The sequence below is a fragment of the Pseudomonas sp. NPDC098740 genome, from assembly GCF_044760065.1.
Taxonomy (GTDB): Bacteria; Pseudomonadota; Gammaproteobacteria; order Pseudomonadales; family Pseudomonadaceae; genus Aquipseudomonas; species Aquipseudomonas rossensis.
Map to the genome: position 1 here is coordinate 1 of NZ_JBIWAM010000007.1, position 55,872 is coordinate 55,872.

A 55,872-nucleotide genomic window follows, 5' to 3' on the forward strand; every position below is an offset into this window, starting at 1 on the left:
GGGCAGCCAGGTCTGCTCGGTCTACCTGCTTGACCCTGAGACCAACCGCTTCGTGCTGATGGCCACCGAGGGCTTGAACAAGCGCTCGATCGGCAAAGTCAGCATGGCACCCAACGAAGGTCTGGTTGGCCTGGTCGGCACGCGTGAAGAACCCCTGAACCTCGAAAACGCTGCGGATCACCCGCGCTACCGCTACTTCGCCGAGACCGGTGAAGAACGCTACGCCTCATTCCTCGGGGCGCCGATCATTCATCACCGCCGCGTCGTCGGCGTGTTGGTCATTCAGCAAAAGGAACGTCGCCAGTTCGATGAAGGTGAAGAAGCCTTCCTCGTGACCATGAGCGCGCAGCTTGCCGGCGTTATCGCCCACGCCGAAGCCACCGGTTCGATCCGGGGGCTGGGTCGTCAGGGTAAGGGCATTCAGGAAGCCAAGTTCATCGGCGTACCGGGTTCGCCGGGTGCGGCGGTCGGTACCGCGGTGGTCATGCTGCCGCCGGCTGATCTGGACGTGGTGCCGGACAAGACCATTACCGACATCGCCGCCGAACTCGGGCTGTTCAAGACCGCCATCGAAGGCGTACGCGCCGACATGCGTGCCTTGTCCGCCAAACTGGCGAACCAGTTGCGCCCGGAAGAGCGCGCGCTGTTCGATGTCTACCTGATGATGCTCGACGATGCCTCGCTCGGCAGCGAAATCACCACCGTGATCAAGACCGGTCAGTGGGCCCAGGGCGCGTTGCGTCAGGTGGTCACCGAACACGTCAACCGTTTCGAATTGATGGACGACGCCTACCTGCGTGAGCGCGCTTCCGACGTCAAAGACCTTGGTCGCCGCTTGCTCGCCTACTTGCAGGAAGAGCGTCAACAGACCCTGGTCTACCCCGACAACACCATTCTGATCAGCGAAGAACTGACGCCGGCGATGCTCGGCGAGGTGCCGGAAGGCAAGCTGGTCGGTCTGGTATCGGTACTCGGTTCCGGCAACTCCCACGTGGCGATCCTGGCACGCGCCATGGGTATCCCGACGGTGATGGGCCTGGTCGATCTGCCGTATTCCAAGGTCGACGGCATCCAGATGATCGTCGACGGCTACCACGGCGAGGTCTACACCAACCCCAGCGAAGTGCTGCGCAAGCAGTTCGCCGAAGTGGTCGAGGAAGAGAAGCAACTGGCCCTCGGGCTGGATGCACTGCGGGATTTGCCGTGCGTGACCCTCGATGGCCACCGCATGCCGCTGTGGGTCAACACCGGCCTGCTGGCGGATGTGGCGCGAGCGCAGAAGCGTGGCGCTGAAGGCGTTGGCCTGTACCGCACCGAAGTGCCGTTCATGATCAACCAGCGCTTCCCGAGCGAAAAAGAGCAACTGGCGATTTATCGCGAGCAGCTCGCCGCGTTCCACCCGCAACCAGTGACCATGCGCAGCCTGGACATCGGCGGCGACAAATCGCTGTCGTACTTCCCGATCAAGGAAGACAACCCGTTCCTCGGCTGGCGCGGCATTCGCGTCACGCTCGACCACCCGGAAATCTTTCTGGTCCAGACTCGCGCCATGCTCAAGGCCAGCGAAGGCTTGAACAACCTGCGGATCCTGCTGCCGATGATCTCCGGCACCCACGAGCTGGAAGAAGCCCTGCACCTGATTCACCGGGCCTGGGGCGAAGTCCGCGACGAAGGCTGCGACGTGCCTATGCCGCCGATCGGCGTGATGATCGAGATTCCGGCGGCGGTTTATCAGACCAAGGAACTGGCGCGGCAAGTGGACTTCCTGTCGGTCGGCTCCAACGACCTGACCCAGTACCTGTTGGCGGTGGATCGAAACAACCCGCGGGTAGCCGACCTCTACGACTACCTGCACCCGGCGGTGCTGCAAGCCCTTCAGAGCGTGGTGCGTGACGCTCATGCCGAAGGCAAGCCAGTGAGTATCTGCGGTGAGATGGCCGGTGATCCGGCGGCGGCGGTGCTGTTGATGGCGATGGGCTTCGACAGCCTGTCGATGAACGCCACCAACTTGCCGAAAGTGAAGTGGATGCTGCGTCAGATCAATCTGAGCAAGGCCAAGGAATTGCTCGCCCAGCTGATGACCATCGACAACCCGCAAGTTATCCACAGCTCGCTGCAATTGGCGCTGAAGAACCTTGGGTTGGCGCGGATGATTAATCCGGCTTCGGCCAAAACCCTCTAAAAGGCTGATGGCCTCATCGCGAGCAAGCTCGCTCCCACATTTGATTTGTGATCGACGCAAGTCCCCTGTGGGAGCGAGCCTGCTCGCGAAGGCGCCCGCCCAAACGACACCGATCTAAACCCTGAGCTCCACTTCCCCCAAATGCCCGCCATACGGCCCAAAACTCCGCTCAACCATCCACCGCGTCCCATCCGCCTGAACAATCAACGCCGTACTCGCTCGCGTCCCATAAGTCGGACTGGCAATAAACACACTCGACAGCAACGTCTCGGTGGCCAACCCGACCCCCGTATCCGGCAGTTCGGCAAATGGCGCCGTCTGCGGATCATTCAGCAACGCCAATAACGCCTGGGGTTGCGGATCGTCCAGCACTTCCTCCAGCGCTGCTCGCGCCTTGAGCAGTTTCGGCCATGGCGTATCCAGTCCGGCGTTCGACAACCCATAAACCCCCGGCGGCAGCATCACCGCCTCAGTTTCTCGAGCATTGAAGTGCCACAACTCGTTGGCATTGCCGACCAGCAGGTTAAATCCGGCATACTCCAGCGAACGTCCGACAACGTCGCTTAAGTAATCATCAATCGACATGTTGCCTAAAAGAAAACCCGCCACCAGCTCACCTCGTGATTTGCGCGATGGAGGTTGATGCGGATCGCGAATATTGGTCAACGCAGCGAAGCGTCCATGGGCGCCAACACCAAGCCAGGTGCCCCCTGCCTCCAGATCGCGACCGGCATGCACGTGCGGTGCTTCGGGCCATTGCGCCAGCGGCAGGCTGGGCCGGGCATAGAATTCGTCGCGGTTGGCCGCCACGATCAGCGGCTGGGCGTGACCCGGTCGCCAAGCGAAAACAATCAGGCACATAAGGCAGTCCTTGTGTGTTTTCTGCCCACTCTACTCAGTCATCGTGTGGGTATCCATCGCCATCCAGTGGAGCTTGAGGCCATGCATCCGTTACCATGCCGCTCTCATTTGGGGATGCGCATGGAATTTCTGCTCTATCTGGCGCTCGGCGCCTGTGCAGGTGTGCTGGCCGGGCTGTTCGGGGTCGGCGGCGGGATCATTATCGTTCCGGTGCTGGTCTACAGTTTCAAGCTGCAAGGGTTCGATCCGTCGATTCTCACGCACCTGGCGGTCGGCACGTCCCTGGCGACAATCATATTTACCTCGGTCAATGCGATCCGCGAACATCATCGCCGCGGTGCCGTGCGTTGGCCGATTTTTGCCTGGATGACCCTCGGTATTCTCATCGGCGCCGGTTTTGGGGCGCTGACGGCGGAGGCGATTTCCGGGCCCAACCTGCAGAAAATCATTGGTGTCTTCGCCTTGGTCATCGCCGCGCAACTGGCACTGGATTTCAAACCCAAGGCTTCTCGAACGGTGCCGGGTAAAGTCGGTCTGACCGTGGCCGGCAGTGTGATTGGCTGGGCCTCGGCGATTTTCGGGATTGGCGGCGGTTCGCTGACGGTGCCGTTCCTGACCTGGCGCAGCGTACCGATGCAGCAAGCGGTGGCGACTTCTTCCGCCTGCGGCCTGCCGATTGCCTTGTCCAGTGCATTATTTTTCATGATTCTGGGCTGGCACGATCCATTGCTGCCGGCCCATAGTCTCGGTTTTGTTTATTTGCCGGCGTTGCTGGGGATCGCCCTGACCAGCATGTTCTTCGCCCGCCTCGGCGCACGACTGGCCCACAGCCTGTCGCCGAAGTTGCTGAAAAGACTGTTCGCCGCTTTGCTGTTCTGCGTGGGCCTGAATTTCCTGCTCTGACGCAGCGCAATCCTGACTTAATCCTGGCGTGACAGCGTCGCCCGGGAATTTTAAAGGTTTCAACTCTAACGAGGAGTCGCAATGCTGCCTTACCCGCAGATCGACCCGGTGGCATTGGCCATCGGTCCGCTGAAAATCCACTGGTACGGCTTGATGTACCTGATCGGCATCGGCGGCGCCTGGCTGCTGGCGTCGCGCCGGTTGAACCGCTTCGACCCGACCTGGAGTAAAGAGAAACTCTCCGACATGGTGTTCTGGATGTCGATGGGGGTCATTGTCGGCGGCCGCTTGGGCTATGTGCTGTTTTACGATCTGAGTGCTTACATCGCCAACCCGTTGTTGATCTTTGAAGTGTGGAAGGGCGGCATGTCGTTCCACGGCGGGTTCATCGGCGTGATGTTGGCCGCGTTGTGGTTTGGTAAAAAGAACGGCAAGTCGTTCTTCCAGCTGATGGACTTCGTCGCACCGATGGTGCCGATCGGTCTGGGCGCCGGACGTATTGGCAACTTCATCAACGCCGAGTTGTGGGGCAAGGCAACCGATGTGCCGTGGGCGATGATCTTCCCGACCGATCCGGCGCAACTGGCGCGTCACCCGTCGCAGCTGTACCAGTTCGCGCTCGAAGGCGTGGCGCTGTTCGCCATTCTCTGGTTGTTCTCGCGCAAGCCGCGGCCGACCATGGCGGTGTCCGGGATGTTCGCGCTGTTCTATGGCATCTTCCGTTTCATCGTCGAATTCGTCCGGGCGCCGGATGCGCAACTGGGCTATCTGGCCTGGAACTGGCTGACCATGGGTCAGGTACTGTGCGTACCGATGATCGTCGGCGGTCTGTTCCTGATCTGGCTGGCGTATCACCGTGCACCGGCGGCTCCAGCGGCGGCTGTATAAATTCGAACCCCGGGGCGACGGTCCCGGGTTCAAGGACACAGGTAACTCATGAAGCAATATCTCGAACTGGTCGCCCACGTCATCAAGAACGGCACCAAACAGGCCAACCGCACCGGCGTGAACACCATCAGCTTCCCTGGCGCGATGCTGCGTTATGACCTGAAGGAAGGTTTCCCGGCGATCACCACGCGCAAGATGGCCTTCAAATCGGCCATCGGCGAGATGTGTGGTTTTCTGCGCGGGGTGAACAACGCCGCTGAGTTCCGTGCCTTAGGCTGCAAGGTCTGGGATCAGAACGCCAACGAAAACGCCCAGTGGCTGGCCAACCCGTTCCGTCAGGGCGAAGACGATCTCGGCGAAATCTACGGCGTGCAATGGCGCAAATGGCCGGCGTACAAGCAGATCCCGGTCAGCAATCAGGCCGCCATCGAACAGACGTTGAGCCAAGGCTATCGCCAGATTGCTGAAGGCGAAGAAGACGGCCAGGCCTACGTGGTGCTGTACAAGGCGATCGACCAGATCCGCCAGTGTGTCGACACCATCATCAAAGACCCGGGCAGCCGCCGCATTCTGTTCCACGGCTGGAATGTGGCCCAACTTGATGAAATGGCCCTGCCGCCGTGCCACTTGCTGTACCAGTTCCACCCGAATGTCGAGACGAAGGAAATCTCCCTGACCCTCTACATCCGTTCGAACGACCTGGGCCTGGGCACGCCGTTCAACCTCACCGAAGGCGCCGCGCTGCTGAGCCTGATCGGTCGCCTGACCGGCTATACGCCGCGCTGGTTCACCTATTTCATCGGTGATGCCCACGTCTACGAAAACCATTTGGACATGCTGAATGAACAGCTCAAGCGTGAGCCGTTCCCGATGCCGAAACTGGTGATTAGCGACCGTGTGCCGGAGTTTGCCAAGACCGGTGTTTATCAGCCGGAGTGGCTGGAGTTGATCGAGCCGAGCGATTTTTCGCTTGAGGGTTACGAACACCACGCCCCAATGACCGCACCGATGGCGGTCTAAGCCTTACGGCGATCCCCTGTAGGAGCTGCCGAAGGCTGCGATCTTTTGATCTTCGGCGGCCCAGCATCGCTAAAGATCAAAAGATCGCAGCCTTCGGCAGCTCCTACAGGGTTTTGTGGTGTTTTCAGTGGCCGTGACTGCGGCCGACATGGGAATGCTCAACCTCCGTCGCCACAACCCCGCCGCTCACTTCAAGCCGCTGCAAAATCCCGCACTGATCAATATCCGGCCCTTCGCTGCAACGTTGGCGCAGGTCGAGCAGTTGTGTCTGCAACGCCATCAACCCATCGATCCGCGCTTTGACGTGATGAATGTGCTCGTCGATCAACGCATTCACGCTTTCGCACTGATCCTGCGGACTGTCGCGCAGGGCCAGCAGGCTGCGGATTTCTTCCAGTGTCATGTCGAGGGTGCGGCAGTTGCGGATGAAAGTCAGACGCTCGGCATGGGCCTGGGTGTAGACGCGGTAGTTGCCGTCGCTGCGGGCCGGCTCCGGCAGCAGGTTTTCGCGCTCGTAGTAGCGGATGGTTTCCACGGCGCAGTCGGTGAGTTTGGCCAGTTCTCCGATCTTCATGACGGCAATCTCCAAAAGGGTGCTTGACCCTATAGTGGCTACAGGGTCTTTACTTGGCAACAGGCACCTTTCCGGACGCGACCCAATGAGCGATTCCCTTCACACGCACAAACCCGAGGCTGATCACGATCACAGCCACAAGCTGCAGCCTGTACAGAAGCATGACCATGGCGGGCACGGGGATTCCTGCTGTTCCGCCAAAGTGGCGGCGCCGTCGCTGATCAAGTTGAGCGAAACCCCAACGGCTGGCGCGCGACTGAGCAGCTTCCGCATCGACGCCATGGATTGCCCGACCGAGCAGACGCTGATCGAGAACAAACTCGGCAAACTCGTGGGCGTGCAGCAACTGGAATTCAACCTGATCAACCGCGTGTTGGGCGTCACCCATGACCTGCCGAGCACTGCGCCGATCATCGACGCCATCAAGTCCCTCGGCATGCAGGCTGAGCCGATAGAGCAGGGCGCTGAACCGCCAGCGCCGGCACCCGAGAAAAAGCCCTGGTGGCCCTTGGCGCTGTCGGGTGTTGGCGCACTGGTCGCCGAAGTGATCCACTTCACCAACGCTGCACCGAACTGGGTTGTAGCGGTCATCGCGCTGATCTCGATCCTCAGCGGCGGCCTCGGCACCTATAAGAAGGGCTGGATCGCGCTTAAAAACCTCAACCTGAACATCAACGCGCTGATGAGCATCGCGGTGACTGGCGCGATCCTGATCGGTCAGTGGCCGGAAGCGGCGATGGTAATGTTCCTGTTCACCGTCGCCGAGTTGATCGAAGCCAAGTCACTGGACCGGGCGCGCAACGCCATCGGCGGCCTGATGCAGATGACCCCGGAACAGGCCACGGTGCAGCAGGCCGACGGCAGTTGGATCGAGAGGGATGTCAAAACCATCGAGTTGGGGGCGCGAGTGCGGGTGCGTCCCGGCGAGCGAATCGGTCTGGACGGTGAAGTGGTGTCGGGCAGTTCAACCATCGATCAGGCACCGATCACCGGTGAAAGCCTGCCGGTTGAGAAGACTGTCGGTGACAAGGTTTTCGCCGGCACCATCAATCAGGCCGGTTCCCTGGAGTACTCGGTAACCGCTGCGGCCAACAACTCGACCCTGGCGCGAATCATCCACGCCGTCGAACAGGCCCAGGGCGCGCGGGCGCCGACCCAGCGTTTCGTCGACAGCTTCTCGAAAATCTACACCCCGGCGGTGTTCATCCTGGCGCTCGCGGTGGCGGTGATTCCGCCACTGTTGATGGGCGCGCTGTGGTTCGACTGGATCTACCGTGCGTTGGTGTTGCTGGTGGTTGCGTGCCCCTGTGCATTGGTGATTTCTACGCCAGTGACCATCGTCAGCGGCCTCGCGGCGGCGGCGCGCAAAGGCATTCTGGTGAAGGGCGGCGTCTATCTGGAGGGCGGTTACAAGCTCGATTACCTGGCGTTGGACAAGACCGGCACGATCACGCACGGCAAACCGGTGCAGACCGATTACCTGTCCCTTGATCCGACCGCGGACGAATCAGCCCCGGCGATTGCGGCGGCGTTGGCCAGTCGCTCCGATCACCCAGTGTCCTTGGCCATTGCTAACGCGGCTGTAGATAAACAACTCGCACCGCTGACTGTGGATAACTTTGAGGCGCTGGCCGGTCGCGGTGTACGCGGCGAAATTAACGGTCACGTTTACCACTTGGGTAATCACCGTTTAGTGGAAGAACTGAACTTGTGCTCGCCTGCACTGGAGGAAAAGCTGTTCGCGCTGGAGAAACAGGGCAAGTCCGTGGTGCTGCTGCTCGACAAATCCGGCCCCTTGGCGCTGTTCGCCGTGGCCGACACCGTGAAAGAGTCCAGCCGCGAGGCGATCCAGCAACTGCACGACCTGGGCATCAAAACCCTGATGCTGACCGGCGATAACGTCCACACCGCTCAGGCGATTGCCGCGCAAGTCGGCATCGACGAGGCCAAGGGCGATCTGCTGCCGACCGACAAGCTGCAAGCCATCGAAGCCCTTTATGCGAAGGGCCATAACGTCGGCATGGTCGGCGACGGCATCAACGACGCTCCGGCGCTGGCGCGAGCCGAGATCGGTTTTGCCATGGCGGCGGCGGGCACCGATACCGCCATCGAGACCGCCGATGTCGCCCTGATGGACGATGATCTGCGCAAGATCCCGACCTTCATCCGGCTGTCACGGCAAACCTCAAGCATCCTCAAACAGAACATCGCCCTGGCATTGCTCATCAAAGCGATCTTTCTTGGGGTAACCTTCGCCGGGATCGCCACCATGTGGATGGCGGTGTTCGCCGACATGGGCGTGAGCCTGTTGGTGGTGTTCAACGGTTTGCGCCTGTTGCGCAAATAGACGATGAGGGAAGGGTGTGCTGAGTGCCGAGCTGAAGGCGTTTTACATGGTTGCCCGCCTGGGCAGCATTACCCTGGCGGCGAAAAAACTCGGCCTGAGCCAACCCACCGTGACCACGCAGATTCGCAATCTGGAAAGTCAGTACTCGGTTGAACTGTTCTACCGTGGCGGCCGCCGCCTCAGCGTCAGCGATGAAGGTGCGCGGTTGATACCGATGGTCAAGGCGCTGTTGCAGCAGGAAGCCGACATCGAGTTTTTCCTGCGTAACAGCGGTCAGGTCCAAGGCACGTTGCGCATCGCCGCGACCGCGCCGTATTACATCCTCGATCTGGTGAAGACCTTTCGCGAGCGCTTGCCGCAGGTGGAAGTGTCAGTGGAGATCGGCAACTCCCAGCAGGTACTTGAAGCGTTGGAGGATTACCGGGTCGATATCGCTGCGTCTTCGCAGTTACTGGAGGATGCGCGGCTGATTCGCCGGGTGCTCGGCAGCGATCCGCTGGTGCTGGCGGTGCATCGCAATCATCCGCTGGCGGTCCACGACCATGTGCCGCTCAGTGCGTTGGCCGGGCATACGTTACTGATGCGCGAATCGGGCTCGACCACTCGACGTCTGACCGAGGAATTGCTGGCCAGCGCCGGGGTGAGTTTCGGGCCGCTGCTGGAGATTGGCAGCCGTGAGTCGATCCGTGAGGCGGTGTTGCGCAATATCGGCATCAGCATCATTGCCCGGCAGGAAGTGCCGCATGATCCGCAACTGCGCGTGCTGACCATCGAGAATGCGCCGCAGATTCCCGAGTATTTGTACTGCCTCAAAGAGCGAAAAGGTGCGCGGCTGCCGGCGGCGTTTCTGGGGTTGGCGCAGGAAATGGCTCCGGCTTAAGATCTTCGTCGCCTGTTAGGGCCGCCCGGAGCAAGCTCGCTCCCACATTGAAATGCATTCCCCTGTGGGAGCGAGCTTGCTCCGGGCGGCGATCCGACGATGGCGTCAGTCCAAGCAACCCAAATCCTTGAATACCACTATCAGCCATTTTTGCCTCACTGCCACATGACGGACGCATTACAAATCTAGGATGGCCTCCATCTGCTTGATGAGGCCTGTCCATGAACCACTCGATCGCAACTGCCCTGACCAACCCCGGCGCCCCGATGAAAGTCCGCGGCGTGCAGAAGCGCTTCGGTGCCTTCACCGCGCTGGATAACGTTTCCCTCGACGTGGCGGCCGGTGAGTTGGTGTGTCTGCTCGGTCCGTCGGGCTGCGGAAAAACCACCTTGCTGCGCTGCATCGCCGGTCTTGAAAAACAGGACAGTGGCGAGTTGTACCTCGGTGATCGCGACGTTTCCCACCTGGCGCCCCAGGCGCGGGACTACGGCATTCTGTTTCAGTCCTACGCGCTGTTCCCCAATCTCACCGTCGAAGCGAACATTGCCTACGGCCTCGCCGGCAGTGGTCGCGATGAAGTGCGCAAACGTGTCGGTCAGATGCTGGAGCTGGTCGGCCTGATCGGCAGTGAGAAAAAGTACCCCGGCCAATTGTCCGGCGGCCAACAGCAACGTGTCGCACTGGCTCGGGCCCTGGCGCCGGCACCTTCGTTGCTGCTGCTGGACGAACCGATGTCGGCCCTCGACGCCCGAGTCCGCGAGCATCTGTGCACCGAACTGCGCCAACTGCAGCGCAACCTCGGCATCACTACCCTGATGGTCACCCACAATCAGGACGAAGCCATGCTGATGGCCGACCGCATCGCCGTGATGAACAACGGTAAGGTCGAGCAATACGCCACACCGCAGGAAATCTACGACCGCCCGGCGACGCCGTTTGTGGCGGAGTTCGTCGGCCAGGGCAACTGGCTGCCATTCCAGCGCAGCAGCGACAGCCATGCCCAGGTTGGAGGGATGAACATGCGCCTGGCCGAAGGCAGCGCGAAAACCGCATCTGGCCGTTTGTTCTGTCGCCCGGAAGCGATCAACGTCAACCCGCCCGTGCATGAAGAAAACCTGTTCCCGGCCAAGGTTCGCGAGATCACCTTCCTCGGCAACCGCTGCCGCATGAGCTTCGAACTCGATCAACTGCCGGGTCATGCGCTGCTGGCGGAACTGGCGTCAGAAGCCATGCCGCGCCTCGGCGCGCAGCAGATCATGGTCGCTTTGCCGCCACGCAGCCTGCAGGTGTTTGCCTGATGAGCGCGAACATCGCGCTGCCGATACCGCACAAGCAGGTTCGGCAGACCTCCCGTGCCGAGATCGGCGACCGGGTGTTCGTGGTCGGCGGCAAAGTTCTTTTGCTGGTGTTGCTCGGCGTCGCGGTGTTGATGCCGTTGCTGGCGATCTTCTGGCGCGGTTTCAGTTCGGAAGCCGGGCAGGGCGGCGGTCTGGTGGCCGCCCGTGAATTGGTGACCAGTGCCAATTTCCACTGGTTGCTCGGCAATAGCCTGAAAGTTTCCCTCAGCGTTGCGGCGATTGTCGTACCGCTGGCCTACCTGTTTGCCTACGCCCTGCAACGCACATTGATACCGGGCAAAGGCATTTGGCGCGGCATGTCGCTGTTGCCGCTGATGGCGCCGTCGATGTTGCCGGGCATTGCGCTGGTTTATCTGTTCGGCAACCAGGGCATGTTGCGCGGTTTGCTCTCGGACAATATCTACGGCTTCTGGGGCATTGTTCTGGGTGAGGTCATCTACACCTTCCCACACGCGCTGATGATTCTGCTGTCGGCGCTGTCCCTGGCGGATGCGCGACTGTTCGATGCCGCCTCCAGCATGGGCGCCAGTCCGGCGAAAGCTTTCCGTAGCATCACATGGCCGGCAACCCGTCAGGCAGTGTTCGCGGCGTTCTGTCTGGTGTTCACCCTGACCATCACCGACTTCGGCGTGCCCGTAGTGGTCGGTGGCGATTATCAGGTGCTGGCGCTGGAAGCCTACAAAGCCGTGGTCGGCCAACAACAATTTGGTCGCGGCGCGTTGATCGGCATGGTCCTGCTGCTGCCAGCGCTGTTCAGCTTCGGTGTCGACGCCTGGCTGCGTCGCCGTCACGGCGATTCCATGAGCGGTCGGGCACAGGTCTTTCAACCGGCGCCGTCGAAACTGCGGGACGGTTGCTACCTGGCCATCGTGCTGCTGATCTGCGCGGTGTTGCTGCTGGTGTTCGGCATGGCGGTGTATTCGTCACTGGTGAAATTCTGGCCGTACAACCTGTCGCTGTCGCTCAACCACTACCAGTTCAACGACACGGCGGGCGGCGGCTGGCTGGCCTATGGCAACAGCGTGAAGATGGCCTTGTGCACGGCGTTGATCGGCAGCGTGCTGATCTTTACCGGCGCGTACTTGATGGAAAAAACCAAGGGCCAGCGCGGGCTGAATCTGACACTGCGCATGCTCAGTTTCGTACCGATGGCGGTGCCGGGTCTGGTGCTGGGCCTGGGTTACGTCTTCTTCTTCAACCTCACCGGCAACCCGCTGCATGTGCTCTACGGGACCATGACCCTGCTGGTGGTCTGCACCATTGCTCACTATTTGACCACCGCGCAAATGACCGCTACCACGGCGTTGCGCCAACTCGATGCCGAGTTCGAAGCCGCCGCGCTGTCGCTCAAGGCGCCGTTGTATCGGCACTACCTGCGCGTCACCGTGCCGATCTGCCTGCCGGCGCTGCTGGACATCGTGCGCTACCTGTTCGTCTCGGCCATGACCACCGTGTCGGCAGCGATCTTCCTCTACAGCCCCGACACCATCCTCGCGGCGGTGGCGGTGCTGAACATGGACGACGCCGGCAACGTCGGCGGCGCGGCGGCGATGTCGACTTTGATTCTGTTCACCTCGGCGGGCGTGTCCCTGCTGCTGGCCTGGGCTTCGCGCGGTTTGCTGCGTCGCTCCCAAGCCTGGCGGCAGACCGCGCCTGGTCATTGATTCAACCCCTCAACTCAAACAGGAAAAGATCATGTTCAAGCCTATGGCCCTGGCCGCTGCTGTCCTCACTGCTTTCAGCCTGAACGCCTTCGCGGCGAAAACCGAGTTGACGGTGTACACCGCCCTCGAAGCCGAACAACTGAAGACCTACAAAGAAGCCTTCGAAAAGGCCAACCCGGATGTCGAGATCAAGTGGGTGCGCGACTCCACCGGCATCATCACCGCCAAACTGCTGGCCGAAAAAGCCCGCCCGCAGGCTGATGCGGTCTGGGGCCTGGCGGCTTCAAGCCTGGCGATCCTCGACCAGCAAGGCATGCTGCAAAGCTACGCGCCGAAGGACCTGGGCAAGATCGGCGGCAACTACCGCGACGCCGCCAACCCGCCGGCCTGGGTCGGCATGGACGTCTGGGCCGCGACCATTTGCTTCAACACCGTCGAAGCAGAGAAACAGGGTTTGACCAAACCGGTGAGCTGGCAGGACCTGACCAAGCCTGAGTACAAAGGCAAGATCGTCATGCCCAACCCGGCTTCGTCGGGCACCGGTTTCCTCGACGTCAGCGCCTGGCTACAAACCTTCGGCGAGAAGCAGGGCTGGCAGTACATGGACGACCTGCACCAGAACATCGGCCAGTACGTTCACTCCGGTTCCAAGCCTTGCAAACTGGCGGCTGCGGGCGAATTCCCGATCGGTATTTCCTTTGAATACCCAGCCGTTCAACTGAAGCGCCAAGGCGCGCCGCTGGACATCATCCTGCCGAAAGAAGGCCTGGGCTGGGAGATCGAAGCGACGGCTGTGATCAAGGGCACACCGCATGAAGACGCGGCGAAGAAACTGGCCGACTTCTCGGCAAGCCCTGCAGCGATGGAGCTTTATAAAGAGAACTTCGCGGTGCTCGCGCAGCCAGGTATTGCCAAGCCGCAGACCGAATTGCCGGCGGACTATGAGCAGCGTTTGATCAAGAACGACTTTGCCTGGGCGTCGAAGAATCGCGACGAAATCCTGACCGAATGGCGCAAGCGCTATGACGGCAAGTCCGAGAAAGTGGCTGCCAAGTAAGTCTTCGTAGGCTGATAGGGCCTCATCGCGAGCAAGCTCGCTCCCACAGGGGATGTGCGTCGATCACAAATCCAATGTGGGAGCGAGCTTGCTCGCGATAGCGGTCCTGAGTTCAGGACAAAACTCCATGACACATCACAACGACATGCTGATCGTCGGCGCCGGTATGCTCGGCCTGTCCCACGCCTACGCCGCCGCCAAGCGCGGTCTGAAAGTTACCGTTTTCGAGCGTAGCGAAACGCCTTTGGGCGCCTCGGTGCGCAACTTCGGCCAGGCACTGGTCACTGGCCAACCACCGGGGCTGATGCTTGAACTAGCCAAGGCCAGCCGCGAGATCTGGGGTCAATGGGCGCAGCTCGCCGGTCTGCAACTCAAGCGCAACGGCTCGTACCTGTTTGCCCGCACCGAAGCCGAAGAACACCTGCTGGAAGCCTTCTGCGCCGGTCGCGCCGTGGAACACGGTTACCGCGTCGACCTGTTGCGCGGCGCTGCATTGCGTGATTTGTATGGCGGCCAATTCAGCCATCACCGCGCCGCGTTGCACGGCATGGACGATCAGCAACTGTATTCCCGTGAAGCGATTCCAGCGTTGATCGATTACCTGCGCCGCGAACTCGGCGTCGCGTTTCACTTCTCCACACTCGTGCGCGACATCGAGCCCAGCCGCTTGCACAGCACCGCCGGAACCTTCAGCGCCGAACAGATCATCGTCTGTTCCGGCCACGATTATCAGACGCTGCTGGCCGAGCCGATCGCCGAACTCAACCCGCAAATCTGCCGCCTGCAAATGCTCCGCGCTCGACCGCAAATCAACCTCAATCTGCAACACGCGTTGCTCACCGGTTTGAGCTGCGTGCACTACGGTGCGTTTGCCGATCTGCCGGAGGCCGCCGCCGTGCAGGCGCAAATCCTGCGAGACGCGCCGCACCTGCATGAAAACGGCATTCACCTGCTGATCAGTCCGACGCCGTATGGTGAATTGATCATCGGCGACTCCCACCATTACGGCAGCGACCCGTCGCCGTTCAATGCCGAGCAAGTGGACAACTGGATGATTGAACTGGCCGAGCAGACGTTGGGCTGCAAGGTGCAAGTGGTGGAACGCTGGCAGGGTGTCTATGGTTCTCGTGGACCGGGGCCGTTCTCGTTCCTGCGTCCGATGCCGGGTGTGAGCGTGGCACTGATGCACACCGGTGTTGGCATGAGCGTCGGGCCGGCGATGGCTGAACGTAACGTCGCAACTCTGTTGGGAGAGCGTTGATGGACCGCAATGCGCAAGTGATTGCCGAGGTGTTCGCGTTGTACGAGCGCTTTGGCGACAGCGATTACATCGGCGAGCCGGTGTCGCAGATCGAGCACATGTCACAGGCCGCTGAACGGGCGATGGCCGAAGGTTTCGATGATGAAGTGGTGCTGGCGGCGTTCTTCCACGACATCGGGCATATCTGCGCCGAGAGCGCAGAGAGCATGGGCGGCTACGGTGTCGTCAGCCATGAGCGCCTGGGCGCCGATTACCTGCGCCGCGCCGGCTTCAGTGAACGCATGGCGCGGCTGGTGGAGTACCACGTTCAAGCCAAGCGCTATCTGACGCTGAAAGAGCCTGGGTACTACGAGCGATTGAGCGAAGCCAGCCGCCGGACCCTGGAATATCAGGGTGGGGTGATGACCGCAGCCGAGGCTGAAGCCTTCGAGAAGGATCCGTTGTGTGCGGTCAGCCTGCGGATGCGGCAGTGGGATGAACAGGCCAAGGACATGGGAGTGCCGGTGATCGACCTTGGTCTCTTGAAAGAAAAGGCGTTGCGCCTGCTGGCTGCGTAGAGCTTCACGACCGAGTGGCTGCCATCGCGAGCAAGCTCGCTCCCACAGGGGATTTGCGTCGATCATAGATCCAATGTGGGAGCGAGCTTGCTCGCGATGGGGCCAGGGCCGACACCTCAGATTGCGGACCTTTAAAGCTGCTGCGCCAGCACTTCGATCTGTTCCTGCCTTTGCGCCTGATTCAACTTCGGATGAGGATTAAGCGACGACCACTGCGGATGCGCCCGCGCCTTGTTCAGCGCTTCGGGCAGTTTGCCTTCGCGCCAGGATTTGTCCTGGGGCGTGGCGACCTGAATGCTGTCCATCGCGGCATGCCCACGCGCATTGAGCGCTTGCAGCAGTTGCCGCTGACGCAATGCCAATAGCCGCAGCACGCTGTCATCGACGGTCAGCTCCCGTTGGCCTTTGATTTTGCCCAGCAAGCGGCTGCCATAACTGCGGGCGGTTTGCAGCGCGCCACCGGCAATCGCGCCGACCAGTGCCGCCGCGCCGAGGGTCAGGCCACCCACCAACAAGTCGACCCCGGCGCCGGCTGCCGCGCCGGCCGCGATACCGCCACCGACTCGCACGCCGAGTTGTTTCAGGGTTTCCGGGTTGAACAGGTCGTCACCCCAGCGGCCATCGAGCAGAGGCAGGTCACTGGCCGCCGCGTCCTGTGGGCGGAAGGCATAGAGCTTGAGCAGCGCTTCGACGCAGCGTTGTTCCCGTTGTCGAACCGCTTTGCGCAGTTCGTTGATGGCTTGCTGTTCTAGCTCGGCTTCGCTGACCACGCTGCGCCGGCACGCGGCGCAGTCGATCAATAATTCAGCAATCAGCCGCGCCGCACTCTGTTGCCGGGCCTGGCGTTGGGCTTGCTGATCGGCGATCAGGCGTTCAAGTTGTGGGCGGGCGTTTTCCAGCAGCAGCGCGAGGCTTTCATACAGTCGACGTTCGCCATCCTCCGGCGGTGCAACGCTGTCGAAGCGGACCAATGCGTGCAAGCCCAGACGCGCTAATGCCTCGCGCCAATCCGGTTCGCGGTGGTTGGCGCTGCTGACGAAGTTCAGCACCGGCAGCAGCGGTTTGCCGCAGCTGGCCAGCACTTCCAGTTCGTCGCGGTACTTGGCCAGCACCGGTTCCCGGGCGTCGATCACGTAGAGACCGGCGTCGCAGGTCAGCAGTTGCCGCAGCACCTTGGCTTCCTGTTCGAAGCGCTGCCGGGCTTCGCTGCCCTCAAGGAACCGCGCAAGCCGTGCCGGGCCGTCCAGGCGTTCACCCGGTCGTTCCAGACGTTCGAGGTAGTCGAGCAGGGCGATGGCGTCTTCCAGGCCGGGGGTGTCGTAGAGGTCGAGCAAAGGCTCGCCGTCCACCGACAACCGCGCGCCTTCGACGTGTCGTGTGGTGCTGGGGCGATGAGACACCTCACCGAAACCGACATCGCGGGTCAGGGTGCGCAGCAACGAGGTTTTGCCGACATTGGTGTGGCCGACCACGGCGAGTTTCAAGGGCGGTTTCCAGGGGTTAGTCATGACCGCTCTCCAGCCAGTTCAACGGCGCGCAATCGGCGAACGGCAGGTCCAGTTGCTGCAGTGCCACGTGCCAGTCGCCCAGCCTTTCGGCGTCCAGCGCTTCGCCCGGCGGTGCTTGCAGCAGCCAGACGCGAGTGGCGCTGGCGCTGCGGGCCAGTTCGGCGATCAGTGCCAGACTGCCGCGGTCCGGCGAACGTCGCGGATCGCAAGCGATGGCCAGACGGACCGGGGGGAAACGGCTCAGTTGTTCGAGAAGTTTGTTGCGCGATTCGCGACTGTCGAGGATGCCGGCGTTGCTCACGGTTTTCGGCAGTGGCGGCGGCCAGGGGCGTTGATCGTCCAGCTCGATGGCGACCAACAACGCGCCATCGCTTTGCAGGTCGCTGACGCCGCTTTCAATACGATGCAATTGCTCTGGCGCAGCGTCGCTGATGCCCAAGCGTTCACTGGTCGGCATCAGCCGTTCGCGCAGTTGGGCGTAACCGGGCAGGTTCAAATCCAGACGTAATGCCGCTTGCCCGGTTTTCCAGCGCCACAGGCAAAACAAGGCCAGCAACAGTCGCGGTAAAACTCCGTAGACCACCAGCACGCCGACCAGCCATGTTGCCCAGGCCTGACGGGCGCTTTCGATGTTGAGTGCGGCATCGCCGCTGGCGCGGATCATTTCCACGGTCGGAACGTTGAAACCAAGCATGGCCGGCAGGGCGCCGAGGGCCTGGGTCATGGCGACGAAGGTGTCGCCGCCGAGGAGCGTGGTTTCCCAGACGAAGCCGTAACGCCGGGTCGCCATCAGTATCAACAGCATCACCAGAGCACTGAACATCGCCAGCAACCACAAGCCGTTGACCAGTACGCCGACCGCCCAGCGATTGAGTTTTTGCCGTTGCAGCAGTAGCAGCAGGGCCGGGGCCAGTTGCGCGGCTTTGGCATCGCGAGCGAGTTTTTCGCTGAGCCATAACCATAAGCGGCCGAGGGTGGCGCCGTGTTCGCCGGCGAAGGCCAGGCCCAACGCCCAGCTCAGCAATAGAATCAGGTTCAGTCCGAGCAAACTGCCCAAGGCCCAGAACACATTGACCGGGGTTTGTCCGTCGCCCAGCGCGGCAATCGCCAGGCCGGCGCCGCTGGCAACGGCGAGAACAGCCAGCACCAACAGTGCCAGCCGCGCACCTTGCAGCCAATGTTTGAGGGCACTGGTCAGTCCATCGCGCTCGGCCAGCCACAGGGCACGGCGTTGAATACGTGTCGGCAGATCGCCGCCCGCGCTGCGGGCCAGTCGGTTGGCTTCCAGATCCTCCAGGGGGCCGGCGTGTTCTTCACGCAGGCGCACCGTCTCGGTCAGCCAGAGGTTTTGCAGTGGAGTCAGTTCCGTCACGCGCCATCCCGTCGCTCAATTGAACGGTGAGCATAACCGCTGTGGCGCTTATCGGGGTACGGGAGGCTCTGGTATCCTCGCCGGCATGACTAAATCACTCCCCCTCAGCCTGATCGCAGCCCTCGGTGAAAACCGTGTGATCGGCGTCGACAACAGCATGCCCTGGCACTTGCCGGGGGACTTCAAATACTTCAAGGCTACGACCCTCGGCAAGCCGATCATCATGGGTCGCAAGACCTGGGATTCCCTCGGTCGTCCGTTGCCGGGGCGGTTGAACATCGTGGTCAGCCGTCAGGTGGATCTGGCGTTGGAGGGCGCGGAGGTTTATCCGTCGCTGGAGGCGGCGGTGGTTCGGGCGCAGGAATGGGCGAACGAGCAGGGCGTCGATGAGGTGATGCTGATTGGCGGGGCGCAGTTGTATGCGCAGGGGATGGCTCAGGCGGATCGGTTGTATCTGACGCGCGTGGAGTTGAGCCCGGAGGGGGATGCTTGGTTTCCGGCGTTTGATTTGGGGCAGTGGAAATTGGTGTCCAATGTGTCGAATCCGGCGGAAGGTGACAAGCCGGCGTACAACTTCGAGGTGTGGGAAAAGGTCTAAAAGATCGCAGCCTGCGGCAGCTCCTACAAGGTCGGCGTAGAACCCTGTAGGAGCTGGCGAAGCCTGCGATCTTTTGATCTTTACAAATGGATTAAGCGTGAGCCAATTCAGCATGCTCATCCGCATCCAGCAGCTCTTTATCGGTCTGCTGCATGATCTGGCTGGTAATCGCCCCCGCCGTAATCGAACCACTCACGTTCAACGCCGTACGACCCATGTCGATCAGCGGCTCAACCGAAATCAGCAACGCCACCAGTGACACCGGCAAGCCCATCGCCGGCAACACGATCAACGCGGCAAACGTCGCACCACCGCCCACGCCAGCCACACCGGCCGAACTCAGCGTCACAATCGCCACCAGCGTCGCGATCCACAGCGGGTCCAGCGGGTTGATGCCCACGGTTGGTGCGACCATCACCGCCAGCATCGCCGGGTACAGACCGGCACAGCCATTCTGGCCAATGGTCGCGCCAAACGACGCGGCGAAACTGGCGATGGACTGTGGAATACCCAAACGGCTGGTCTGGGCTTCGATGCTCAGCGGAATGGTCGCGGCGCTGGAGCGGCTGGTGAAAGCAAATGTCAGCACCGGCCAGATTTTGCGGAAGAAGCGCAGCGGGTTGATCCCGGCGGCCGACACCAGCAGGCCATGGACCACAAACATCAGGCCCAGCCCGATGTAGGAAACCACTACGAAACTGCCAAGTTTGATGATGTCCTGCAGGTTGGAGCCGGCGACCACTTTGGTCATCAGTGCCAATACACCGTACGGGGTCAGCTTCATCACCAGGCGCACCAGACGCATCACCCAAGCTTGCAGGGTATCGATAGCGTTGATCACTTTCTGACCTTTTTCGACATCATCCTTCAGCAGTTGCAGAGCCGCGACCCCAAGGAACGCAGCAAAAATCACCACGCTGATGATCGAGGTCGGCTTGGCGCGAGCGAGGTCGGCGAACGGGTTTTGCGGAATGAACGACAGCAACAGCTGCGGCACATTCAGGTCGGCAACCTTGCCCGCGTAGTCGGTCTGGATGGTTTGCAGGCGGGCCATTTCCTGAGTGCCGGCCACCAGGCCTTCGGCGGTCAGGCCGAAGAGGTTGGTCAACCCGATACCGATCAGCGCCGCAATGGCCGTGGTGAACAGCAGCGTGCCGATGGTCAGGAAGCTGATCTTGCCCAGCGACGAGGCGTTGTGCAGACGGGCCACGGCGCTGAGGATCGAGGCGAACACCAGCGGGATCACGATCATTTGCAGCAACTGCACGTAACCGTTACCCACCAGATCGAACCAGCCGATCGAGGCTTTCAGTACCGGGTTGCCGGCACCGTAAACGGTGTGCAGGGCCACACCGAAGACCACGCCCAGCACCAACGCGAGCAGAACTTTTTTCGCCAGGCTCCACGTGGTGTGACGGGTTTGCGCCAGGCCAAAGAGCAGGGCGAGGAACACCAGCAGATTGAGGATCAGCGGCAGATTCATTGGAACTCCGATAAAGACTTGTGCCGGCTACCTTCCGGGGCAGCCGCGAACCGGCAAGCCTAACAGCTTGAAAACTAATGATTTAATATCAAAAAGGTCTGTTAACTGTCGTTTTTGGAATAAGAGGGTGTCGTTGTCGGAGATGCAGCTGACGCGAAAGGGACGCGGGCGGTCGCAGGCAGACGGGGACTGTCACACTAATTTGTTAGCGTCGATATCTTTGAATCAGGGAGAAATGCTAATGAAGCTCGCACCGAAATTTTTGGCCGCAGCACTGGGATTGGGGTTGGGCCTGAGCCTCGCCGGCCAGGTATTCGCTACGGATTTGAAGCATTGGCCAGCCGATCAGGCCAAGGCGCTGGACGCAATGATTGCCGCCAACGCCAACAAAGGTAACTACGCGGTGTTCGACATGGACAACACCAGTTACCGCTACGACCTCGAAGAGTCGTTGCTGCCGTTCATGGAAAACAAAGGCTTGATCACCCGCGAAAAGCTCGACCCCTCTTTGAAACTGATGCCGTTCAAAGACACTGCCGACCACAAGGAAAGCCTGTTCAGCTACTACTATCGCCTCTGCGAACTTGACGACATGGTCTGCTATCCATGGGTCGCTCAAGTGTTCTCCGGCTTCACGCTCACAGAGCTCAAGGGTTATGTCGACGAGTTGATGGCGTCCGGCAAACCGGTGCCCGCTACGTATTACGAAGGCGACGTGGTCAAGAACCTCGACGTCAACCCGCCGAGAATCTTCACCGGTCAGAAAGAGCTCTACAACAAGTTGATGGAGAACGGCATCGAGGTCTACGTGATGACCGCCGCCTCTGAAGAACTGGTGCGCATGGTCGCCGCCGATCCGAAGTACGGCTACAACGTGAAACCGCAGAACGTGATCGGCGTGAGCTTGCTGCTCAAGGATCCCAAGTCTGGCGAACTGACCACGGCGCGCAAGCAAATCACCGCGGGCAAGTATGACGAGAAGGCTAACCTGGGCCTCGAACTGACCCCGTACTTGTGGACCCCGGCGACCTGGATGGCCGGCAAGCACGCGGCGATCCTGACCTATATCGATGAGTGGAAAAAACCGGTTCTGGTCGGCGGCGATACACCTACCAGCGATGGTTTCATGCTGTTCCACGGCGTCGACGTGGCCAAGGGTGGCATCCACTTGTGGGTCAACCGCAAAGACAAATACATGACCCAGATTAACGGCATGATGGCCAAACACGCCGCAGCTCAGGCCAAGGAAGGGTTGCCGGTGACGGCGGACAAGAACTGGGTGATCGTGAAGCCTGAAGAGATTCAGTAAGCGCAACTGAATCGTCTTGGCGAACGCGGTCAAGTGTGGGAGCTGGCTTGCCTGCGATGGCATCTACGCGGTGCATCAGATAGACCGAGTCGTCCGCATCGCAGGCAAGCCAGCTCCCACATTGATCCCCTGTGTTTGGGGAATTTTGGTCAGACAAAAAAATGCCCCGCACTTGGCGGGGCATTTTTGTTACTGCGACTGACGCTTACAGCCCGTCGAGCATTGCCTTGTTACGCACAGCACCCTTGTCGGCGCTGGTCGCCAGCAGGGCGTAGGCTTTCAGTGCGGTGGTCACTTTGCGTGGACGTTTTTCCACAGGCTTCCAGCCTTTCTGATCCTGCTCGGCACGACGACCAGCCATCTCCTCATCGCTGATCAACAGGTTGATCGAGCGGTTTGGAATGTCGATCAGCACTTTGTCGCCATCCTGCACCAGACCAATTGCGCCGCCCGCCGCCGCTTCTGGCGAAGCGTGGCCGATGGACAGGCCCGAAGTGCCGCCGGAGAAGCGACCATCGGTGAGCAGGGCGCAGGCTTTGCCCAGGCCTTTGGATTTCAGGTAGGACGTCGGGTACAGCATTTCCTGCATGCCCGGGCCGCCTTTCGGGCCTTCGTAACGAATGATCACGATGTCACCGGCCTTCACTTCATCCGCGAGGATGCCGCGTACGGCGCTGTCCTGGCTTTCGAAGATCTTCGCGTTGCCTTCGAACACGTGGATCGACTCGTCGACGCCGGCGGTTTTCACCACGCAGCCGTCCAGCGCGATGTTGCCGTAGAGAACGGCCAAGCCGCCTTCTTTCGAGTAGGCGTGTTCGACACTGCGGATGCAGCCGTTTTCACGGTCGTCGTCCAGGGTCTCCCATCGGGTCGACTGGCTGAACGCGGTTTGCGTCGGGATTCCCCCAGGGCCGGCCTTGAAGAAGTGATGCACCGCTTCGTCGTTGGTCTGGGTGATGTCCCACTTGGCGATGCCTTCAGCCAGGGTTTTGCTGTGCACGGTCGGCAGGTCGGTGTGCAGCAGGCCGCCACGGGCCAGCGAGCCGAGGATGCTGAAGATCCCGCCGGCACGGTGTACGTCTTCCATGTGGTACTTCTGGATGTTCGGCGCAACTTTGCACAGTTGCGGCACGTGACGGGACAGACGATCGATGTCCTTCAGGTCGAAGTCGATCTCGGCTTCCTGGGCCGCGGCCAGCAAGTGCAGGATGGTGTTGGTGGAACCGCCCATGGCGATGTCCAGCGTCATGGCGTTTTCGAACGCCTTGAAGTTGGCGATGTTGCGCGGCAATACCGACTCATCGTTGTCGCCGTAGTAACGCTTGCACAGCTCGACGATGGTGCGACCGGCCTGCAGGAACAGCTGCTCGCGGTCGCTGTGGGTGGCCAGGGTCGAACCGTTGCCCGGCAATGCCAGACCGAGGGCTTCGACCAGGCAGTTCATCGAGTTGGCGGTGAACATGCCGGAGCACGAACCGCAGGTCGGGCAGGCGTTGCGCTCGTAGTCAGCGACTTTCTCGTCAGAAGCGCTGGAGTCGGCGGCGATCACCATGGCGTCGACGAGGTCGAGGCCGTGGCTGGCCAGTTTGGTCTTGCCGGCTTCCATCGGGCCGCCGGACACGAAGATCACCGGGATGTTCAGGCGCAGGGACGCCATCAACATGCCAGGGGTGATCTTGTCGCAGTTGGAGATGCAGACGATCGCATCGGCACAGTGGGCGTTGACCATGTACTCGACGGAGTCGGCGATGATTTCGCGGCTCGGCAGCGAATACAGCATGCCGTCGTGACCCATGGCGATGCCGTCATCCACGGCGATGGTGTTGAATTCTTTGGCGACACCGCCGGCGCGTTCGATTTCGCGGGCGACCAGTTGGCCCAGGTCCTTGAGGTGGACGTGGCCCGGTACGAACTGGGTGAAGGAGTTGGCAATGGCGATGATCGGCTTTTTGAAGTCGTCATCTTTCATCCCCGTGGCGCGCCACAGTGCGCGGGCGCCGGCCATGTTGCGGCCATGGGTGGATGTTTTCGAGCGGTAATCAGGCATGAAGCACTCCGGGCGGCTAATCAGGTATCAAAAGGGAAGTGAGCTTCTATTGACGTCTGGAACACTCAGAAATGGCCGTGTGTCCGGAAGTTGCCGATAACTTTGCGGGATCGCCGCGCGCTTCAGCTTGAGCTCATAAACCCGCCGGGGGATGACTGGCGATGAATGTCGCGATTCTACACGGCTGGCGTCAGGAGGGAATGCCGGAAAAGGGGGATCCAGCACCGGCGGGGCGTGTGGGATGACGACCGGCAGGAATCACCCGCTATTCAGCGAGAGCTGCCGACGTGTGATCAGTGCATTGAAGGAAATGCCGACGGTGCTCAGAGCGAGGAAACTCAGTGCGAGAGTCGTTTGCAGATGGGCTCCACTCAGGTTGATCAGGGCGCTGATCAGGCCACCGAAGATGAATACCAGTGTGTTCCCGGCTGACGCCGAGGTGCCGGCCATGTCCGGAAAAACCTCCATCGCCTGCGAGGTGGCGATAGGGCGAGCGATGGTGGTGCCGGCGGTGCAGACAATCATCGGGATCAGCACCGTCAGGGTCGACAGCCCCATCGCGTTTGAGAGCATGAGCATTACCAGCCCCGAAACGAAGATCAGGCTTAGACCGACGATGATCTGTGTATGTGGAGCGATTCGCCCGGCGAGGACTCGAGCGATAATGCCGCCGATGATGTAGGCCATGCCATACAGCAGCAGTGTCAGGGAAAACTCGTAGGCCGAAAGCTGCAACTGCTCCATGAAGATCAGGGGCGAGATGACAATGAAGGAAAAGTGGCAGGTGAAGGCGATCGCGGCGATCAACCAATAGCCGAGGAAACCCGCATCGCGACAGACGCGCCGGTAGGACTGAAGAATGCTTCGGCGCGGGGTTGTGGCGGTGTGCCGGTTTTCAAGAAAGAAGCAGGCCTTAAGGAACACGGCGGCGGCGAGGGCAATAAAGACAATGAAGCTTGCGGGCCAGTCCAGTGCCTGTTGCAACAGGGTGCCAGCCAGTGGCGAGACGGAAATGAAGATCCCGCTGGCGGTGACCAGCAGAATCCGCAGCTGATCCCGTTCCTTGCCGTCGAACAGGTCCTGGACCAGCGCCTGCGAGAGTACGAAGCAACCGCAGCCGATGGCCTGCACCACCCGGAACAACAGGAACCAAGCGTAGTCGGTGGACAGCACGCAACCAGTCGCACCGACAATCGAGACCGCCATTCCCGCCAGCAGCAGACTTTTGCGCCCGATGACATCCGAGAGCGGCCCGACCAGTAGTTGGGAAAGTGCGATCCCGATGGCAAACAGACTGATGGAAAACGCGATATCGCCTGGTGTGGTCCGGAAGTGTTCGGCCAGCGCCGGGAACGATGGCAGCAGGACATCGAGAGGGAAGACCCCGAGCATCACCATGGTCATTAATAGGGTGATCGCAGAGCGGCGGTGTTTGACACTGACCGCAGATTTTCCTTCATCCATCGACAAGTCCTGCCTGTGCGAAGAGCTGCTGGTTAAAAGGCAGGTCGAAAAAACCTGCCTTTTCCATTGCCTGTAGCGTCGCGCCTGCACCTGATCGGGCGCGCTGAAGGCAGGCTTGCGGGCCGGTCAGGGCGCTGAGGATTTCTGCGACGCAATTCTCCCTGAGGCCCACGCTGTTCAGGCTTTCCTTCAGCCATCGCTCATCGACCTCAAAGAACATCAGGATGATGTCCACCAGCAGCTTCGCGGCGAACGTGCGTTGGCTGCTGTTCAGGGTCAGCCACAGATAATGGAACACTTCGCAAAAATAGCGACTGTGTCGGGCCTCGTCGGTGAGGTGGTCCCTGAGCATTTCCTGGACGCTGGATACCAGCTCGTTGCGACAAACCTCGAGCAGTTCCCTGGCGATGATGGTCTCGGATACGAAACCGACGAGAAACCAGGCCAGCGCCTTATGCCTCTCTGGGCTGTGGTCAATCAGGGCGTTCAGTCGGGTAATGCGGCGCGGCATCACCGGGCGTTGGGTCATGCCGTAGAGGTCGGCTATCTGCTCGGCGAGACTATTGGAGAACAGGGCGTGATAACCCTCATCGGTGTACAGCTGGAGGGCGGCTGTTTTCATCCGTCGGGGAATGGACGCGCCGAGCTCATCGTGGACGATGGTTTCCACGGAGCGGTTGACGATTCGATGTTCGAGCCGGGTGGTGTAGTCGAGGAAGTACACCAGATGGTTGGCCGATAAACGATGGGTGATCGCACTGCCGGCTGCTTCGATGGCCGGGTGATTCAGGTAGGGCAGGAAGGCGGGCGGGAACCAGTGTCGTGTTTCCAGTTGTCGTTCCAGATCTGATGGCAATTGATAGGTATGCTCGCTGTTGCGTACCGAGGCTCGGGTGTTCCAGTCGTCGAGGGTGAAGCGCTGTGCCCAGGCGTCGGGCAGTGACAGGTCGTCTGTGCGAGGCTCGGTCATTGTTGTAAGTCTCGGCTGCTTAGCAGTGCTTTCAATTCCTTGCACATCACTTGACCGTCACTCTGGCCGCAGCCCACAAAAAACAACGGTTGTTCGGCGCTGTCCTCGATCCCCAGCAACGTTTCGACCTGATCGTCCGCCAACGCACCGGTCAGCCAGGTGCTTAACCCAAGTGCGGTGGCCACCAGTTGAAAGGTCTGGGAAATATGACCTGCCTCGACGTAAGCCATTCGGTAGGCCCGCGAGTGTTCATATTTCCACCACAGTTTGTCGAAGCGAGCGGTGATGAACAGGCCGATTGGCAGGTTGTTGATGAAATGCTGCCCACACAACAATTGGCCCAAGGGTGAGTCAGGCACCGGATTGACGAAGCTCAACGCATGTTCGTCGGGGTGGTAGGCGTAGAGCCCGGGATTCAGGCCGCTGACGTTCTGAACATGAAGATAACCTTCGCAGGCATTCAGCCCGCCACCGGATGGACTGCTGCGCCGGGCGCCAAGACCTTCAACGATGGTTTCGTCGATGTCGTTGTCGCGCTCACGCAGATAACCAACGGACAAATACAAAAGAGTGCCCACATCGTCGAGAGAAACCCCTTCACCCGTGAAGGAGCGACAGGTCTTTCGGTCGATCAACGTCTTTGCAAGTGCGCTTTGCGGCAGACAGGAAGGTTGGGGCAGGGCAATCCGCTCGCTTGTCGGGCGTTCTGTGAGTCTGACCTCCGGGGCAGGAGTGGCCAGTACTTCGGCGCAATGGTCCAGATAGTGTCTCGACCATTCATTAATATCTTGGGGGACATATTCACAAGGAATGTTCTTGGTGCCGATATGAAATATCTTCGACAGTTCATCCCAGCCCCATTCAAGGGTGTCTTGTATTGACGTTGTGAGTATTCCCGCGCTCAGGAGTTGCGTGTCTATTATGTTGTTGTCATCAAAATTTTCAGGGTTGTCGATAAGGTGTGCAAGGCGGGTTGAATATTCAAGATTCAATTCGAACTGTTTGTGGTTCTTGTAATCCCAGACTATTAGGTCGGGCGTGCGAGGAAGTATGAATATATAAGGGTTTATCTGCATGATTGGCGACTCACTCTGGTCTTTGCCATAGAAAACGCTGGGTAGCCGGCACTCCCCAGCGTTTCATTTACTTAGCGGACTTTTGGCGCAACCAGAAAAGCCAGGTTGGCGATTTTGTTGGTTTCCAGAGTAATTGCTTTCATGTTTTGAACTCCTTGTAATTGATAGTGAGTGTCTCCGTTGTGACGACTTAATCATAGTTTGTAATGAGTTCTTATCAAGGGGAGATTGAGTAGGAATGTTCCAGTAATCTTGTCGGATCAATCTTAGGGCTGGATGAATCTTGTAAGTTCTGTCCGCTAAAATAAAAGACAAAGCGAAACGTCCTGCAAGTCATTAAGACCGCTGGAGTAGGAAGTTAGAGAATTCAATTACAGATAACAGAACGGGGAGCCGGCTGGCTCCCCGTCAAACCGGCGTAATCAGCTGTTTGGCAGCAGACGGCAGGTGATGCTCTTGATGTAGCGGGTTTCGGCGATGGCCGGGTGAACCGGGTGATCCGGGCCCTGACCGCCACGCTCCAGGATCTGGATGTTGCGGTCCAGGTGACGGGCGCTGGTCAGCAGGATGTTCTGCAGATCGTCCTCGGGCAGGTGCATCGAACACGAAGCGCTGACCAGGATGCCGTCCTTGCTGAGCAGGCGCATGGCTTGCTCGTTCAGGCGACGGTAGGCACCTTCACCGTTCTTCATGTCTTTTTTACGTTTGATGAACGCCGGAGGATCGGCAACGATCACGTCGAAACGCTCTTCGCTGGCTTTCAGCTCTTTCAGGGCTTCGAACACGTCGCCTTCAATGCAGGTCATTTTATCGGCGAAGCCGTTCAGCGCGGCGTTGCGCTCGACGCCGTCGAGGGCGAAGGCCGAAGCGTCGACGCAGAACACTTCACTGGCGCCGAAAGCTGCAGCTTGCACGCCCCAACCGCCAATGTAGCTGTACAGGTCCAGCACGCGTTTGCCTTTGGCATAAGGTGCCAGACGCGCGCGGTTCATGCGGTGGTCATAGAACCAGCCGGTTTTCTGTCCCTGGATGACGGGTGCTTCGAATTTCACACCGTTCTCTTCCAGGGCAACCCACTCCGGCACCAGGCCGAACACGGTTTCGACGTAGCGGTTGAGGCCTTCAGCATCACGGGCAGCGGAGTCGTTCTTGAACAGAATGCCGCTAGGCTTGATCACTTGGGTCAGCGCTGCGATCACGTCTTCTTTATGGGCTTCCATGGTTGCCGAAGCGATCTGTACCACCAGGATGTCGCCGAAACGGTCGACTACCAGACCTGGCAGCAGGTCGGAATCGCCGTAGACCAGGCGATAGAACGGCTTGTCGAACAGGCGATCGCGCAGGGACAGCGCGACGTTCAGGCGATGCACCAGCAGCGACTTGTCCAGCGGCAACTTGATGTCGCGCGACAAGAGGCGGGCGCAGATCAGGTTGTTCGGGCTCATGGCAACGACGCCCAGCGGCTTGCCGCTGGCTGCCTCGAGGATCGCCTGGTCGCCGGCCTTGAAGCCGTTCAACGGGGTGGCGGCTACATCGATTTCGTTGCTGTAGACCCACAAGTGGCCGTTTCGCAGGCGACGGTCGGCGTTGGCTTTGAGGCGCAGGCTAGGCAGGGACATGACGTCGCTCCGGAAAAAAGAGCGGGAGTATAGCGTGTTGCGCACGGCCACGGTTTGGCGGATGGACATGCGGTGAGGAAGGGCCGTCATTTGATGAAACTTCAGGCGATGGACCGGCCAAGGTGTCGGATCCAACTTTATAAGGGTTAGAATCGCCGCCTGTCCCAGAGTGTGTACTTATGTCCCCAGAGCTGACTTCCGAACAGATTCAACAGTCCCTGCAAGGCATCAGCGTGCCGGCCCAGCCGCAAATCATGGTGGATTTGCAGATGGAACAGTACATGCCCGATCCGGATCTGGAGGTGATCGCGAAGCTAATCTCCCAGGACCCGGGCCTCTCTGGCGCCTTGTTGAAAATCGTCAACTCGCCGTATTACGGCTTGAGCAACAAAATCGCCTCGATTCAGCGTGCGGTGAATCTGCTGGGGAGCCGCTCGATCATCAACCTGATCAACGCGCAGTCGATCAAGGGCGAGATGAACGACGACACCATCGTCACCTTGAATCGGTTCTGGGATACCGCTCAGGACGTGGCGATGACCTGCCTGACACTGGCCAAGCGCATCGGCGCCCAGGCCGGCGATGAAGCGTACGCCCTGGGTCTGTTCCATGACTGCGGCGTGCCGCTGATGCTCCAGCGCTTCCCCAACTACATGACCGTTCTGGAAGAGGCCTACGCCAGTGCCAGCGCCGAATGTCGGGTGGTGGACACTGAGAATCGGGTGTTCAATACCAATCATGCGGTGGTGGGTTATTACACCGCCAAATCCTGGCGCCTGCCCGAGCATGTCACCGCCGCCATCGCCAATCACCACAATGCGTTAGCGATCTTCAGCGATGAGTCGTCGCGCAACAGTCAGCTGAAAAACCTGCTGGCGATCCTGAAAATGGCCGAGCACATTTGTGCGTCCTTCCGGGTGCTGGGCAACCAGCGTGATGACCACGAGTGGAACAGCATCGCTCCGCTGGTTCTCGATTATGTCGGTCTCTCGGACTACGACTTCGAGACCCTTAAACAAACGATTCGTGACCTTGGCGCTCACCGCTGAGCGTTGCACAGCCTGATTCGAGAGCACCATGCCGGAACTGCCTGAAGTCGAAACCACTCGCCGCGGGATTGCGCCGCACCTGGAAGGCCAGCGCGTCAGCCGGGTGATCGTGCGTGAGCGGCGCTTGCGCTGGCCGATTCCCGAAGACCTGGATGTGCGGCTGTCTGGCCAGCGCATCGTGCTGGTGGAGCGACGCGCGAAGTACCTGCTGATCAATGCCGAAGTTGGCACGCTGATCAGCCATTTGGGGATGTCGGGAAATCTGCGTCTGGTGGAAGTCGGCACGCCGGTGGCCAAGCATGAGCATGTGGACATCGAACTGGAATCCGGCCTGGCCTTGCGTTACACCGACCCGCGACGGTTTGGCGCGATGCTCTGGAGCCTCGATCCGCTCAACCATGAATTGTTGATTCGCCTGGGGCCGGAGCCGTTGACCGACCTGTTCGACGGCGAGCGCTTGTTCCAGCAGTCCCGCGGGCGATCCATGGCGGTCAAACCGTTCATCATGGACAACGCGGTGGTGGTCGGCGTGGGCAATATCTACGCAACCGAAGCGTTATTCGCCGCCGGTATCGATCCGCGTCGTGAGGCCAAAAGCATCTCTCGGGCGCGTTATCTGAAACTGGCGATCGAGATCAAACGCATCCTGGCAGCCGCTATCGAGCGCGGCGGCACCACACTGCGCGACTTTATCGGCGGTGACGGTCAGCCGGGTTATTTTCAGCAGGAACTGTTCGTGTACGGCCGTGGCGGTGCGCCCTGCAAGGTCTGTGGCACGGAGTTGCGGGAAGTGAAGCTCGGGCAGCGCGCCAGCGTCTTTTGCCCGCGTTGTCAGAGCTGATACGCCCAGGGTCTATAGTCAGTGTTCTGACTGCCTAGCCCAAGGACCGTGCCATGAACCTGTTTCGAACCGTTGTCGTCGTTTTGCTGCTGAGCGTCGGTGCGCCAGCCCTGGCAGCAAACACGGGCAGCGGCGACCCGCGTTACACCATCCAGAATCCCCCGGCGTACGCCATGATCGGCGATTTGCTGATTGCCCGACCCTTGCTGGTCGTGGCGACGGTGATTGGTGCCGGAGTGTTTGTGGTGTCGTTGCCGTTTACCGCATTGGGTGGCGGCATCGGCGATGCGGGGCAGGCGTTGGTGGTCGACCCGGCGAAAGCGGCGTTTGTGCGGTGTTTGGGGTGTATCGGGGAGGGGTTTGAGCAGCGGGAGTGAGGTCAGTTACATCTCATCGCGAGCAAGCTCGCTCCCACATGAAATTTGCGCAGATTCAATGTGGGAGTGAGCTTGCTCGCGATGGCGTCTTCAAAGTCGCCGAATGACTCAAGCCTTACCGGTAATGATCCGGTACTTCTCCATCAACTGCTCTTCAGTCTCCGGATGCGCCTCATCCAACGGAATGCAATCCACCGGGCACACTTGCTGGCACTGAGGTTCGTCGTAGTGGCCGACGCACTGGGTGCACAGGTTCGGGTCGATCACGTAGATCTCTTCGCCCTGGGAGATGGCGGCGTTCGGACACTCGGGTTCGCAGACGTCGCAGTTGATGCAATCGTCGGTGATGATCAGGGACATGCTAACTCCAGCCAGGGCGGAAGGCCCGGGCGCAATAAACCAATGCGCACAATTGTGCCGCATTGGCGCCCGCAGTGCACGCGGACGCGATCAAGGGGAAAAGATCGTCCGAACGCGGCCCGAACCTACGGCAGCTCCTACTTTTTAAAGCGCTCGTTCAGGGCGTCCGCCACCGCAGGGTGGACAAACTTGGTGATATCGCCGCCCAGGGCTGCGATTTCCCGGACCAGCGTCGAAGAAATGTACGAATAACGCTCAGACGGGGTCAGAAACAGACTTTCCACATCCGGTGCCAGCTGACGGTTCATGTTGGCCAGCTGGAATTCGTATTCGAAGTCCGATACCGCACGCAAACCACGCAGGAACACATTGGCGTTCTTCTCTTTGGCAAAGTGCGCCAGCAGCGTCGAGAAGCCGACGACTTCAACGTTGGGCAGGTGTTTAGTGACCTCGCGGGCCAGCGCCACACGCTGTTCCAGGGGAAACAACGGGTTTTTCTTCGGGCTGGCGGCGACGGCGATGATCACATGATCGAACAGGCGCGCGGCGCGTTCGACCAGATCGCCATGGCCCTTGGTAATAGGGTCGAAGGTACCTGGGTACAACACTCGGTTCATCGCGTCGTCCTGGCGGGAGTCCGTTGGGGAGTCGGATGGTATCGCAGCCTTCCCGGTCGGCCAAGTCGCCTTTTGGGTAAGAAAGCACTATAGACGATTGGAATATTCTGCATTTTCATGGGTTTTTCAAACGTTCGGCCAAAGAAGTTGCCAGCTGCGCCGTCAGCCCGTAGACCGACAATTGCGGGTTTGCGCCAATGCTGGTGGGGAACAGCGAGCCGTCATGAATCGACAGGTTGCCTAACTGATGATGCCGGCCGAGGCTGTCGGTCACGGCGTTTTTCGGGTCTTCACCCATGGCACAACCGCCCATCACATGGGCGCTGCCCAGGCGTGTGCGATACAGCTCAAGGCTCAGGCTGTCGATCAGCGTGCGCGCTTCGGCGAGGGTTTTCACGTAGCGAGCGTCGGCGTGCATTGGCATCACCGCATTGGCACCGCCCGCGAATTGGATCTCGGCCATGCTGTGGAACGCCCGACGCAATCCATCCCAGGCATAGGGTGAAACCTGATAGTCGAGCACCGGCGTGCCGTCACCGCGCAACTCGACGCTGCCGCCGGGGCTGTCCGGGTGAAAGCCGTCCCGCAGCAACGCCAACATGGCGTGGGTGTGGGGCAGGTTTTCCATGTGTTGGGCGTTTTCCTTGCCGAAACCGCCGAGCAGGGTCGTGGCCAGTGCCGGGTGCAGCGGCGGCACTTCGAGTTTGTAAGACATTTTTCCGGTGGTGCCGTCCTGCCATTGGAAATGGTCGGAATAGATTGACTGTGGTGCGCCATAAAACGGGTTGATCACCTCGTCGAACAGCCCGGCCGACATGTTCACAAGGTGTAGAAAAGTCCGTTTACCCAGCCGTTTGTGCGGATCGGGCGCCTCAGAGCGCATAAGCAGCGCCGGGCTGTTGATCCCGCCACCGGCCAGCACGTAATGCCGGGCCTTGACCGTGATCGTGTGTCCGGTAGGTGCGACGCAGCGCTCGTCCATCGCCACGCATTGCAACCCCGTGACCTTGTCGCCGCTGATCACGAGCTTTTCGGCGCGAGCCAGATAGAGCAGCTCGCCCCCTTTTTCTAAAGTCGCCGGGATGGTCGTCACCAGCATCGATTGCTTGGCGTTGGTCGGGCAACCCATGCCGCAGTAGCCCAGGTTCCAACAGCCACGCACGTTGCGCGGGATCACATGCCAGGCGTAGCCGAGTTTTTCGCAGCCTTTGCGGATCACGTCGTTGTTGGCGTTGGGCGGGATCATCCAGGGGGCGACGCCCAGGCGTTGTTCCATTTTCTCGAACCACGGCGCCATCTCGGCCGGCGTGTGGCCTTTGACATCGTGTTCCTTGGCCCAGTGGTCGAGGGTCGGGTCCGGCGTGCGAAAACTTGAGGTCCAATTGATCAGCGTGGTACCACCCACCGCGCGCCCCTGAAGGATGGTGATCGCGCCGTCCTTGCTCATGCGGCCAATACCTTCCTGATAGAGGCTGGTGTAAGCCTGGTCTTCGAGCATCTTGAAGTCGCTGCTGGTCTTGAGCGGGCCTTCCTCGATCAGCAATACCTTGTAGCCCGCTGCGCTGAGGATTTCGGCGGTGGTGCCACCGCCAGCACCACTGCCGATAATCGCCACGTCCGCTTCGAGGGTCAGGTCCTGGGTCAGTTGTGAACCGTTATAGGTTTTCCAGCCACGGGCCAGGCCTTCGCGGAACGGATCGGGTACGGGCATCTTCAGTTCTCTTTTTATTTTGGATTCGGTGGTGAGGCGGCTGACGTCTTCGCGGGCAAGCCACGCTCCCACAGAATTGGAGGGGGCCACCCTTTTGTGAACGACTCAAACCCTGTGGGAGCGTGGCTTGCCCGCGATAGGGTCACCACGGTTTCAGACGGTAGGCGGCCCGGGATACCCGCAATGCACCCAGGATTCCGAGCGGCTATACCACGCCATCATCACCAGTTGCAGCAGCGAGCTGTGGCCCATGCGCAGCAGACTTAACGAACTGTTTTCCCAGCGATCGAGAAAGAGCCTGATCTCCTCGCTGCTGGCGTTTTCCCAACTGCCCCAGATCCCGGTCAGTGGGCCGCGGGTGATGCGCATTCCCAGCACATCGAATAACTGTCGGGTCAGCTTGAGCATTTCCGGCGACAGATGATTCAGACCGTTATCCAGGCAGTGCAGGGTTTCACCGACGGCCGTCGGTATTTTCTCGGTGGCCATAGCGCCATCGAGCATCACCGGAATCAATGCCCGCAAAAACAGTAAGTCACCGCTGCGCAGAATCGCGAAACCGCTGGCTGGCAGGCTCGATGAGCAGCCGCTGAGGCTCGCGCCCAAACCGGCGGTGGCGAGAAAAGCGCTGGCACCCAGGCTGAATTTAAGCAATCCGCGCCGTGACAACGTGGGTGTATCGGACAGACTTGGGCTCATTATTGTTATTACCCGAAGGGGATGATCGTTAGCGGATAAACAGCTTCTGGATCAGCTTCTGAATGGATTTTCCGTACGGCGGGTAGATCAATTTCGCCGCATTGAACCGCTGTTTGATCAGCACACCTTTGGCTTTGCTGAAGGTCAGGAAACCTTCGTGGCCGTGGTAATGGCCCATGCCCGAGGCGCCGATACCGCCAAATGGCATGTCGTCCTGAGCGACGTGCAGCAGGGTGTCGTTCAGGCACACGCCGCCGGAATGGGTTTCGTGAAGTACGCGGTGTTGCTCACGCTTGTCGTAGCCGAAGTAATACAGGGCCAGCGGACGGGGTCGTTCATTGATATAGGCAAAGGCCTGATCCAGATCTTTGTAGGGAACGATCGGCAACAGCGGACCGAAGATTTCGTCCTGCATCACCATCATGTCGTTGCTGACGTTGAGCAGCAGGCTGTGACTCATGCGGCGCCCCTGGCCCTTGTCGAACAATGGAATCAGCAGCGCGCCCTTGCTGGTGGCGTCGCTGATGTAGCCATTGAGGCGCGCCAATTGTCGGTCATTGATGATCGCGGTGTAGTCCGGGTTATCGGTCAAGGTCGGATAAAACCCGCGAACCGCCTGACGATAGGCTTCGACGAAAGCTCCGACGCGATCTTCCGGCACCAGCACATAGTCCGGGGCCACACAGGTCTGTCCGGCGTTGAGCGTCTTGCCGAAGGCGATGCGTTCGGCAGCGTCCTTGAGCGGCACGTCGCGGGACACAATGGCCGGGGATTTGCCGCCGAGTTCGAGGGTCACCGGGGTCAGGTTTTCGGCCGCCGCACGCATCACGTGTTTGCCGATGCTGGTGGCGCCGGTGAACAGCAGGTGATCGAAACGCAATCTGGAGAACGCTACACCGATATCGGCTTCGCCCAGTACCACGCAGACTAGGTCTTGCGGGAAGATTCGGCCCAGCAGTTCCTTGAGCAACAATCCGGTGGCGGGGGTCGATTCGCTGAGTTTGAGCATCACCCGATTGCCTGCCGACAACGCGCCTACCAATGGGCCGATGGCCAGATACAGCGGGTAGTTCCACGGCACGATCACCCCGACCACACCCAACGGTTGATAGATGACTTTGGCCGCCGCGGGTTGAAAGGCAACCCCGACCTTGCGCTTCGACGCCTTCATCCAGCCTTTGAGGTGCTGACTGGCATAGTGAATGCCGTGCAGACTGGGCATCAGTTCGGCGAGCAGGGTTTCATCGGCGCTGCGATGGCTGAAATCCTGGCTGATGGCATCGATCAATGCCAGACGCTCATTGCTCAACAGGTCGCGCAGGGCCTTTAGCCATTGCTGGCGCTGGGCGGCGGGCGGCATCGGGTTGGCTGTATACGCCGCGCGTTGAGCGTCGAACAGGGTCTGGAGCTCTTCCAGGGGCTGCTGCAGGTTCTGCAGGTAGGCGATGTCAGCAGTCATGGTCGGCTCCGATTTATTGTAATTAGGGACTTTTTAGAGTCTATGCTCTAGAAAGTCAAATGACATCCTGGCACAGCTTTGTTTTATCCACTCGCGGATAGGTCGTAAGATGCCGGTCAACGCACTTTGAATTAAAGCCCAAGCCATGGCCCCTCGGATCAAAACCAGCGAGCGCATCGTGCAGAACAGCCTGGAGCTGTTCAATCAGCAGGGTGAGCGCAGCATCAGCACCAACCACATTGCTGCCCACATGGAAATTTCCCCGGGCAACCTGTACTACCACTTCCCCAACAAGCAGGCGATCATCGCCGTGCTGTTCAGTGAGTACGAAAGCCTTGTGGACAGCTTCCTGCGCCCGCCCCAGGGTCGTGCCGCCACGGTCGAAGACAAGCGCTTCTACCTTCAGGAATTGCTGGCCGCCATGTGGCGCTACCGGTTTTTGCACCGCGATCTGGAGCACCTGCTCGACAGTGATCCGGAGCTGGCCGCCCGTTATCGGCGCTTTTCCCAACGCTGTCTGATCCATGGCACGCACATCTACGCGGGCTTCGTCGAGGCCGGCATCCTGCAAATGGACAAAGTTCAGATCGAATCCCTGACGCTCAATGCCTGGATCATCCTGACGTCCTGGGTGCGTTTTCTGTGCACTACGCGTGAAAATTCCAATCACCTGAGCGAACAGGCCATTAAACGTGGTGTGTATCAGGTGCTGGTGCTTGAGGCCGGTTTTGTCACGGATCAGTCTCGCGGCGCGGTGAATGCGCTGTTCGAGGAGTTTTACGTGCCGCTGGCCCAAGCGCTGGAAGAAGTGGGATAGGAAGTGCAGTAGGATCAACCATCGCCAAAATCGCAGGAGCCCGTTATGCCCATTGCGCAACTGATCAGCCCGCAAGCGTTGGACCTGAAAAAGGAGCAGCCGGGGCTGGTGATTCTGGATTGTCGTTTTGCCCTCGAAGACCCGGATTACGGTCAGCGCAGCTATGCCGAAGGGCATATTGCCGGGTCGAGCTTTTCCGATCTTGAGCGTGATTTGAGCGGGACAGTGGTCAAGGGTGTGACCGGGCGCCATCCGTTGCCTGAACCTGCAGACTTGATCGAACGTCTGCAAGCCTGGGGCGTCAACGCCGACAGCGATGTGATTTTGTACGACGACGGTCCGGGTGCCTACGCGGCGCGGGCCTGGTGGTTGCTGGCCTGGCTGGGCAAACGTGACGGCGTGTTCATTCTGGATGGCGGGCTCAAGGCTTGGCACGCGGCCGGTTTGCCCCTGAGTCTTGATGCGCCGCAGATTGAACGGGGCACCTTCACGGGGTCGCCGGACAACGCGCTGATCTTGAGCGCCGAACAGCTCCAGCAACGTCTCGGCCAACCCGCGCTGACCTTGCTCGATGCCCGCGGATTGCCGCGTTTCAAGGGCGAAGTAGAGCCGATCGACCCGATTGCCGGGCACATCCCCGGCGCGCAATGTGCGGCGTTCACCGACAACCTGGGCAGCGACGGGCGTTTTCTGCCGGCCGATCAGCTCAAGCAGCGTTTTGCCGCGAAGCTCGGTGATCGTTCGCCGACCGATCTGGTGGCGTACTGCGGTTCTGGCGTGACGGCCTGTCACAACCTGTTTGCGTTGTGTCTGGCCGGGTATCCGTTGGGATCGTTGTATGCCGGTTCATGGAGCGAGTGGATCAACGATCCTGCACACGGCATCGCCATCGGCGAATGAAGATCAAAAGATCGCAGCCTGCGGCAGCTCCTACAGTGGAATGTGTACACCTGTAGGAGCTGCCGCAGGCTGCGATCTTTTGATTCTAAAGCCGGGCGCTGCGATATGCGCCCGGCCCGACACCGTAAACCTGCTTGAATTGCCGACTCAGATGACTCTGGTCAGCGAACCCCAACTGCGTCGCCACTTCCAACGGTAAGCAACCATTCTGTAACAGCGCTCGCGCCCGAGCGATGCGCTGCTGCATCAGCCAGGTGTGTGGCGGCATGCCAGTGGCGTGGCGGAACACCCGGGCGAAGTGGAAGGGTGAAAGGTTGACCCGCGGCCAGTTCTTCCAGCGAGCAGTTGGCAGAACCCTTCACCAGATCCGGATCGCGATACAGCGTCGCGCCGAACGCCGGCAAGTTGTTGGTCGGTAGTTCAAGCTCCGCCAACAGCGAGAGAATCTGACCGCTGTCCGGATAGAACGCCCGATACAACCAACCATCCTCCGTGCCTTTATGGCCGGTGTGCAGTTCGTCTGGATTGATCAGCACCAGCGTGCCGCTGCCCGCCAGGTGTTCGGCACCGCGATAACGATAGCGCTGAGCGCAAGCCATGATCATGCCGATCACGTAACCGTCATGCACATGAGGCGCGAAACGGTGTTCGATGTAGCGCGCAGACAATAACTCGACGCCGGCCAACGGCGCTGTTTGCCAGAATCGGATCGACTCGCCCTGATCGACGTCCATGGCCTTACTGGCGACCCACGGCGGTCAGCCATTGCGGGATGCGGCGTTCGAGGTAGTAGCCCGGTTGCCTGAACGAGCCATCGACGAAGCCGACATGCCCCCCCTTGGTCTGTAACTCGAATTGAGTGCAGGCGGACAATTCGTCGGCTTGCGGCAGGCTATGAGGAAATACAAACGGGTCATCGGCCGCTTGAATGATCAGGGTCGGCGTACGAATCTCGCCAAGGAAATAGCGACTCGAAGCGCGGCGATAGTAATCCTCGGCATCGGCAAAACCGTTCAGCGGCGCGGTGACCCGGCCATCGAAATCCCAGAACGTGCGCATGTTCTCCAATGAGCCAAGCGCGGCCAGCGCCGCCAGTCCATCCTCGTGTCCGTCATGCTGAAACTGGCGCTGCTTGTTCTTGATGTAGGCCACCATCTCCCGCATGAAATGCGCCTGATAGACCTTCGAGAAACCCTGGCCGATACGGTCGGCGCATTGATCGAGACGAAACGGCACCGACACCGCCACCGCACCGGCCACGCCACTTTTGCTGCCGGATTCGCCCAAGTGCTTGAGCAACACATTGCCACCCAGGGAATAGCCGACCGCATACAACGGCGCGAGCGGTCGTTGGGCTTTCAGGTGTTTGATGGTTTCGGCCAGGTCTTCACTGGCACCGGAATGGTAGCTGCGCGGCAACAGATTTGGCTCGCCCGAACAGCCGCGCCAGTTCAGTGCGACGCTGGCCCAGCCTTGATCTCCCAGGACTTTTTGCAGGCCAGCCACATAGGGCGAGTTTGACGAACCAGTCAGCCCGTGCAACACCAGCACCAACGGCGCGTCGGCTGTATGAGGGCCGTGCCAGTCGAGATCAAGGAAGTCGCCATCGTCGAGCCAAAGCCGTTCGCGCGTGCGGTCGATATGCGTGGTTTTACGCCACAGCGGCCCCCACAAGGTTTGCAAGTGCGGGTTGCCAAGGCCGATGGCCGGGGTGAAGCGTTCGCTGGGCTGGAGCACGATGTTTCTCTAAAAGGTCAAACAGTCGGCGCCAGGGCCGAAAGTCGTGGCCATGGCGCCTGTGTCCAAAGAAACTAACTTGCCACAATCCCCGTCTCGGCGCGACACATGCTCTGCGGCACCTCGTGGGTCGGGAGGGGCAGAGGTCGTTGTTCTACGGTCGGGCCTACGGTCACCACCGACCATTGGTCCGCGTCAAAGTGCTTGTTCAAGGCTGCTTTGACTTGCGCAACGGTCAATTTCTGAGCTTGTTCGATTGAAAAATCCAGATCGAGCGGCAAGTCGTATTGGTTGATGTTGACCAGTAGATCGAGAATCTGTGAATTGCTGGCGCTGTTCAACGCGCTGCTGCTGCGCAGTTGGCGCAGGGTGTCGTCGAGCTCCTGTTGTGTCGGACCCGTTTGCAAGTAGTCGCGATACATTGACTGCACCAGCTTCACCGCACCTTCGCTGAACTGTGGGTTGGTATTCAGGCTGATGACGGCAGTACCGCCTTCCTGCCAGAGGGTGTTCTTCAGTTCCACGGCATAGGTCAAGCCGCGTTTTTCTCTCAGCTCCGTCATCAGTCGCGAAGAGATATTCTGCCCACCGAAAATCAGGTGGGCCACTCTCAGCGCCATGTAATCGGGGTGCTGCGGTGTCACACCGGGCTGCCCCAGCATGATCTGCGTCTGACTCAGGGGGCGCTCGATATGTCGTGACGTCGCCACACCCTGTCGGCGCGGGACCGGAATCACGGGAGACATTTTGGAACCTGCTGGCAGCGCGTTGAAAACCTGCACGCTCATCGCCTGGGCCTGTTCCAGTGTCAGGTCGCCGACCAGCGTAATCAGCACATTCCCCGCGCTATAGGCTTGCCGATGGAACGCCTGGACCTGTTCCCGAGAGAGCACAGCCAGGCTTTCTTCTGTGCCATAGACTGGTTGGGCATAAGGGTGTCCAGCCATTAGCAGGTCATTCATGGCTTGGGTGAGTTGTGATTCGGGATCCTGCTGCTGAGTCTTGAGGATATTGGTCAATTCTTTTTTGACGTTGACCAGTGCTTTGTCGGTCAGCAGGGGTTGGCCAAGTATCTGGGTAAACAGCAACAGCGCCGGGTCGCGCTTATCGATGGCAGTCAGGCTGCGCAAGGACAATGAGGCCCGATCCTGCTCGATTATCATTTTGGTTTTTGCGCCAAGGCCATCAAAGGTTTCGGTAATCGCTGATAGATCCTTGCCCGCTACGTCTTCGTTAAGCATGCTGAACGTCGTTGCCGCCAGACCGGAATGCTCACCATCTCGTGTGCTGCCGGCAGGGAAACTGACATGCAGGTCGAACATCGGCAGTTCTGGAGTGCGAATAAACAGCACCTTGCCACCGGCCGGCGATTTCCAACCGTGGATTTTCAGTGTGCGCGAGGCTGCTGCCTGCGCGTCCAGCTCTGCCAGAGATTGCAGGCGTGGAGACTGAACCACAGCAGGAAGCTGTGGTTCGGTGTCGGCCAAGGCCAGACAGCCTTGCAGGCCTCCGATCACTAACAGCCACAGTGTCACGCAGGTGACCTTATTCATTATTTTTCTCCACGAGGACATGGGCGGTGCTCAGGCGTTGTCGGGTCAGGTACGTCCGCGCGACGTGCTGAATGTCTGCGGGGGTTACCTGATTCAGTTCATTGACATCCTCTTCCATCAGTCGCCAGGAAAGGCCGATGCTCTCTAGTGCACCGAGGTGATCCGCCTGATTTTCAATGTTGTCGCGGTTGTAGATCTGCTCGGCGATCAGCAGGGTGCGGGCGCGCTCCAGTTCGACGCTGTCGGGCGGTGCGGACTTTAGTTCGTCGAGCAGTTCCCAGATGCGGGCCTGTGCTTGATCAAGGCTTTCGTTGCGTTGACTGTGGAGCTGGGCGGTGAGGGTAAGAACACTGTCACCTCGATAGAGCGCGTTGTATTTGGACGAGGTGCTGGAAAACAACCTGTCGGTAAACTGCAGGCTTTTACGCAGGCGTGCGCTGCTCGAGCCGGCCAGCAAGGTGTTGAGCAGCCTTAATGCATGTACCGTTCGACGATTTTCGACGGTGGCAAGGCTCGGGACATTGAACGACATGATCAATCGAGGCGCCGGGATCGCCTGGTGCAGAATGATTTTCCGCTCCCCGGGCTCGGCCAACTCCATCGATGTCCTTGCCGCGACAAACGGTCTCGCCGCAAGTACGCCGAAGTAGCGCTCGACCAGAGGCTTCACCTTTTCCAGCGTGACGTCACCGACAATGACGAGCGTGGCATTACCGGGGGCGTAGTGGGTCTGGTACCAGTGACGCACGTCATCAGCGTTCAAGCGTTGCAAGTCGTGCATCCAGCCGATGATTGGCGCGCCATAGCTGCTGGCGGGAAAGGCGATGCTGGTGAGGCGGTGTTGCGCGATTGCGTCGGGATCATCGTCGACCCGTAGTCGCCTTTCTTCCTGAATGACGGCCAGTTCCGGAATGAAATCCTCGGCTCGCAAATGAGCCGTCGAGATCATGTCGGCCATCAACTCGAAGGCGACACCCAACTGGTGAGGCTGCATGGTCTGGTAGTAGGTGGTGACGTCCTTGTCGGTAAAGGCGTTATGTGAAGCGCCCAGCTTGTCCAGAATGGCGGAAGCTTCACCTGTACAGGTCTTGCTGCTGCCTTTGTAGAGCATGTGCTCCAGCGCGTGGGACAAGCCGGACTTCCCCGGCGGTTCATCGCTGGAGCCGACCTTGAGCCAGAGTTGTGAGGTCACCACTGGGGCGCGATGGTCCTCGCGCACCACAACTTTCAGGCCGTTGCTTAACGTGAATTCGTGGGTCGGTTGTGCGGGTTCGGCCAGTGCCGTGAAGGGCAGTAACCAGGAAAAGAGCAGCATCCTGCTGCGGGAGATGTTCATCCGTGTTCATCCTCAGTGGTTTACGGAAATTGCGTAAACCACTGTGGAGACTTGGACGAGGCCGTTGGCGGTAACTATTTACCGCACTTGATGCCTTGTATCACGCTACGTCGCGATGACAGTTCAGTTTGCCAGCGGGCTGCGCTGCCACAACGCGTAATACACTCGCCCGGATTTCTGCTCCCGGTGCAGGCGCCAGTTACCCGGCAAGCCAAGCGCCGACGGTGCGTTTTCGCTTTCGGTGTAGACCCAGGCGTCATCGGCCAGCCATTGGCGCTCTTCGAGCAAGGCGCAAACGCCCGGCAACAGGTTCTGGTTGAAAGGCGGATCGAGGAACACCAGGTCGTACGCAGTCGCTGTCTGGGTTTCCAGGTAGCGCAGGGCGTCGGCAGTCTGCACCTGGCCGGTGGTGCAGCGCAGTGTGCCCAGATGTTCCTTGATGCTGGCGACCGCGATGTTACTGGCGTCCAGCGCCTGACCCATGGCCGCGCCACGGGACAAGGCTTCGAGGAACAACGCGCCGCTGCCGGCGAACGGGTCCAGAACCTTGGCGCCAGCGACATACGGCGCGAGCCAGTTGAACAGGGTTTCACGCACCCGGTCCGGGGTCGGACGCAAGCCCGGTGCATCAGGGAAGCTCAGCTTTCGGCTGCCCCATTCACCACCAATGATGCGCAGTTGGTTCACGCCGTTATGGACGTTGTGTACGGGTTTTTTAGGACGAGTGGCCATTAATGCTCCGGAACCCCGAGCGGTTGCTCGGCAGGTTTATCAGTTGGGGCCGGTAACGGCTTTTGCGGCACGGTCGGGCCAGCGCTGATGATGACCATTTTGTCCGTGCTCAAGTGTTTGTTCAGTGCGGTTTTGACCTGCTCGACCGTCAGGCTCTGGGACTCGCGCATAAAGTCATCCAGATAGCTCAGCGGCAGGTTGTAAAAACCCATGGCGCCGAGTTGGCCGACGATATCGGCGTTGCTGGCGGTGGACAGCGGGAAGCTGCCGGCCAGTTCACGCTTGGCGTCGTCGAGTTCTTTCTGGGTCGGGCCGGTTTTAAGGTAGTCGGCGAGCACGTCCTGCACCAGTTTCAGCGTGCCTTCGCTCATCTCCGCGCGGGTTTGCAAGTTGATCATGAACGGACCGCGAGCCTGCATCGGGGAAAAGCCCGAATACACGCCGTAAGCCAGGCCGCGTTTCTCGCGCACTTCGCTCATCAACCGGGTGCCGAAGCCACCGCCGCCAAGAATCTGGTTGCCCAAGGACAGTGCCGCGTAGTCCGGGTCGTCACGGTCGATGCCCAATTGCGCGAGCATCAGGTTGGTCTGCTTGGACGGAAACTCGATGTGACCGATGCTGGCTTTCGGTTCCGCCGGTTGCGGGATTTTCGCCAGCTCCGGGCCTTTTGGCAGCGCGCTGGAGACTTGTGCGGCGATCGCTTCGGCCTCGGAGCGAGACAGGTCGCCCACCAGCGCAATCACCATGTTGCCAGCCGCATAGGCCTTCTCATGGAACGCGCGCATCTGTGCCACGGTAATCGCCGGAACGGTTTTCGCCGTGCCGTCGCTGGAGTGTGCGTACGGATGATCGCCGTACAGACGGTTCATCAGCTCCAGGCTCGCGAGTTTGCCGGGGTTCTGCTTCTGGTACTCGAAACCGGCGAGCATCTGGTTCTTGATGCGCGCAAAGGAATCGGCAGGGAAGGTCGGTTTGCCGATGACTTCAGAGAACAACTTCAGGGCCGGTTCGCGTTTGTCCGCGGCACTGAGGCTGCGCAGGGAAGCCAGTGCCATGTCTTTAAATGCGCCGTTGCCAAAGTCTGCGCCCAGGCCTTCGAAGCCCTGAGCGATGGCACCGACATCTTTGCCGGCCACACCTTCGTTAAGCATGGCGTTGGTCAGCACGGAGAGGCCAGGTGCGTCGCCGTCCTGGCTGCTGCCGGCGGCGAAGATCAGTCGCATGTCGAACATCGGCAGCTCCCGGGCTTCAACGAACAGCACCTTGGCGCCCTCGGCGGTTTTCCAGGTCTGCACGTCCAGGGTGCGGTGACTTGGCGCTTTGCCGTCGAGTTCGGCCAGTGATTGCAGTTTCTGGCTGGCCTTGGCCTTGTCGAGGGCTTCGCTGGCCTTGGATTCGTCGGTCTTTGAAAAGTAGAACGCGGCAGACCCGATCAAGGCGACAGCGATCAAGCCAATCAGCGCCAGGCGCGGTTTTTTACGCTCACTCATGAGTCGTCTCCTCTGGCAATACATGGGCGACGCTGAGACGTTCGCGGGTGAAATACAGCTTGGCGGCTTTCTGGATGTCTTGCGGGGTCACGCTTTCCAGCTCGGCGAGTTCGGTGTCCATCAGCTTCCAGGACAGGCCGACGGTTTCCAGTTGGCCAATAGCGGTGGCCTGGCTGGTGATCGAGTCACGCTCGTAGACCAGGCCTGCGATGACCTGCGCGCGGACGCGTTCCAGTTCTTCAGCGGACGGCGCGGTGGTTTTCAGCTGTTCGAGCAGCTTCCACAGGCCAGCTTCAGCCTGAGCCATGGTTTTGTTTTTCTGGGTATTGGGCGTTGCCGACAAGGTGAACAGGCTGTCGCCCCGGGTATAGGCGTCGTAGCTCGATGAGCCGCCGGACACCAGCTCTTCGCCGCGCTCCAATTGCGTCGGGATACGGCCGCTGTAGCCGCCGTCGAGCAAGGCGGAGATCAGGCGCAAGGCATTGACCATGCGTTTGTCTTCGGCGGTGGCGATGCTCGGCACGTTGAAGCCCAGCATCAGGCTTGGCAGTTGAGTCTGCACGTGCAGGGTGATCTGCCGCTCGCCGGGTTCGGCCAGTTCCAGCGGGATTTTCGCCGGTGGCACGTCGCGCTTGGCGATCGGGCCGAAGTAGCGCTGGGCCAGGGTTTTGACCTCGTCCGGGGTCACGTCGCCCACCACCACCAACGTGGCGTTGTTTGGCACGTACCAGGATTGGTACCAGTGGCGCAGCTCTTCGACTTTCATGCGGTCCAGGTCAGCCATCCAGCCGATGGTCGGCGTGTGGTAACCGCTGGCCGGGTAGGCCATGGCCTTGAAGCGTTCGTAAGCCTTGGACATCGGTTTGTCGTCGGTGCGCAGGCGACGTTCTTCTTTAATCACTTCGATCTCGCGGGCGAACTCGTCGGCCGGCAGGCGCAGGCTGGCCATGCGGTCGGCTTCCAGCTCGAAGGCCACACCGAGGCGGTCGCGGGCAAGCACCTGGTAATACGCCGTGAAGTCATCGCTGGTGAACGCGTTCTCTTCGGCGCCGAGGTCGCGCAGGATCAGCGAAGCTTCGCCGGGGCCGACTTTCTCGCTGCCCTTGAACATCATGTGTTCCAGTGCGTGGGACAAACCGGTCTGACCCGGGGTCTCGTAGCTGGAGCCGACCTTGTACCAGACTTGGGAAACCACCACCGGCGCACGATGGTCTTCGCGCACGACGACCTTCAGGCCGTTATCGAGGGTGAATTCGTGAGTGGGTTGTGGATCGGCAGCCAGGGCCGAGAGGGGCAGACAAACTGTGCTGAACAGCAGGCCTGCAGCGCGGCGGGCTAGAGCATTCATTCGTTTTTAAACCTTTGGGGCTGCCCGCTTGTTCTTAGCGTCAGCGGGCGAGAGGGTGCTAGGATACTGATCCGTTTTACTGGCGGCCACGCCTATCAGGCCTTTGATCGGCCGGAAGGTTGCATGGGTTACCTGCGGAAGCTTTGAGTTTGTCAGCTAAACTCTGCGTTTTCGCCGACGATGCCGTTCCAGTCCTTCGTATTAGTCGACCTTTGAGGTGCTGTTTGCACCTCGACAAAATGTTGCGCGTGAACAAGCTGGGTCAATCGCAGTCTGTTCTGCATCGAATATTTATTTGCCGGGGCGCCCTTTGGCGCGTCGCTACCGTGAGATAGCCGTCCTCCATGTTTGGTTCCAACGACGACAAGAAAGCCCCAGCTGCGGCTGGTGAGAAGAAAAGCCTGTTCGGATGGCTGCGCAAAAAGCCGCAGGAACCCGTCGTCGAACAGCCACAACCACTTCCTGAGCCAACGCCTGCGCCGGTAATAGAAGAAGAGCCCGCGCCGATTGTCTTGCCGATCGCCGAGCCGGTGCTGCAACCGGTCACCGAGCCTGAGCCTGATGTCGTCGCCGAAGTCGTGGCCCAGGTACCGCTCACACCCGTTGCCGAGCCATGGCTGACGTTGCCAGTGGCGGAAGAGCCGGTGGCATTGGTCGTAGATGAGCTGGCGCCGCACGTTACACCGCCGATTCCAGCGCCGACTGCGTTTGCTCCTGAGCCCGTTCAAGCGCCAGTGGTTGAGCCGGTTGTCGCGCCAGTGGTGGTGGCCGAGCCTGAACCGGTTGTTCCGGAGCCTGTGGTGCCCGCATTCGTTGCTCCGATTGCTCCGGTTGTTCAAGCGCCGGCACCGGTCGTCGCTCCCGTTGCCGCCGCACCTGTCCTTCCCGTCGAAGCGCCTGCCGAGCCCGCGCGCACCGAAGAAACCAAAGCCGGTTTCTTCGCCCGCCTGAAACAGGGCTTGTCCAAGACCAGCGCCAGCATCGGCGAAGGCATGGCCAGCCTGTTCCTGGGCAAGAAGATCATCGATGACGAGCTGCTCGAAGACATCGAAACCCGCCTGCTGACCGCCGACGTTGGCGTCGAGGCGACTTCGGTGATCATTCAGCGTCTGACCCAGAAGGTCGCCCGTAAAGAATTGGCCGATGCCGATGCGCTGTACAAATCCCTGCAAGCGGAACTGGCGGCCATGCTCAAGCCGGTCGAGCAACCGCTGAAAATCGCTTCGCAGACCAAGCCGTTCGTAATCCTGGTCGTCGGCGTCAACGGTGCCGGCAAGACCACCACCATCGGCAAACTGGCGAAGAAGCTGCAGCTCGAAGGCAAGAAAGTCATGCTCGCGGCCGGCGATACCTTCCGCGCCGCCGCCGTCGAACAATTGCAGGTCTGGGGCGAGCGCAACAAAATCCCGGTCATCGCCCAGCACACTGGCGCTGACTCGGCTTCGGTTATCTTCGATGCCGTGCAAGCGGCCAAGGCCCGTGGCATCGACGTATTGATCGCCGACACCGCCGGTCGTTTGCACACCAAAGACAATTTGATGGAAGAGTTGAAGAAGGTTCGCCGGGTAATTGGCAAACTCGACGCCGATGCGCCGCACGAAGTGCTGTTGGTGCTCGATGCCGGCACTGGCCAGAACGCGATCAACCAGGCCAAACAATTCAACCAGACCGTCGAACTGACTGGCCTGGCGCTGACCAAGCTCGATGGCACCGCCAAAGGCGGGGTGATTTTCGCCCTCGCCAAGCAGTTTGGCTTGCCGATTCGCTACATCGGCGTCGGTGAAGGCATCGATGATTTGCGTACTTTTGAAGCAGAACCCTTTGTCCAGGCACTGTTTGCCGAGCGGGAGCGTTCATGATTCGTTTCGAACAGGTCGGTAAACGCTACCCGAACGGCCACGTCGGCTTGCATGAGCTGAGCTTTCGAGTCCGTCGGGGCGAGTTTTTGTTTGTGACCGGCCACTCTGGTGCCGGTAAAAGCACTTTGTTGCGCCTGCTGCTGGCGATGGAGCGTCCGACCACCGGCAAATTGCTGCTGGCCGGGCAAGACCTGAGCACCATCAGCAACGCGCAGATTCCTTACCTGCGGCGCCAGATCGGTGTGGTGTTCCAGAATCACCAACTGCTGTTCGATCGCACGGTGTTCAACAACATCGCGCTGCCTTTGCAGATCCTTGGGCTGTCCAAGGCCGAGATCGCCAAGCGCGTGGATTCGGCGCTCGAGCGCGTGGCACTGTCGGACAAGACCGACTTATACCCTGGCGACCTGTCCACCGGTCAGCAACAGCGCGTCGGCATCGCCCGCGCCATCGTTCACCGCCCGGCCTTGCTGCTGGCGGACGAACCGACCGGTAACCTCGATCCACGTCTGGCGGCAGAAATCATGGGCGTGTTCGAAGACATCAACCGTTTGGGCACCAGCGTGTTGATTGCCAGTCACGACCTGGCACTGATCGCCCGCATGCGCCACCGCATGCTGACCCTGCAACGTGGCCGATTGATCGGCGACGGGGAGGCCGGCGTATGAGTGCGACACGCAGCCCCAAGGTTTCCGAGCGCGTGGCCCCCAAGGCTGCCGACCAGCAGCCGCAGAAGAAAAAACGCGACGATGATGACGGCCCGGATTTCGCCACACTGTTTCGTGCCTGGGTCGAGAGTCATCGCGCCAGTCTGCTCGATAGCTTGCGTCGTTTGGGCAAGCAGCCCATCGGTAGCTTCTTCACCTGCATGGTGATGGCGGTTGCCCTGAGTTTGCCGATGGGCCTGTCACTTTTGCTAAGTAACGTCGAGCGTCTTGGCGGTTCCTGGCAGCGTGCGGCGCAGATTTCCCTGTACCTGCAAATCGAGGCCAGCCCCGCTGAAGGCGAGTCGTTGCGCGAGCAGATCAAAGGCATGCCTGGCGTAGCTGATGCTGAATATGTCGGCCGCGATCAGGCGCTGGAAGAGTTCCAGCAGCAGTCCGGTTTGGGCGAAGCGCTCAAGGAGTTGCCGGAAAACCCGCTGCCGGGCGTGGTTTTGGTGACGCCGACCGAAGTCGACAAGCCGGCCCTTGAAGCATTACGACAAAAACTTTCCGAGTTGCCCAAGGTACAACAGGCGCAACTTGATCTAGTCTGGGTCGAGCGTCTGGCAGCGATCCTCAAGCTGGGTGACCGTTTTGTCTTCGGTCTGACCGTGCTTTTGGTTTCTGCATTACTTTTGGTGATAGGCAATACCATTCGTCTTCATATTGAAAACCGCCGCACAGAGATAGAAGTGATTAAACTCGTCGGCGGCACTGACAGCTATGTGCGCAGGCCCTTTCTGTATATGGGTGCGCTTTATGGCTTCGGTGCGGGGATTCTTTCCTGGGGCGTATTGGCGTTCGGCCTTGATTGGCTGAACGACGCAGTGGTTGGGCTGGCCGGTCTGTACGGCAGTGATTTTGCGCTGGCCGGAGTGCCAGTTGCCGACGGTCTGTCTCTCTTGCTTGGCGCGGTGCTGTTGGGGTATATCGGTGCATGGATTGCAGTCGCACGCCACCTGAGGGAGCTTGCGCCTAAGTAGTATCATTTTGCTCGTATTGACCTTTCAGCGTTTATGGGAACTTGTCTTTCGGTTTCCGGTCAATTTTCGCAGTGCTGAACTGCACGAGTTATGTAAGTCGGAGGTTTTTTCGTATGACCAATTCTTTGCAACCTGCATATGCTCTGGTCCCGGGTGCGAACCTGGAGGCCTATGTGCACACCGTGAACAGCATTCCATTGCTGACGCCGGAGCAGGAGCGTGAACTGGCCGAGAGTCTCTATTATGAGCAGGATTTGGGGGCGGCTCGGCAGATGGTGCTCGCCCACCTGCGTTTTGTCGTACATATCGCCCGTAGCTATTCCGGCTACGGTCTGGCTCAGGCTGACCTGATCCAGGAAGGCAACGTCGGCCTGATGAAGGCCGTGAAGCGCTTCAACCCGGAAATGGGTGTGCGTCTGGTTTCGTTCGCTGTGCACTGGATCAAGGCGGAAATCCACGAGTTCATCCTGCGCAACTGGCGCATTGTGAAAGTCGCGACCACCAAGGCCCAGCGCAAGCTGTTCTTCAACCTGCGCAGCCAGAAGAAACGTCTGGCGTGGCTGAACAACGAGGAAGTCCACCGTGTGGCGGAAAGCCTCGGCGTAGAGCCGCGGGAAGTGCGTGAGATGGAAAGTCGCCTGACCGGCCATGACATGGCCTTCGACCCGGCCGCGGAAGCGGACGACGACAGTGCTTTCCAATCGCCGGCCAACTACCTGGAAGACCACCGGTACGACCCGGCCCGTCAGCTGGAAGATGCCGACTGGAGCGACAACTCCAACCACAACCTGCATGAAGCGCTTGAAGTGCTGGACGACCGCAGCCGTGACATCCTCTACCAGCGCTGGCTGGCGGAAGAAAAAGCCACGCTGCATGACCTGGCGCAGAAGTACAACGTGTCGGCCGAGCGTATTCGTCAGCTCGAGAAGAGCGCGATGAACAAGCTCAAGTTGTCGATCGCCGCCTAACCGCAGCTCAGGCAATAAAAAACGCCCCGATCATTGATTGATCGGGGCGTTTTTGTTTGAGATCAAAAGATCGCCGCCTTCGGCAGCTCCTACAGGGGAGCGCGTACACCTGAGCTGCCGAAGGCTGCGATCTTTTGACGTTTGGGGTCATTGAGCCCAAGGCGCGTGGCGAGAATCATTGAGCCCCAGCAAATAGCTGTCACCGCCCAACTGACTCATCTGCTGCCGAATCCAGCCCGCACGTCGTGCAACATAGTTGGTCGGATGGCTCGCACTCCACACCCGCGGATTTGGCAATACGGCGGCCAGCAAGCTCGATTGTTGACGGCTAAGACCCTTGGCGCCAACACCAAAGTGATGCCGAGCCGCCGCTTCCGCGCCAAACACCCCGTCATCCCACTCGACACTGTTGAGGTACACCTCAAGAATTCGCTGCTTGGGCCAGAACACTTCGATCAGCCCGGTAAACCAGGCTTCCAGGCCTTTGCGTAGCCAGCTGCGGCCGGACCACAGAAACAGATTCTTCGAGACCTGCTGGCTCAGGGTGCTGGCGCCGCGAATCGTTCCACCGAGTTCGTTGTGGGCCAGTGCGGCCTGGATCGCGCCAAAGTCAAAACCCCAATGCTCCGGGAATTTCTGATCCTCGCCGGCAATCACCGCGACTTTCAGGTCATCGGAGATTTCATCCCAAGGTTTCCAGGTACGTTGCAGGTCGATGGGCTCGCCGTCGAACCAGGATTCGACCTTGCGCTCGACCATCAGCGCCGTCCCCGGTGGCGGTACCACGCGAAAGATCAGCACCAGCAATACGCTGCCACCCGCGAACCAGAGCAGGGCCTTCGTGAATCGTCGCAAAAATATACGCAGCATAGAGATGGCTTGGCCGAACCCGTCGAGCGGGCCATTATACAGACCCTGTGGATCGAGTCTGACTGGAGTTCTTCATGCTGCGTGGCTTCCTGATGCTGGCTGCTTTTTTCGGCTTCACCGGTGTTGCCTTGGGCGCATTCGCCGCCCACGGCCTGAAAAACCGCCTGAGCGCCGAGTACCTGGCGATTTTCCATACGGGCGTCACCTATCAACTGGTGCACACCCTGGCGTTGCTGGGTGTAGCGCTGCTCGCCACGCAGATTCCCGGTCGACTGATTACCTGGGCCGGCGCATCATTTGCTATTGGCATTCTGTTGTTTTCCGGCAGCCTGTACCTGCTGACGGTGACAGGCATCAGCAAGCTCGGGATCGTTACGCCCTTCGGTGGCCTGGCATTTCTGGTCGGCTGGTTCTGCCTGGGGCTTGCCGCCTGGCGGTTGAGCTGACCGAGCAGTCCATTTCATGACGAATGGCTTGGGTCGCCAAGACTGATCGGGCTAGAATGCCAGCCCCTAAAAATGATGGCGGCATTCGGCATGCGCATTCAGTTGAACGGCGAATCCCTTGAACTGCCCGACGGTGAAACCGTTGCGGCCCTGCTGACCCGTCTGGAACTGACTGGACGTCGGGTGGCGGTCGAACTCAATCTGGATATCGTCCCGCGCAGCCAGCACGCAGAAACCACGCTGAACGACGGCGATTCCGTCGAAGTGGTTCACGCTATCGGCGGCGGCTAGTCGTCCGGCCCTTAAGGGCACAGAATTCTGCAAGAACCTCACCCCTACAGAGGATTTCCCATGAGCATCGTTCGTAGCGACAAGCCCTTCGTTCTGGCCGGTCGTACTTACCAGTCGCGTTTGCTGGTAGGCACCGGCAAGTACCGCGACATGGAAGAAACCCGCCTGGCCATCGAAGCCTCGGGTGCCGAGATCGTCACCTTCGCCGTGCGCCGCACCAACCTCGGCCAGAACCCGGGCGAACCGAACCTGCTCGAAGTCCTGTCGCCGGATCGCTACACCTTCCTGCCTAACACCGCCGGTTGCTTCGACGCTACCGAGGCTGTGCGCACCTGCCGCCTGGCCCGTGAGCTGCTCGGCGGGCACAACCTGGTGAAGCTGGAAGTACTGGCCGACCAGAAAACCCTGTTCCCCAACGTGATCGAAACCCTCAAGGCCGCCGAAGTGCTGGTCAAGGAAGGTTTCGACGTGATGGTCTACACCAGCGATGACCCGATCATCGCCCGTCAACTGGCGGAAATCGGCGTTATCGCGGTCATGCCGCTGGCCGGCCTGATCGGCACGGGCCTGGGGATCTGCAACCCGTACAACCTGCAGATCATCCTCGAAGAAGCCAAGATCCCGGTGTTGGTGGATGCCGGTGTCGGCACCGCTTCCGACGCCACCATCGCCATGGAACTGGGCTGCGAAGCGGTGCTGATGAACTCGGCCATCGCCCATGCCCAGCAGCCGATCATGATGGCTGAAGCCATGAAACACGCCATCGTTGCAGGTCGCTTGGCCTACCTCGCCGGCCGCATGCCGAAAAAACTCTATGCCAGCGCCTCCTCGCCGCTGGATGGTCTGATCAAGTAAGAGCCATTGATGACTGAATCAAACGAAACGCCTATCCAGCCGGAAGAAGGCGACGAGCGCCAACACCGCCGCATCAAGAGTTTCGTGATGCGCGCCGGGCGCATGACCGAAGGCCAGCAAAAAGGCCTGGAGCAGGGCACGCCGCTGTTCGTCCTGCCGCTGGCCGACGCGCCGGTGGACTTCGACCAGGTGTTTGGCCGTTCGGCGCCGCGCTCCCTGGAAATTGGCTTCGGCATGGGCCATTCGCTGCTGGAAATGGCCGCGGCCTCGCCGGAGCAGGATTTCATCGGCGTGGAAGTGCATCGTCCGGGTGTTGGCGCGCTGCTCAATGGCGTGCTCACTCAGGGCCTGACCAACCTGCGGGTCTACGATTGCGATGCGATCGAAGTGCTCAACCGCTGCGTGGCTGACAACAGCCTCGATCGCCTGATGCTGTTTTTCCCGGACCCGTGGCACAAGAGCCGTCACCACAAGCGCCGTATCGTTCAGGCATCGTTCGCTGAACTGGTGCGCAGCAAGTTGAAGGTCGGCGGTGTGCTGCACATGGCCACCGATTGGGAACCGTACGCCGAGTACATGCTGGAAGTGATGAACGTCGCACCGGGTTATCGCAACCTGGCCGAAGACGGCAAATGCGTCCCGCGCCCGACCGAGCGCCCGATCACCAAGTTCGAACGCCGCGGCGAACGACTTGGGCATGGCGTGTGGGATCTGAAGTTCGAAAAACAGTCCTAAACCCTGCGCAAGACACAAGCGGGCTTGCTCGCGAATGCGGTTGATCATTCAACATTGATGTTGGCTGATACGACGTCTTCGCGAGCAAGCCCGCTCCCACATTTGTTTTACGTGCTGTTCAAGATCAGCGTTTTTCCGCCGAAAGCTCTACGTCCCCACTTGTAAAGGAAGACAAGTTTTGAAAGTCATCTTCGCTTGCACGCTGTTTTTAAGTCTGCTGTTTTCTGCAGCTTGCGAACGCGTTGTAACTCCCGATGAATACTTTGCAATCGCCCAGAGAGTGGCCGCGAAAATCCAGCGTGAAGCCGATGAAAAGATCAGGCTGGAGGCCGCCGGGGAACCGGGAATCAAGTACAGCCCAGAGCAGTTGCGCAATGCAGAAGGTGATCTTGAGGCTCTCGTAGACAATCTGAAGCGAGCGTCCGATGGCGGACACACACTTGCAACGTACTTTCTGGCTAACCTGCAGGACAATCCGATGTTCTCTGAGCGGTCGCGCAAAGAGACCTGTGGTTTTTACCAAAAAGCCATGGACCAAGGCTTGCTGGCGTCTGCGGTTTGCTATTACCACTTGTGCGATAAGGCATACGAAAGGTTTGATCTGCACAACGCGGATCACCTGAAGTACTTGCAGTCGCTGGAACAGTTGCTGAAAAAACCCGATACCCATGGTGACGCCTATCCGTTACCGGCCAAGCATTCCCTCTGTTTCCTGGATGCAGGGGCGCCATTGCCGCAGCAGGGCGTGCTGGCGACCATGCGGGCCCGCGCCGTCGCGCTGGTCCTGACAGAAGACCAATATCGGGCCGAGGCCAACTACATTCTGGCGCTGACGCGTGTAAACAAGAACGACCGGCCTGACAGCCAGAATATTGCCTATCTGGATGAAGCTGAGGCGCTGGGCTGCAATGACTTCCACGGGCTGAGCGCTATGATGCGCAACGCAGCCGGGTTATCCAGCAAGTAATAGAAAGCGAGTCAGCCCTAAATACAAAATGTGGGAGCGAGCTTGCTCGCGATGAGGCCATAACATTCAACATCTCAGTTGACTGTCAGGCCGCCATCGCGAGCAGGCTCGCTCCCACGGTTGTTTTCGGAAGTAGCTGAAGTCAGCGGCGGTCGGCGACGACACCGATGAGCACCAGCACCACCAACAACACCGGCGCCAGGCTGTAGTTGTTGAACTGGCTCAGGCCTTTGATGATCCACGGCGTGGCGTAGATCAGCGCGACGCCGCTGCCGATCATGCACAGCAGGGCCATCAGCGGGACGCGCAAGGCGCCGGCGATGCTGCCCAGGCGTTGGTCGACCCAGCCTTTGATATCGGCGCCAAACAACACCAGCAGGCAGCCCACCAGTGCCAGAGCGATTTCAGACAGGTTGCTACGGCTCCAGCGGGATGCGGTGGCGAGCAGGTCGAGTATCAAATCCATTCGTTTTCCCTTAAGGCTGAAATCAGCTCAAAAATGTCTGCAGCAAGTCATTGAGGAAGAGTTGTCCGCGCTCGGTGGCCGCCAGACGTGACGGTTCGACCTGCAACAAGCCACTTTGTTCGGCTTCGCGACGGCCTTCGGCGAGGCTTTCCAGGCTCAGCCCAGTGCGTTCCGGGTACAGTCGCGATTCCACGCCAGCGGTCAGTCGCAAGGCGTTCATCAGGAACTCGAACGGCAGTTCTTCATTGGTCAGGGCTTTCTCCCCAGCCTTGAAGCTTTTGGCAGGGTTGAGGTAGTCCTTCGGCAGACGGGTCTTCCAGGTACGGACGATGCGCCCGTCCAGGTGGCTGAGCTTGCCGTGAGCCCCGGCACCGATGCCGATGAAGTCGCCGAAACTCCAGTAATTGAGGTTATGCCGCGCCGGACGACCGGGTTGGGCATACGCCGAGACTTCGTATTGCGCGTAACCGTGCTCGGCCAACAGCGCCTGACCGGCTTCCTGAATATCCCACAGCGTGTCGTCTTCCGGCAGCGTTGGCGGCTGGTTCCAGAACACCGTGTTCGGCTCCAGGGTTAGCTGATACCAGGACAAGTGGGTCGGTTTCAGGGCGATGGCCTGGCGCAGATCGCTCAAGGCGTCGTCCAGGGACTGATCGGGCAAACCGTGCATCAGGTCCAGATTGAAGTTGTCGAACCCGGCCTCG

Annotated in this window: 51 protein-coding genes and 1 pseudogene (1 of these 52 only partly in view); 27 read left to right on the forward strand and 25 right to left on the reverse strand. The window is 60.0% G+C overall.

Annotation, left to right across the window (positions count from 1 at the left end):
- Window positions 1-2,182 (forward strand): phosphoenolpyruvate--protein phosphotransferase (ptsP, locus tag ACIQU2_RS10685; protein WP_403140400.1); only part of this gene is annotated, 2,182 nt, incomplete at its 5' end.
- A gap of 114 nt (window positions 2,183-2,296) precedes the next feature.
- On the opposite strand, the gene ACIQU2_RS10690 is transcribed toward ptsP, so the two are convergent.
- Complete coding sequence (locus ACIQU2_RS10690) at window positions 2,297-3,043, reverse strand: NRDE family protein (protein ID WP_403140401.1); 747 nt, start codon at window positions 3,041-3,043, stop codon at window positions 2,297-2,299.
- 120 nt (window positions 3,044-3,163) lie between these two features.
- Here ACIQU2_RS10690 and ACIQU2_RS10695 point away from each other — a divergent pair, with 120 nt between their 5' ends.
- From ACIQU2_RS10695 to ACIQU2_RS10705, 3 genes are all read left to right on the forward strand, one after another.
- Window positions 3,164-3,946 carry a sulfite exporter TauE/SafE family protein gene (locus ACIQU2_RS10695; protein ID WP_033060544.1) on the forward strand — a complete coding sequence of 261 codons (783 nt, stop codon included), beginning with the start codon at window positions 3,164-3,166 and terminating at the stop codon, window positions 3,944-3,946.
- 81 nt (window positions 3,947-4,027) lie between these two features.
- A complete protein-coding gene (gene lgt, locus ACIQU2_RS10700) occupies window positions 4,028-4,834 on the forward strand; it encodes a prolipoprotein diacylglyceryl transferase (RefSeq protein WP_403140403.1) in 807 nt (268 codons plus the stop codon).
- A gap of 48 nt (window positions 4,835-4,882) precedes the next feature.
- Window positions 4,883-5,854 (forward strand): thymidylate synthase, encoded by a 972-nt coding sequence (locus ACIQU2_RS10705; protein WP_033060541.1) that lies wholly within the window; start codon window positions 4,883-4,885, stop codon window positions 5,852-5,854.
- A gap of 124 nt (window positions 5,855-5,978) precedes the next feature.
- Here the strand turns inward: ACIQU2_RS10705 and cadR are convergent, their stop codons facing one another.
- Window positions 5,979-6,428, reverse strand: coding sequence for a Cd(II)/Pb(II)-responsive transcriptional regulator (gene cadR / locus ACIQU2_RS10710; protein WP_056738877.1), 450 nt, complete (start codon window positions 6,426-6,428; stop codon window positions 5,979-5,981).
- Between the two features lie 85 nt (window positions 6,429-6,513).
- Between cadR and ACIQU2_RS10715 the strand changes: the two genes are divergently transcribed.
- The 7 genes from ACIQU2_RS10715 (at window position 6,514) to ACIQU2_RS10745 (ending at window position 15,552) form a co-directional block, all read left to right on the forward strand.
- Window positions 6,514-8,775 carry a heavy metal translocating P-type ATPase gene (locus ACIQU2_RS10715; protein ID WP_403140406.1) on the forward strand — a complete coding sequence of 754 codons (2,262 nt, stop codon included), beginning with the start codon at window positions 6,514-6,516 and terminating at the stop codon, window positions 8,773-8,775.
- Between the two features lie 16 nt (window positions 8,776-8,791).
- Complete coding sequence (locus ACIQU2_RS10720; RefSeq protein ID WP_403140408.1) at window positions 8,792-9,655, forward strand: LysR family transcriptional regulator; 864 nt, start codon at window positions 8,792-8,794, stop codon at window positions 9,653-9,655.
- 221 nt (window positions 9,656-9,876) lie between these two features.
- Complete coding sequence (locus ACIQU2_RS10725) at window positions 9,877-10,953, forward strand: putative 2-aminoethylphosphonate ABC transporter ATP-binding protein (protein ID WP_403140410.1); 1,077 nt, start codon at window positions 9,877-9,879, stop codon at window positions 10,951-10,953.
- A complete protein-coding gene (locus ACIQU2_RS10730; protein WP_403140411.1) occupies window positions 10,953-12,677 on the forward strand; it encodes a putative 2-aminoethylphosphonate ABC transporter permease subunit in 1,725 nt (574 codons plus the stop codon). The genes ACIQU2_RS10725 and ACIQU2_RS10730 overlap by 1 nt, the downstream gene beginning before the upstream one ends.
- A 31-nt stretch (window positions 12,678-12,708) precedes the next feature.
- A complete protein-coding gene (locus tag ACIQU2_RS10735) occupies window positions 12,709-13,734 on the forward strand; it encodes a putative 2-aminoethylphosphonate ABC transporter substrate-binding protein (protein WP_017341316.1) in 1,026 nt (341 codons plus the stop codon).
- 127 nt (window positions 13,735-13,861) lie between these two features.
- A complete protein-coding gene (locus ACIQU2_RS10740; RefSeq protein WP_403140413.1) occupies window positions 13,862-14,995 on the forward strand; it encodes a TIGR03364 family FAD-dependent oxidoreductase in 1,134 nt (377 codons plus the stop codon).
- Window positions 14,995-15,552 carry a phosphonate degradation HD-domain oxygenase gene (locus ACIQU2_RS10745; protein ID WP_403140415.1) on the forward strand — a complete coding sequence of 186 codons (558 nt, stop codon included), beginning with the start codon at window positions 14,995-14,997 and terminating at the stop codon, window positions 15,550-15,552. Before ACIQU2_RS10740 ends, ACIQU2_RS10745 begins: the two co-directional genes overlap by 1 nt.
- A 131-nt stretch (window positions 15,553-15,683) precedes the next feature.
- Here the strand turns inward: ACIQU2_RS10745 and ACIQU2_RS10750 are convergent, their stop codons facing one another.
- Together ACIQU2_RS10750 and ACIQU2_RS10755 are read right to left on the reverse strand one after the other, a co-directional pair.
- A complete protein-coding gene (locus ACIQU2_RS10750) occupies window positions 15,684-17,060 on the reverse strand; it encodes a GTPase/DUF3482 domain-containing protein (RefSeq protein WP_403140417.1) in 1,377 nt (458 codons plus the stop codon).
- Entirely contained in the window at window positions 17,053-18,432 is a 1,380-nt protein-coding gene (locus ACIQU2_RS10755; protein WP_403140419.1) for a DUF2868 domain-containing protein, read from the reverse strand. Before ACIQU2_RS10755 ends, ACIQU2_RS10750 begins: the two co-directional genes overlap by 8 nt.
- A gap of 85 nt (window positions 18,433-18,517) precedes the next feature.
- Between ACIQU2_RS10755 and ACIQU2_RS10760 the strand changes: the two genes are divergently transcribed.
- Window positions 18,518-19,030: a dihydrofolate reductase gene (locus ACIQU2_RS10760; protein WP_403140421.1), complete on the forward strand. Its 513-nt coding sequence runs from the start codon at window positions 18,518-18,520 to the stop codon at window positions 19,028-19,030.
- 91 nt (window positions 19,031-19,121) lie between these two features.
- Here the strand turns inward: ACIQU2_RS10760 and ACIQU2_RS10765 are convergent, their stop codons facing one another.
- Window positions 19,122-20,513 carry an L-cystine transporter gene (locus tag ACIQU2_RS10765; protein WP_347802415.1) on the reverse strand — a complete coding sequence of 464 codons (1,392 nt, stop codon included), beginning with the start codon at window positions 20,511-20,513 and terminating at the stop codon, window positions 19,122-19,124.
- A gap of 241 nt (window positions 20,514-20,754) precedes the next feature.
- Between ACIQU2_RS10765 and ACIQU2_RS10770 the strand changes: the two genes are divergently transcribed.
- Window positions 20,755-21,822, forward strand: a complete 1,068-nt coding sequence (locus ACIQU2_RS10770; RefSeq protein WP_403140423.1) for a haloacid dehalogenase-like hydrolase — start codon at window positions 20,755-20,757, stop codon at window positions 21,820-21,822.
- A gap of 205 nt (window positions 21,823-22,027) precedes the next feature.
- On the opposite strand, the gene ilvD is transcribed toward ACIQU2_RS10770, so the two are convergent.
- The 5 genes from ilvD to ACIQU2_RS10795 form a co-directional block, all read right to left on the reverse strand.
- Complete coding sequence (gene ilvD, locus ACIQU2_RS10775; RefSeq protein ID WP_347802413.1) at window positions 22,028-23,869, reverse strand: dihydroxy-acid dehydratase; 1,842 nt, start codon at window positions 23,867-23,869, stop codon at window positions 22,028-22,030.
- A 258-nt stretch (window positions 23,870-24,127) separates the two neighbouring features.
- Window positions 24,128-25,333 carry a multidrug effflux MFS transporter gene (locus ACIQU2_RS10780; RefSeq protein ID WP_403140425.1) on the reverse strand — a complete coding sequence of 402 codons (1,206 nt, stop codon included), beginning with the start codon at window positions 25,331-25,333 and terminating at the stop codon, window positions 24,128-24,130.
- Complete coding sequence (locus tag ACIQU2_RS10785) at window positions 25,326-26,303, reverse strand: diiron oxygenase (RefSeq protein ID WP_403140427.1); 978 nt, start codon at window positions 26,301-26,303, stop codon at window positions 25,326-25,328. Before ACIQU2_RS10785 ends, ACIQU2_RS10780 begins: the two co-directional genes overlap by 8 nt.
- Entirely contained in the window at window positions 26,300-27,379 is a 1,080-nt protein-coding gene (locus ACIQU2_RS10790; RefSeq protein WP_403140428.1) for a SagB family peptide dehydrogenase, read from the reverse strand. Before ACIQU2_RS10790 ends, ACIQU2_RS10785 begins: the two co-directional genes overlap by 4 nt.
- 422 nt (window positions 27,380-27,801) lie before the next feature.
- Window positions 27,802-28,998: a class I SAM-dependent rRNA methyltransferase gene (locus tag ACIQU2_RS10795; protein ID WP_347802410.1), complete on the reverse strand. Its 1,197-nt coding sequence runs from the start codon at window positions 28,996-28,998 to the stop codon at window positions 27,802-27,804.
- A gap of 233 nt (window positions 28,999-29,231) precedes the next feature.
- Here ACIQU2_RS10795 and ACIQU2_RS10800 point away from each other — a divergent pair, with 233 nt between their 5' ends.
- Genes ACIQU2_RS10800 through ACIQU2_RS10810 form a run of 3 tightly spaced genes read left to right on the forward strand, consistent with a single transcriptional unit; the run spans window position 29,232 to window position 31,265 of the window.
- The gene (locus ACIQU2_RS10800; RefSeq protein WP_161990868.1) at window positions 29,232-30,047 is read left to right on the forward strand and encodes an HDOD domain-containing protein; all 816 of its coding nucleotides are present in this window, start codon (window positions 29,232-29,234) and stop codon (window positions 30,045-30,047) included.
- Between the two features lie 28 nt (window positions 30,048-30,075).
- On the forward strand, window positions 30,076-30,888 hold the full coding sequence (gene mutM / locus ACIQU2_RS10805; protein WP_347802409.1) for a bifunctional DNA-formamidopyrimidine glycosylase/DNA-(apurinic or apyrimidinic site) lyase: 813 nt from the start codon (window positions 30,076-30,078) through the stop codon (window positions 30,886-30,888).
- Window positions 30,889-30,941: 53 nt separating this feature from the next.
- Window positions 30,942-31,265, forward strand: coding sequence for a multidrug transporter (locus ACIQU2_RS10810; protein WP_403140430.1), 324 nt, complete (start codon window positions 30,942-30,944; stop codon window positions 31,263-31,265).
- 108 nt (window positions 31,266-31,373) lie between these two features.
- On the opposite strand, the gene ACIQU2_RS10815 is transcribed toward ACIQU2_RS10810, so the two are convergent.
- From ACIQU2_RS10815 to ACIQU2_RS10835, 5 genes are all read right to left on the reverse strand, one after another.
- A complete protein-coding gene (locus ACIQU2_RS10815; RefSeq protein ID WP_038358877.1) occupies window positions 31,374-31,625 on the reverse strand; it encodes a YfhL family 4Fe-4S dicluster ferredoxin in 252 nt (83 codons plus the stop codon).
- Between the two features lie 137 nt (window positions 31,626-31,762).
- On the reverse strand, window positions 31,763-32,242 hold the full coding sequence (gene coaD / locus ACIQU2_RS10820; protein WP_008150570.1) for a pantetheine-phosphate adenylyltransferase: 480 nt from the start codon (window positions 32,240-32,242) through the stop codon (window positions 31,763-31,765).
- 115 nt (window positions 32,243-32,357) lie between these two features.
- A complete protein-coding gene (locus tag ACIQU2_RS10825) occupies window positions 32,358-33,953 on the reverse strand; it encodes a GMC family oxidoreductase N-terminal domain-containing protein (protein ID WP_403140432.1) in 1,596 nt (531 codons plus the stop codon).
- Between the two features lie 153 nt (window positions 33,954-34,106).
- Window positions 34,107-34,652, reverse strand: coding sequence for a twin-arginine translocation pathway signal protein (locus tag ACIQU2_RS10830; protein ID WP_403140433.1), 546 nt, complete (start codon window positions 34,650-34,652; stop codon window positions 34,107-34,109).
- A gap of 28 nt (window positions 34,653-34,680) precedes the next feature.
- On the reverse strand, window positions 34,681-36,111 hold the full coding sequence (locus ACIQU2_RS10835; protein WP_403140435.1) for a coniferyl aldehyde dehydrogenase: 1,431 nt from the start codon (window positions 36,109-36,111) through the stop codon (window positions 34,681-34,683).
- Between the two features lie 145 nt (window positions 36,112-36,256).
- Between ACIQU2_RS10835 and ACIQU2_RS10840 the strand changes: the two genes are divergently transcribed.
- Both ACIQU2_RS10840 and ACIQU2_RS10845 read left to right on the forward strand, forming a co-directional pair.
- Window positions 36,257-36,928, forward strand: a complete 672-nt coding sequence (locus tag ACIQU2_RS10840) for a TetR/AcrR family transcriptional regulator (RefSeq protein ID WP_347802115.1) — start codon at window positions 36,257-36,259, stop codon at window positions 36,926-36,928.
- Window positions 36,929-36,973: 45 nt separating this feature from the next.
- Window positions 36,974-37,828, forward strand: coding sequence for a sulfurtransferase (locus ACIQU2_RS10845; protein ID WP_403140437.1), 855 nt, complete (start codon window positions 36,974-36,976; stop codon window positions 37,826-37,828).
- Between the two features lie 85 nt (window positions 37,829-37,913).
- Here ACIQU2_RS10845 and ACIQU2_RS10850 read toward each other — a convergent pair.
- The 7 genes and pseudogenes from ACIQU2_RS10850 to ACIQU2_RS10880 form a co-directional block, all read right to left on the reverse strand.
- Window positions 37,914-38,562: pseudogene (locus tag ACIQU2_RS10850) on the reverse strand (AraC family transcriptional regulator).
- Window positions 38,563-38,566: 4 nt separating this feature from the next.
- Window positions 38,567-39,565 carry a hydrolase gene (locus ACIQU2_RS10855; protein ID WP_403140438.1) on the reverse strand — a complete coding sequence of 333 codons (999 nt, stop codon included), beginning with the start codon at window positions 39,563-39,565 and terminating at the stop codon, window positions 38,567-38,569.
- 74 nt (window positions 39,566-39,639) lie between these two features.
- A complete protein-coding gene (locus ACIQU2_RS10860; RefSeq protein WP_347802112.1) occupies window positions 39,640-41,118 on the reverse strand; it encodes a pitrilysin family protein in 1,479 nt (492 codons plus the stop codon).
- Entirely contained in the window at window positions 41,111-42,454 is a 1,344-nt protein-coding gene (locus ACIQU2_RS10865; RefSeq protein WP_403140440.1) for a M16 family metallopeptidase, read from the reverse strand. Before ACIQU2_RS10865 ends, ACIQU2_RS10860 begins: the two co-directional genes overlap by 8 nt.
- A gap of 123 nt (window positions 42,455-42,577) precedes the next feature.
- Window positions 42,578-43,186, reverse strand: a complete 609-nt coding sequence (rsmD, locus tag ACIQU2_RS10870; RefSeq protein WP_347802110.1) for a 16S rRNA (guanine(966)-N(2))-methyltransferase RsmD — start codon at window positions 43,184-43,186, stop codon at window positions 42,578-42,580.
- Entirely contained in the window at window positions 43,186-44,676 is a 1,491-nt protein-coding gene (locus ACIQU2_RS10875; protein ID WP_403140442.1) for a M16 family metallopeptidase, read from the reverse strand. Before ACIQU2_RS10875 ends, rsmD begins: the two co-directional genes overlap by 1 nt.
- Window positions 44,669-46,024: a M16 family metallopeptidase gene (locus ACIQU2_RS10880; protein ID WP_403140445.1), complete on the reverse strand. Its 1,356-nt coding sequence runs from the start codon at window positions 46,022-46,024 to the stop codon at window positions 44,669-44,671. Before ACIQU2_RS10880 ends, ACIQU2_RS10875 begins: the two co-directional genes overlap by 8 nt.
- 344 nt (window positions 46,025-46,368) lie before the next feature.
- On the opposite strand from ACIQU2_RS10880, the gene ftsY reads away from it, so the two are divergent.
- From ftsY to rpoH, 4 genes are all read left to right on the forward strand, one after another.
- Window positions 46,369-47,883 carry a signal recognition particle-docking protein FtsY gene (gene ftsY, locus ACIQU2_RS10885; protein WP_403140446.1) on the forward strand — a complete coding sequence of 505 codons (1,515 nt, stop codon included), beginning with the start codon at window positions 46,369-46,371 and terminating at the stop codon, window positions 47,881-47,883.
- A complete protein-coding gene (gene ftsE / locus ACIQU2_RS10890; protein WP_008152655.1) occupies window positions 47,880-48,551 on the forward strand; it encodes a cell division ATP-binding protein FtsE in 672 nt (223 codons plus the stop codon). Before ftsY ends, ftsE begins: the two co-directional genes overlap by 4 nt.
- Window positions 48,548-49,570 (forward strand): permease-like cell division protein FtsX, encoded by a 1,023-nt coding sequence (gene ftsX, locus ACIQU2_RS10895; protein ID WP_403140449.1) that lies wholly within the window; start codon window positions 48,548-48,550, stop codon window positions 49,568-49,570. Before ftsE ends, ftsX begins: the two co-directional genes overlap by 4 nt.
- Before the next feature lie 113 nt (window positions 49,571-49,683).
- Entirely contained in the window at window positions 49,684-50,538 is an 855-nt protein-coding gene (rpoH, locus tag ACIQU2_RS10900) for an RNA polymerase sigma factor RpoH (RefSeq protein ID WP_007897890.1), read from the forward strand.
- Between the two features lie 147 nt (window positions 50,539-50,685).
- On the opposite strand, the gene mtgA is transcribed toward rpoH, so the two are convergent.
- On the reverse strand, window positions 50,686-51,408 hold the full coding sequence (mtgA, locus tag ACIQU2_RS10905) for a monofunctional biosynthetic peptidoglycan transglycosylase (RefSeq protein ID WP_403140450.1): 723 nt from the start codon (window positions 51,406-51,408) through the stop codon (window positions 50,686-50,688).
- 74 nt (window positions 51,409-51,482) lie between these two features.
- Here mtgA and ACIQU2_RS10910 point away from each other — a divergent pair, with 74 nt between their 5' ends.
- From ACIQU2_RS10910 to ACIQU2_RS10930, 5 genes are all read left to right on the forward strand, one after another.
- Entirely contained in the window at window positions 51,483-51,854 is a 372-nt protein-coding gene (locus tag ACIQU2_RS10910; protein WP_403140451.1) for a DUF423 domain-containing protein, read from the forward strand.
- A gap of 90 nt (window positions 51,855-51,944) precedes the next feature.
- Window positions 51,945-52,145: a sulfur carrier protein ThiS gene (thiS, locus tag ACIQU2_RS10915; RefSeq protein WP_007897898.1), complete on the forward strand. Its 201-nt coding sequence runs from the start codon at window positions 51,945-51,947 to the stop codon at window positions 52,143-52,145.
- A 60-nt stretch (window positions 52,146-52,205) separates the two neighbouring features.
- The gene (locus ACIQU2_RS10920; RefSeq protein WP_008068101.1) at window positions 52,206-53,000 is read left to right on the forward strand and encodes a thiazole synthase; all 795 of its coding nucleotides are present in this window, start codon (window positions 52,206-52,208) and stop codon (window positions 52,998-53,000) included.
- 9 nt (window positions 53,001-53,009) lie between these two features.
- Complete coding sequence (trmB, locus tag ACIQU2_RS10925) at window positions 53,010-53,735, forward strand: tRNA (guanosine(46)-N7)-methyltransferase TrmB (protein WP_403140453.1); 726 nt, start codon at window positions 53,010-53,012, stop codon at window positions 53,733-53,735.
- Between the two features lie 178 nt (window positions 53,736-53,913).
- Window positions 53,914-54,702, forward strand: coding sequence for a hypothetical protein (locus ACIQU2_RS10930; protein WP_403140454.1), 789 nt, complete (start codon window positions 53,914-53,916; stop codon window positions 54,700-54,702).
- A gap of 142 nt (window positions 54,703-54,844) precedes the next feature.
- Here ACIQU2_RS10930 and ACIQU2_RS10935 read toward each other — a convergent pair whose 3' ends face one another.
- A complete protein-coding gene (locus ACIQU2_RS10935; protein WP_046045220.1) occupies window positions 54,845-55,168 on the reverse strand; it encodes a DUF3392 domain-containing protein in 324 nt (107 codons plus the stop codon).
- A gap of 22 nt (window positions 55,169-55,190) precedes the next feature.
- Window positions 55,191-55,872 carry the 3' portion of a radical SAM family heme chaperone HemW gene (gene hemW / locus ACIQU2_RS10940; protein WP_403140456.1) on the reverse strand. The gene runs 524 nt beyond the window's last position, so only the last 682 of its 1,206 coding nucleotides appear in the window; its start codon lies off the right edge, out of view; it ends in the stop codon at window positions 55,191-55,193.

What these genes read in the sequence shown, in the direction of transcription:
- ACIQU2_RS10690 (WP_403140401.1), bottom strand. Translation starts at nt 3,043, where the DNA reads ATGTGCCTGATTGTTTTCGCTTGGCGACCGGGTCACGCCCAGCCGCTG.
- ACIQU2_RS10695 (WP_033060544.1), top strand. Translation starts at nt 3,164, where the DNA reads ATGGAATTTCTGCTCTATCTGGCGCTCGGCGCCTGTGCAGGTGTGCTG.
- lgt (WP_403140403.1), top strand. Translation starts at nt 4,028, where the DNA reads ATGCTGCCTTACCCGCAGATCGACCCGGTGGCATTGGCCATCGGTCCG.
- ACIQU2_RS10705 (WP_033060541.1), top strand. Translation starts at nt 4,883, where the DNA reads ATGAAGCAATATCTCGAACTGGTCGCCCACGTCATCAAGAACGGCACC.
- cadR (WP_056738877.1), bottom strand. Translation starts at nt 6,428, where the DNA reads ATGAAGATCGGAGAACTGGCCAAACTCACCGACTGCGCCGTGGAAACC.
- ACIQU2_RS10715 (WP_403140406.1), top strand. Translation starts at nt 6,514, where the DNA reads ATGAGCGATTCCCTTCACACGCACAAACCCGAGGCTGATCACGATCAC.
- ACIQU2_RS10725 (WP_403140410.1), top strand. Translation starts at nt 9,877, where the DNA reads ATGAACCACTCGATCGCAACTGCCCTGACCAACCCCGGCGCCCCGATG.
- ACIQU2_RS10730 (WP_403140411.1), top strand. Translation starts at nt 10,953, where the DNA reads ATGAGCGCGAACATCGCGCTGCCGATACCGCACAAGCAGGTTCGGCAG.
- ACIQU2_RS10735 (WP_017341316.1), top strand. Translation starts at nt 12,709, where the DNA reads ATGTTCAAGCCTATGGCCCTGGCCGCTGCTGTCCTCACTGCTTTCAGC.
- ACIQU2_RS10740 (WP_403140413.1), top strand. Translation starts at nt 13,862, where the DNA reads ATGACACATCACAACGACATGCTGATCGTCGGCGCCGGTATGCTCGGC.
- ACIQU2_RS10745 (WP_403140415.1), top strand. Translation starts at nt 14,995, where the DNA reads ATGGACCGCAATGCGCAAGTGATTGCCGAGGTGTTCGCGTTGTACGAG.
- ACIQU2_RS10750 (WP_403140417.1), bottom strand. Translation starts at nt 17,060, where the DNA reads ATGACTAACCCCTGGAAACCGCCCTTGAAACTCGCCGTGGTCGGCCAC.
- ACIQU2_RS10760 (WP_403140421.1), top strand. Translation starts at nt 18,518, where the DNA reads ATGACTAAATCACTCCCCCTCAGCCTGATCGCAGCCCTCGGTGAAAAC.
- ACIQU2_RS10765 (WP_347802415.1), bottom strand. Translation starts at nt 20,513, where the DNA reads ATGAATCTGCCGCTGATCCTCAATCTGCTGGTGTTCCTCGCCCTGCTC.
- ACIQU2_RS10770 (WP_403140423.1), top strand. Translation starts at nt 20,755, where the DNA reads ATGAAGCTCGCACCGAAATTTTTGGCCGCAGCACTGGGATTGGGGTTG.
- ilvD (WP_347802413.1), bottom strand. Translation starts at nt 23,869, where the DNA reads ATGCCTGATTACCGCTCGAAAACATCCACCCATGGCCGCAACATGGCC.
- ACIQU2_RS10780 (WP_403140425.1), bottom strand. Translation starts at nt 25,333, where the DNA reads ATGGATGAAGGAAAATCTGCGGTCAGTGTCAAACACCGCCGCTCTGCG.
- ACIQU2_RS10785 (WP_403140427.1), bottom strand. Translation starts at nt 26,303, where the DNA reads ATGACCGAGCCTCGCACAGACGACCTGTCACTGCCCGACGCCTGGGCA.
- ACIQU2_RS10790 (WP_403140428.1), bottom strand. Translation starts at nt 27,379, where the DNA reads ATGCAGATAAACCCTTATATATTCATACTTCCTCGCACGCCCGACCTA.
- ACIQU2_RS10795 (WP_347802410.1), bottom strand. Translation starts at nt 28,998, where the DNA reads ATGTCCCTGCCTAGCCTGCGCCTCAAAGCCAACGCCGACCGTCGCCTG.
- mutM (WP_347802409.1), top strand. Translation starts at nt 30,076, where the DNA reads ATGCCGGAACTGCCTGAAGTCGAAACCACTCGCCGCGGGATTGCGCCG.
- ACIQU2_RS10810 (WP_403140430.1), top strand. Translation starts at nt 30,942, where the DNA reads ATGAACCTGTTTCGAACCGTTGTCGTCGTTTTGCTGCTGAGCGTCGGT.
- ACIQU2_RS10815 (WP_038358877.1), bottom strand. Translation starts at nt 31,625, where the DNA reads ATGTCCCTGATCATCACCGACGATTGCATCAACTGCGACGTCTGCGAA.
- coaD (WP_008150570.1), bottom strand. Translation starts at nt 32,242, where the DNA reads ATGAACCGAGTGTTGTACCCAGGTACCTTCGACCCTATTACCAAGGGC.
- ACIQU2_RS10825 (WP_403140432.1), bottom strand. Translation starts at nt 33,953, where the DNA reads ATGCCCGTACCCGATCCGTTCCGCGAAGGCCTGGCCCGTGGCTGGAAA.
- ACIQU2_RS10830 (WP_403140433.1), bottom strand. Translation starts at nt 34,652, where the DNA reads ATGAGCCCAAGTCTGTCCGATACACCCACGTTGTCACGGCGCGGATTG.
- ACIQU2_RS10835 (WP_403140435.1), bottom strand. Translation starts at nt 36,111, where the DNA reads ATGACTGCTGACATCGCCTACCTGCAGAACCTGCAGCAGCCCCTGGAA.
- ACIQU2_RS10840 (WP_347802115.1), top strand. Translation starts at nt 36,257, where the DNA reads ATGGCCCCTCGGATCAAAACCAGCGAGCGCATCGTGCAGAACAGCCTG.
- ACIQU2_RS10845 (WP_403140437.1), top strand. Translation starts at nt 36,974, where the DNA reads ATGCCCATTGCGCAACTGATCAGCCCGCAAGCGTTGGACCTGAAAAAG.
- ACIQU2_RS10860 (WP_347802112.1), bottom strand. Translation starts at nt 41,118, where the DNA reads ATGAATAAGGTCACCTGCGTGACACTGTGGCTGTTAGTGATCGGAGGC.
- ACIQU2_RS10865 (WP_403140440.1), bottom strand. Translation starts at nt 42,454, where the DNA reads ATGAACATCTCCCGCAGCAGGATGCTGCTCTTTTCCTGGTTACTGCCC.
- rsmD (WP_347802110.1), bottom strand. Translation starts at nt 43,186, where the DNA reads ATGGCCACTCGTCCTAAAAAACCCGTACACAACGTCCATAACGGCGTG.
- ACIQU2_RS10875 (WP_403140442.1), bottom strand. Translation starts at nt 44,676, where the DNA reads ATGAGTGAGCGTAAAAAACCGCGCCTGGCGCTGATTGGCTTGATCGCT.
- ACIQU2_RS10880 (WP_403140445.1), bottom strand. Translation starts at nt 46,024, where the DNA reads ATGAATGCTCTAGCCCGCCGCGCTGCAGGCCTGCTGTTCAGCACAGTT.
- ftsY (WP_403140446.1), top strand. Translation starts at nt 46,369, where the DNA reads ATGTTTGGTTCCAACGACGACAAGAAAGCCCCAGCTGCGGCTGGTGAG.
- ftsE (WP_008152655.1), top strand. Translation starts at nt 47,880, where the DNA reads ATGATTCGTTTCGAACAGGTCGGTAAACGCTACCCGAACGGCCACGTC.
- ftsX (WP_403140449.1), top strand. Translation starts at nt 48,548, where the DNA reads ATGAGTGCGACACGCAGCCCCAAGGTTTCCGAGCGCGTGGCCCCCAAG.
- rpoH (WP_007897890.1), top strand. Translation starts at nt 49,684, where the DNA reads ATGACCAATTCTTTGCAACCTGCATATGCTCTGGTCCCGGGTGCGAAC.
- mtgA (WP_403140450.1), bottom strand. Translation starts at nt 51,408, where the DNA reads ATGCTGCGTATATTTTTGCGACGATTCACGAAGGCCCTGCTCTGGTTC.
- ACIQU2_RS10910 (WP_403140451.1), top strand. Translation starts at nt 51,483, where the DNA reads ATGCTGCGTGGCTTCCTGATGCTGGCTGCTTTTTTCGGCTTCACCGGT.
- thiS (WP_007897898.1), top strand. Translation starts at nt 51,945, where the DNA reads ATGCGCATTCAGTTGAACGGCGAATCCCTTGAACTGCCCGACGGTGAA.
- ACIQU2_RS10920 (WP_008068101.1), top strand. Translation starts at nt 52,206, where the DNA reads ATGAGCATCGTTCGTAGCGACAAGCCCTTCGTTCTGGCCGGTCGTACT.
- trmB (WP_403140453.1), top strand. Translation starts at nt 53,010, where the DNA reads ATGACTGAATCAAACGAAACGCCTATCCAGCCGGAAGAAGGCGACGAG.
- ACIQU2_RS10935 (WP_046045220.1), bottom strand. Translation starts at nt 55,168, where the DNA reads ATGGATTTGATACTCGACCTGCTCGCCACCGCATCCCGCTGGAGCCGT.